68 protein-coding genes and 6 pseudogenes (2 of these 74 running past the window's edge) are annotated in these 57,671 nt (G+C 26.4%); 40 read left to right on the top strand and 34 right to left on the bottom strand.

Annotated features, from left to right (window positions below):
* The 3 genes from thrS to pfkA all read right to left on the bottom strand — a co-directional run.
* A protein-coding gene (thrS, locus tag ACQH23_RS11700) for a threonine--tRNA ligase (protein ID WP_425378453.1) crosses the window boundary here: on the bottom strand, nucleotides 1-1,904 show its 5' portion. 16 nt of this gene lie to the left of the window's left edge; the window shows 1,904 of its 1,920 coding nt (coding positions 1-1,904); the start codon lies at nucleotides 1,902-1,904; the stop codon falls past the left edge of the window.
* 252 nt (nucleotides 1,905-2,156) lie between these two features.
* Entirely contained in the window at nucleotides 2,157-3,593 is a 1,437-nt protein-coding gene (gene pyk, locus ACQH23_RS11695; protein ID WP_425378452.1) for a pyruvate kinase, read from the bottom strand.
* A gap of 53 nt (nucleotides 3,594-3,646) precedes the next feature.
* Entirely contained in the window at nucleotides 3,647-4,630 is a 984-nt protein-coding gene (gene pfkA, locus ACQH23_RS11690; RefSeq protein WP_425378451.1) for a 6-phosphofructokinase, read from the bottom strand.
* Between the two features lie 185 nt (nucleotides 4,631-4,815).
* On the opposite strand from pfkA, the gene ACQH23_RS11685 reads away from it, so the two are divergent.
* The 4 genes from ACQH23_RS11685 (at nucleotide 4,816) to trmB (ending at nucleotide 6,945) form a co-directional block, all read left to right on the top strand.
* Nucleotides 4,816-5,013 carry a hypothetical protein gene (locus tag ACQH23_RS11685; RefSeq protein ID WP_425378450.1) on the top strand — a complete coding sequence of 66 codons (198 nt, stop codon included), beginning with the start codon at nucleotides 4,816-4,818 and terminating at the stop codon, nucleotides 5,011-5,013.
* Nucleotides 5,014-5,088: 75 nt separating this feature from the next.
* On the top strand, nucleotides 5,089-6,039 hold the full coding sequence (locus tag ACQH23_RS11680) for an IS30 family transposase (RefSeq protein WP_425378449.1): 951 nt from the start codon (nucleotides 5,089-5,091) through the stop codon (nucleotides 6,037-6,039).
* 29 nt (nucleotides 6,040-6,068) lie between these two features.
* A complete protein-coding gene (locus tag ACQH23_RS11675) occupies nucleotides 6,069-6,320 on the top strand; it encodes a hypothetical protein (protein ID WP_425379353.1) in 252 nt (83 codons plus the stop codon).
* Nucleotides 6,304-6,945, top strand: coding sequence for a tRNA (guanosine(46)-N7)-methyltransferase TrmB (gene trmB, locus ACQH23_RS11670; RefSeq protein ID WP_425378448.1), 642 nt, complete (start codon nucleotides 6,304-6,306; stop codon nucleotides 6,943-6,945). Before ACQH23_RS11675 ends, trmB begins: the two co-directional genes overlap by 17 nt.
* Here trmB and ACQH23_RS11665 read toward each other — a convergent pair.
* Nucleotides 6,920-7,522 (bottom strand): IMPACT family protein, encoded by a 603-nt coding sequence (locus tag ACQH23_RS11665; RefSeq protein WP_425378447.1) that lies wholly within the window; start codon nucleotides 7,520-7,522, stop codon nucleotides 6,920-6,922. The two genes, trmB and ACQH23_RS11665, sit on opposite strands and share 26 nt — an antisense overlap.
* Before the next feature lie 244 nt (nucleotides 7,523-7,766).
* Between ACQH23_RS11665 and ACQH23_RS11660 the strand changes: the two are divergent.
* From ACQH23_RS11660 to ACQH23_RS11620, 9 genes and pseudogenes are all read left to right on the top strand, one after another.
* Nucleotides 7,767-7,880 (top strand): annotated as a pseudogene (locus ACQH23_RS11660) (hypothetical protein); the annotation flags it as partial.
* 117 nt (nucleotides 7,881-7,997) lie between these two features.
* Nucleotides 7,998-8,639 carry a transposase gene (locus ACQH23_RS11655; protein WP_425378446.1) on the top strand — a complete coding sequence of 214 codons (642 nt, stop codon included), beginning with the start codon at nucleotides 7,998-8,000 and terminating at the stop codon, nucleotides 8,637-8,639.
* Between the two features lie 471 nt (nucleotides 8,640-9,110).
* Entirely contained in the window at nucleotides 9,111-9,773 is a 663-nt protein-coding gene (locus ACQH23_RS11650; RefSeq protein ID WP_425378445.1) for a uracil-DNA glycosylase, read from the top strand.
* A 127-nt stretch (nucleotides 9,774-9,900) separates the two neighbouring features.
* A complete protein-coding gene (locus ACQH23_RS11645) occupies nucleotides 9,901-10,803 on the top strand; it encodes a hypothetical protein (RefSeq protein ID WP_425378444.1) in 903 nt (300 codons plus the stop codon).
* Nucleotides 10,804-10,892: 89 nt separating this feature from the next.
* Complete coding sequence (glyA, locus tag ACQH23_RS11640; protein WP_425378443.1) at nucleotides 10,893-12,134, top strand: serine hydroxymethyltransferase; 1,242 nt, start codon at nucleotides 10,893-10,895, stop codon at nucleotides 12,132-12,134.
* Between the two features lie 111 nt (nucleotides 12,135-12,245).
* Complete coding sequence (gene rplM / locus ACQH23_RS11635; protein WP_425378442.1) at nucleotides 12,246-12,686, top strand: 50S ribosomal protein L13; 441 nt, start codon at nucleotides 12,246-12,248, stop codon at nucleotides 12,684-12,686.
* 11 nt (nucleotides 12,687-12,697) lie between these two features.
* Nucleotides 12,698-13,099, top strand: coding sequence for a 30S ribosomal protein S9 (rpsI, locus tag ACQH23_RS11630; protein ID WP_425378441.1), 402 nt, complete (start codon nucleotides 12,698-12,700; stop codon nucleotides 13,097-13,099).
* A gap of 115 nt (nucleotides 13,100-13,214) precedes the next feature.
* Nucleotides 13,215-13,976, top strand: a complete 762-nt coding sequence (locus ACQH23_RS11625; RefSeq protein WP_425378440.1) for a hypothetical protein — start codon at nucleotides 13,215-13,217, stop codon at nucleotides 13,974-13,976.
* Nucleotides 13,977-14,028: 52 nt separating this feature from the next.
* A complete protein-coding gene (locus ACQH23_RS11620; protein WP_425378439.1) occupies nucleotides 14,029-14,160 on the top strand; it encodes a hypothetical protein in 132 nt (43 codons plus the stop codon).
* Between the two features lie 506 nt (nucleotides 14,161-14,666).
* Here the strand turns inward: ACQH23_RS11620 and ACQH23_RS11615 are convergent.
* Both ACQH23_RS11615 and ACQH23_RS11610 read right to left on the bottom strand, forming a co-directional pair.
* A complete protein-coding gene (locus ACQH23_RS11615) occupies nucleotides 14,667-18,155 on the bottom strand; it encodes an FtsX-like permease family protein (RefSeq protein WP_425379351.1) in 3,489 nt (1,162 codons plus the stop codon).
* Nucleotides 18,156-18,322: 167 nt separating this feature from the next.
* Nucleotides 18,323-18,964, bottom strand: coding sequence for a transposase (locus ACQH23_RS11610; protein ID WP_425378438.1), 642 nt, complete (start codon nucleotides 18,962-18,964; stop codon nucleotides 18,323-18,325).
* Nucleotides 18,965-19,083: 119 nt separating this feature from the next.
* Between ACQH23_RS11610 and ACQH23_RS11605 the strand changes: the two genes are divergently transcribed.
* Both ACQH23_RS11605 and ACQH23_RS11600 read left to right on the top strand, forming a co-directional pair.
* On the top strand, nucleotides 19,084-19,314 hold the full coding sequence (locus tag ACQH23_RS11605; RefSeq protein WP_425378437.1) for a helix-turn-helix domain-containing protein: 231 nt from the start codon (nucleotides 19,084-19,086) through the stop codon (nucleotides 19,312-19,314).
* Nucleotides 19,315-20,034: an IS30 family transposase gene (locus tag ACQH23_RS11600; RefSeq protein ID WP_425379350.1), complete on the top strand. Its 720-nt coding sequence runs from the start codon at nucleotides 19,315-19,317 to the stop codon at nucleotides 20,032-20,034.
* On the opposite strand, the gene ACQH23_RS11595 is transcribed toward ACQH23_RS11600, so the two are convergent.
* Complete coding sequence (locus ACQH23_RS11595) at nucleotides 20,018-20,368, bottom strand: IS1/IS1595 family N-terminal zinc-binding domain-containing protein (RefSeq protein ID WP_425378436.1); 351 nt, start codon at nucleotides 20,366-20,368, stop codon at nucleotides 20,018-20,020. The genes ACQH23_RS11600 and ACQH23_RS11595 overlap by 17 nt on opposite strands.
* A 291-nt stretch (nucleotides 20,369-20,659) precedes the next feature.
* Between ACQH23_RS11595 and ACQH23_RS11590 the strand changes: the two genes are divergently transcribed.
* On the top strand, nucleotides 20,660-21,583 hold the full coding sequence (locus ACQH23_RS11590; protein ID WP_425378435.1) for a pseudouridine synthase: 924 nt from the start codon (nucleotides 20,660-20,662) through the stop codon (nucleotides 21,581-21,583).
* A gap of 250 nt (nucleotides 21,584-21,833) precedes the next feature.
* Here ACQH23_RS11590 and ACQH23_RS11585 read toward each other — a convergent pair whose 3' ends face one another.
* From ACQH23_RS11585 to ACQH23_RS11575, 3 genes are all read right to left on the bottom strand, one after another.
* Complete coding sequence (locus ACQH23_RS11585) at nucleotides 21,834-22,139, bottom strand: hypothetical protein (RefSeq protein WP_425378434.1); 306 nt, start codon at nucleotides 22,137-22,139, stop codon at nucleotides 21,834-21,836.
* 197 nt (nucleotides 22,140-22,336) lie between these two features.
* A complete protein-coding gene (locus tag ACQH23_RS11580) occupies nucleotides 22,337-22,729 on the bottom strand; it encodes a transposase family protein (protein ID WP_425379349.1) in 393 nt (130 codons plus the stop codon).
* Nucleotides 22,714-22,998: a helix-turn-helix domain-containing protein gene (locus ACQH23_RS11575; RefSeq protein ID WP_425378433.1), complete on the bottom strand. Its 285-nt coding sequence runs from the start codon at nucleotides 22,996-22,998 to the stop codon at nucleotides 22,714-22,716. Before ACQH23_RS11575 ends, ACQH23_RS11580 begins: the two co-directional genes overlap by 16 nt.
* Before the next feature lie 418 nt (nucleotides 22,999-23,416).
* Here ACQH23_RS11575 and ACQH23_RS11570 point away from each other — a divergent pair, with 418 nt between their 5' ends.
* The 5 genes from ACQH23_RS11570 to ACQH23_RS11550 all read left to right on the top strand — a co-directional run bounded on the left by ACQH23_RS11570 (nucleotide 23,417) and on the right by ACQH23_RS11550 (nucleotide 26,975).
* Nucleotides 23,417-23,695 carry a hypothetical protein gene (locus tag ACQH23_RS11570; protein WP_425378432.1) on the top strand — a complete coding sequence of 93 codons (279 nt, stop codon included), beginning with the start codon at nucleotides 23,417-23,419 and terminating at the stop codon, nucleotides 23,693-23,695.
* Nucleotides 23,696-23,700: 5 nt separating this feature from the next.
* Nucleotides 23,701-24,237 carry a UPF0236 family transposase-like protein gene (locus ACQH23_RS11565; RefSeq protein ID WP_425378431.1) on the top strand — a complete coding sequence of 179 codons (537 nt, stop codon included), beginning with the start codon at nucleotides 23,701-23,703 and terminating at the stop codon, nucleotides 24,235-24,237.
* An 86-nt stretch (nucleotides 24,238-24,323) separates the two neighbouring features.
* Nucleotides 24,324-25,580 carry an ISNCY family transposase gene (locus ACQH23_RS11560; protein WP_425378430.1) on the top strand — a complete coding sequence of 419 codons (1,257 nt, stop codon included), beginning with the start codon at nucleotides 24,324-24,326 and terminating at the stop codon, nucleotides 25,578-25,580.
* A 480-nt stretch (nucleotides 25,581-26,060) separates the two neighbouring features.
* A complete protein-coding gene (locus ACQH23_RS11555; RefSeq protein ID WP_425378429.1) occupies nucleotides 26,061-26,414 on the top strand; it encodes a hypothetical protein in 354 nt (117 codons plus the stop codon).
* 81 nt (nucleotides 26,415-26,495) lie between these two features.
* Nucleotides 26,496-26,975, top strand: coding sequence for a hypothetical protein (locus tag ACQH23_RS11550; protein ID WP_425378428.1), 480 nt, complete (start codon nucleotides 26,496-26,498; stop codon nucleotides 26,973-26,975).
* 31 nt (nucleotides 26,976-27,006) lie between these two features.
* Here ACQH23_RS11550 and ACQH23_RS11545 read toward each other — a convergent pair whose 3' ends face one another.
* Nucleotides 27,007-27,519 carry a lipoprotein gene (locus ACQH23_RS11545; RefSeq protein WP_425378427.1) on the bottom strand — a complete coding sequence of 171 codons (513 nt, stop codon included), beginning with the start codon at nucleotides 27,517-27,519 and terminating at the stop codon, nucleotides 27,007-27,009.
* A gap of 143 nt (nucleotides 27,520-27,662) precedes the next feature.
* Between ACQH23_RS11545 and ACQH23_RS11540 the strand changes: the two genes are divergently transcribed.
* Nucleotides 27,663-28,613: an IS30 family transposase gene (locus ACQH23_RS11540; protein WP_425377887.1), complete on the top strand. Its 951-nt coding sequence runs from the start codon at nucleotides 27,663-27,665 to the stop codon at nucleotides 28,611-28,613.
* Between the two features lie 330 nt (nucleotides 28,614-28,943).
* Here ACQH23_RS11540 and ACQH23_RS11535 read toward each other — a convergent pair whose 3' ends face one another.
* From ACQH23_RS11535 to ACQH23_RS11520, 4 genes are read right to left on the bottom strand one after another with little or no spacing between them, the layout of a single operon-like run.
* The gene (locus tag ACQH23_RS11535) at nucleotides 28,944-29,090 is read right to left on the bottom strand and encodes a hypothetical protein (protein ID WP_425377993.1); all 147 of its coding nucleotides are present in this window, start codon (nucleotides 29,088-29,090) and stop codon (nucleotides 28,944-28,946) included.
* Nucleotides 29,083-29,373, bottom strand: coding sequence for a hypothetical protein (locus ACQH23_RS11530; protein ID WP_425377994.1), 291 nt, complete (start codon nucleotides 29,371-29,373; stop codon nucleotides 29,083-29,085). The genes ACQH23_RS11535 and ACQH23_RS11530 overlap by 8 nt, the downstream gene beginning before the upstream one ends.
* Before the next feature lie 43 nt (nucleotides 29,374-29,416).
* On the bottom strand, nucleotides 29,417-29,554 hold the full coding sequence (locus tag ACQH23_RS11525; RefSeq protein ID WP_425378426.1) for a hypothetical protein: 138 nt from the start codon (nucleotides 29,552-29,554) through the stop codon (nucleotides 29,417-29,419).
* A 9-nt stretch (nucleotides 29,555-29,563) separates the two neighbouring features.
* A complete protein-coding gene (locus ACQH23_RS11520; RefSeq protein WP_425378425.1) occupies nucleotides 29,564-29,881 on the bottom strand; it encodes a hypothetical protein in 318 nt (105 codons plus the stop codon).
* Nucleotides 29,882-30,865: 984 nt separating this feature from the next.
* Between ACQH23_RS11520 and ACQH23_RS11515 the strand changes: the two genes are divergently transcribed.
* The 3 genes from ACQH23_RS11515 to ACQH23_RS11505 all read left to right on the top strand — a co-directional run bounded on the left by ACQH23_RS11515 (nucleotide 30,866) and on the right by ACQH23_RS11505 (nucleotide 32,004).
* Nucleotides 30,866-31,105 (top strand): hypothetical protein, encoded by a 240-nt coding sequence (locus ACQH23_RS11515; RefSeq protein ID WP_425378424.1) that lies wholly within the window; start codon nucleotides 30,866-30,868, stop codon nucleotides 31,103-31,105.
* Between the two features lie 48 nt (nucleotides 31,106-31,153).
* Nucleotides 31,154-31,423, top strand: a complete 270-nt coding sequence (locus tag ACQH23_RS11510) for a hypothetical protein (protein ID WP_425378338.1) — start codon at nucleotides 31,154-31,156, stop codon at nucleotides 31,421-31,423.
* Nucleotides 31,424-31,590: 167 nt separating this feature from the next.
* The gene (locus tag ACQH23_RS11505; protein WP_425378423.1) at nucleotides 31,591-32,004 is read left to right on the top strand and encodes an HIT family protein; all 414 of its coding nucleotides are present in this window, start codon (nucleotides 31,591-31,593) and stop codon (nucleotides 32,002-32,004) included.
* Nucleotides 32,005-32,034: 30 nt separating this feature from the next.
* Here ACQH23_RS11505 and ACQH23_RS11500 read toward each other — a convergent pair.
* A pseudogene (locus ACQH23_RS11500) lies at nucleotides 32,035-32,294 on the bottom strand (transposase); the annotation flags it as partial.
* A gap of 80 nt (nucleotides 32,295-32,374) precedes the next feature.
* Between ACQH23_RS11500 and ACQH23_RS11495 the strand changes: the two are divergent.
* Both ACQH23_RS11495 and ACQH23_RS11490 read left to right on the top strand, forming a co-directional pair.
* Entirely contained in the window at nucleotides 32,375-33,160 is a 786-nt protein-coding gene (locus ACQH23_RS11495) for a UPF0236 family transposase-like protein (RefSeq protein ID WP_425378422.1), read from the top strand.
* A 45-nt stretch (nucleotides 33,161-33,205) separates the two neighbouring features.
* Nucleotides 33,206-33,502 carry a UPF0236 family transposase-like protein gene (locus ACQH23_RS11490; RefSeq protein WP_425378421.1) on the top strand — a complete coding sequence of 99 codons (297 nt, stop codon included), beginning with the start codon at nucleotides 33,206-33,208 and terminating at the stop codon, nucleotides 33,500-33,502.
* Between the two features lie 9 nt (nucleotides 33,503-33,511).
* On the opposite strand, the gene ACQH23_RS11485 is transcribed toward ACQH23_RS11490, so the two are convergent.
* Nucleotides 33,512-34,108, bottom strand: coding sequence for a DDE-type integrase/transposase/recombinase (locus tag ACQH23_RS11485; protein ID WP_425378420.1), 597 nt, complete (start codon nucleotides 34,106-34,108; stop codon nucleotides 33,512-33,514).
* A 260-nt stretch (nucleotides 34,109-34,368) separates the two neighbouring features.
* Nucleotides 34,369-34,632, bottom strand: a complete 264-nt coding sequence (locus ACQH23_RS11480; RefSeq protein ID WP_425377654.1) for a hypothetical protein — start codon at nucleotides 34,630-34,632, stop codon at nucleotides 34,369-34,371.
* Between the two features lie 1,070 nt (nucleotides 34,633-35,702).
* Here ACQH23_RS11480 and ACQH23_RS11475 point away from each other — a divergent pair.
* The 7 genes and pseudogenes from ACQH23_RS11475 (at nucleotide 35,703) to ACQH23_RS11445 (ending at nucleotide 40,952) form a co-directional block, all read left to right on the top strand.
* A complete protein-coding gene (locus ACQH23_RS11475; protein WP_425378419.1) occupies nucleotides 35,703-35,852 on the top strand; it encodes a hypothetical protein in 150 nt (49 codons plus the stop codon).
* Between the two features lie 461 nt (nucleotides 35,853-36,313).
* On the top strand, nucleotides 36,314-36,517 hold the full coding sequence (locus tag ACQH23_RS11470; RefSeq protein ID WP_425378418.1) for a DUF2649 family protein: 204 nt from the start codon (nucleotides 36,314-36,316) through the stop codon (nucleotides 36,515-36,517).
* Between the two features lie 186 nt (nucleotides 36,518-36,703).
* Complete coding sequence (locus tag ACQH23_RS11465; protein ID WP_425378417.1) at nucleotides 36,704-36,952, top strand: hypothetical protein; 249 nt, start codon at nucleotides 36,704-36,706, stop codon at nucleotides 36,950-36,952.
* A gap of 328 nt (nucleotides 36,953-37,280) precedes the next feature.
* Nucleotides 37,281-38,102: a hypothetical protein gene (locus ACQH23_RS11460; RefSeq protein WP_425378416.1), complete on the top strand. Its 822-nt coding sequence runs from the start codon at nucleotides 37,281-37,283 to the stop codon at nucleotides 38,100-38,102.
* Nucleotide 38,103: 1 nt separating this feature from the next.
* Nucleotides 38,104-38,484 carry a hypothetical protein gene (locus ACQH23_RS11455; protein ID WP_425378415.1) on the top strand — a complete coding sequence of 127 codons (381 nt, stop codon included), beginning with the start codon at nucleotides 38,104-38,106 and terminating at the stop codon, nucleotides 38,482-38,484.
* Nucleotides 38,484-38,720, top strand: a complete 237-nt coding sequence (locus tag ACQH23_RS11450; RefSeq protein ID WP_425378414.1) for a hypothetical protein — start codon at nucleotides 38,484-38,486, stop codon at nucleotides 38,718-38,720. The genes ACQH23_RS11455 and ACQH23_RS11450 overlap by 1 nt, the downstream gene beginning before the upstream one ends.
* A 35-nt stretch (nucleotides 38,721-38,755) precedes the next feature.
* Nucleotides 38,756-40,952 (top strand): annotated as a pseudogene (locus ACQH23_RS11445) (spiroplasma phage ORF1-like family protein).
* A 54-nt stretch (nucleotides 40,953-41,006) separates the two neighbouring features.
* Here the strand turns inward: ACQH23_RS11445 and ACQH23_RS11440 are convergent.
* The 6 genes and pseudogenes from ACQH23_RS11440 to ACQH23_RS11415 form a co-directional block, all read right to left on the bottom strand.
* Nucleotides 41,007-41,474: a hypothetical protein gene (locus ACQH23_RS11440; RefSeq protein WP_425378413.1), complete on the bottom strand. Its 468-nt coding sequence runs from the start codon at nucleotides 41,472-41,474 to the stop codon at nucleotides 41,007-41,009.
* Nucleotides 41,475-41,505: 31 nt separating this feature from the next.
* Nucleotides 41,506-43,680, bottom strand: coding sequence for an ETX/MTX2 family pore-forming toxin (locus ACQH23_RS11435; protein ID WP_425378412.1), 2,175 nt, complete (start codon nucleotides 43,678-43,680; stop codon nucleotides 41,506-41,508).
* Nucleotides 43,681-44,353: 673 nt separating this feature from the next.
* Complete coding sequence (locus ACQH23_RS11430) at nucleotides 44,354-44,950, bottom strand: DDE-type integrase/transposase/recombinase (RefSeq protein ID WP_425378411.1); 597 nt, start codon at nucleotides 44,948-44,950, stop codon at nucleotides 44,354-44,356.
* Between the two features lie 21 nt (nucleotides 44,951-44,971).
* Nucleotides 44,972-45,037, bottom strand: a pseudogene (locus tag ACQH23_RS11425) (hypothetical protein); the annotation flags it as partial.
* Nucleotides 45,038-45,210: 173 nt separating this feature from the next.
* Nucleotides 45,211-45,474, bottom strand: a complete 264-nt coding sequence (locus ACQH23_RS11420) for a hypothetical protein (protein WP_425377850.1) — start codon at nucleotides 45,472-45,474, stop codon at nucleotides 45,211-45,213.
* A gap of 79 nt (nucleotides 45,475-45,553) precedes the next feature.
* Nucleotides 45,554-46,624, bottom strand: coding sequence for a hypothetical protein (locus ACQH23_RS11415; RefSeq protein ID WP_425378410.1), 1,071 nt, complete (start codon nucleotides 46,622-46,624; stop codon nucleotides 45,554-45,556).
* 302 nt (nucleotides 46,625-46,926) lie between these two features.
* On the opposite strand from ACQH23_RS11415, the gene ACQH23_RS11410 reads away from it, so the two are divergent.
* Both ACQH23_RS11410 and ACQH23_RS11405 read left to right on the top strand, forming a co-directional pair.
* Entirely contained in the window at nucleotides 46,927-47,061 is a 135-nt protein-coding gene (locus ACQH23_RS11410) for a hypothetical protein (RefSeq protein ID WP_425378409.1), read from the top strand.
* Between the two features lie 324 nt (nucleotides 47,062-47,385).
* Nucleotides 47,386-48,048, top strand: coding sequence for an IS3 family transposase (locus ACQH23_RS11405; RefSeq protein WP_425378408.1), 663 nt, complete (start codon nucleotides 47,386-47,388; stop codon nucleotides 48,046-48,048).
* Nucleotides 48,049-48,709: 661 nt separating this feature from the next.
* Here ACQH23_RS11405 and ACQH23_RS11400 read toward each other — a convergent pair.
* The 6 genes from ACQH23_RS11400 to ACQH23_RS11375 all read right to left on the bottom strand — a co-directional run bounded on the left by ACQH23_RS11400 (nucleotide 48,710) and on the right by ACQH23_RS11375 (nucleotide 52,131).
* Complete coding sequence (locus ACQH23_RS11400) at nucleotides 48,710-49,345, bottom strand: nitroreductase family protein (protein ID WP_425378407.1); 636 nt, start codon at nucleotides 49,343-49,345, stop codon at nucleotides 48,710-48,712.
* A 373-nt stretch (nucleotides 49,346-49,718) separates the two neighbouring features.
* The gene (locus tag ACQH23_RS11395; RefSeq protein WP_425378406.1) at nucleotides 49,719-50,126 is read right to left on the bottom strand and encodes a transposase family protein; all 408 of its coding nucleotides are present in this window, start codon (nucleotides 50,124-50,126) and stop codon (nucleotides 49,719-49,721) included.
* 157 nt (nucleotides 50,127-50,283) lie between these two features.
* A complete protein-coding gene (locus ACQH23_RS11390; RefSeq protein WP_425378405.1) occupies nucleotides 50,284-50,493 on the bottom strand; it encodes a transposase family protein in 210 nt (69 codons plus the stop codon).
* 183 nt (nucleotides 50,494-50,676) lie between these two features.
* Complete coding sequence (locus ACQH23_RS11385; RefSeq protein WP_425378404.1) at nucleotides 50,677-51,300, bottom strand: UPF0236 family transposase-like protein; 624 nt, start codon at nucleotides 51,298-51,300, stop codon at nucleotides 50,677-50,679.
* A gap of 45 nt (nucleotides 51,301-51,345) precedes the next feature.
* Nucleotides 51,346-51,825, bottom strand: coding sequence for a hypothetical protein (locus tag ACQH23_RS11380; protein WP_425378403.1), 480 nt, complete (start codon nucleotides 51,823-51,825; stop codon nucleotides 51,346-51,348).
* 6 nt (nucleotides 51,826-51,831) lie between these two features.
* Nucleotides 51,832-52,131 carry a hypothetical protein gene (locus ACQH23_RS11375; protein ID WP_425378402.1) on the bottom strand — a complete coding sequence of 100 codons (300 nt, stop codon included), beginning with the start codon at nucleotides 52,129-52,131 and terminating at the stop codon, nucleotides 51,832-51,834.
* A gap of 178 nt (nucleotides 52,132-52,309) precedes the next feature.
* Between ACQH23_RS11375 and ACQH23_RS11370 the strand changes: the two genes are divergently transcribed.
* Both ACQH23_RS11370 and ACQH23_RS11365 read left to right on the top strand, forming a co-directional pair.
* The gene (locus tag ACQH23_RS11370; protein WP_425378401.1) at nucleotides 52,310-53,275 is read left to right on the top strand and encodes a hypothetical protein; all 966 of its coding nucleotides are present in this window, start codon (nucleotides 52,310-52,312) and stop codon (nucleotides 53,273-53,275) included.
* A 450-nt stretch (nucleotides 53,276-53,725) separates the two neighbouring features.
* Nucleotides 53,726-53,965, top strand: a complete 240-nt coding sequence (locus tag ACQH23_RS11365; protein WP_338955090.1) for a hypothetical protein — start codon at nucleotides 53,726-53,728, stop codon at nucleotides 53,963-53,965.
* Nucleotides 53,966-54,090: 125 nt separating this feature from the next.
* On the opposite strand, the gene ACQH23_RS11360 is transcribed toward ACQH23_RS11365, so the two are convergent.
* The 3 genes and pseudogenes from ACQH23_RS11360 to ACQH23_RS11350 all read right to left on the bottom strand — a co-directional run bounded on the left by ACQH23_RS11360 (nucleotide 54,091) and on the right by ACQH23_RS11350 (nucleotide 55,211).
* A complete protein-coding gene (locus ACQH23_RS11360; RefSeq protein ID WP_425378399.1) occupies nucleotides 54,091-54,687 on the bottom strand; it encodes a DDE-type integrase/transposase/recombinase in 597 nt (198 codons plus the stop codon).
* Between the two features lie 21 nt (nucleotides 54,688-54,708).
* Nucleotides 54,709-54,774, bottom strand: a pseudogene (locus ACQH23_RS11355) (hypothetical protein); the annotation flags it as partial.
* A gap of 173 nt (nucleotides 54,775-54,947) precedes the next feature.
* The gene (locus ACQH23_RS11350; protein ID WP_425378400.1) at nucleotides 54,948-55,211 is read right to left on the bottom strand and encodes a transposase family protein; all 264 of its coding nucleotides are present in this window, start codon (nucleotides 55,209-55,211) and stop codon (nucleotides 54,948-54,950) included.
* A gap of 77 nt (nucleotides 55,212-55,288) precedes the next feature.
* On the opposite strand from ACQH23_RS11350, the pseudogene ACQH23_RS11345 reads away from it, so the two are divergent.
* Both ACQH23_RS11345 and ACQH23_RS11340 read left to right on the top strand, forming a co-directional pair.
* A pseudogene (locus tag ACQH23_RS11345) lies at nucleotides 55,289-55,504 on the top strand (hypothetical protein); the annotation flags it as partial.
* 21 nt (nucleotides 55,505-55,525) lie between these two features.
* Complete coding sequence (locus ACQH23_RS11340; protein ID WP_425378399.1) at nucleotides 55,526-56,122, top strand: DDE-type integrase/transposase/recombinase; 597 nt, start codon at nucleotides 55,526-55,528, stop codon at nucleotides 56,120-56,122.
* A gap of 256 nt (nucleotides 56,123-56,378) precedes the next feature.
* Here ACQH23_RS11340 and gpmI read toward each other — a convergent pair whose 3' ends face one another.
* Nucleotides 56,379-57,671, bottom strand: the 3' portion of a protein-coding gene (gene gpmI, locus ACQH23_RS11335) for a 2,3-bisphosphoglycerate-independent phosphoglycerate mutase (protein ID WP_425378398.1). 285 nt of this gene lie beyond the right edge of the window; the window shows 1,293 of its 1,578 coding nt (coding positions 286-1,578); the start codon falls outside the window, past its right edge; it ends in the stop codon at nucleotides 56,379-56,381.

The raw sequence follows: 57,671 nt of genomic DNA, 5'->3' as shown, positions 1-57,671 counted from the left end.
ATTTGGTCATTAATTAAAATAATAAATTGATCAAAACTAGTTGTAATTTGTTCTTCTTGACCATAAACTCGGTAAGTAATCATTTTTTTATCATTTTCTTGATCACCAATGACAATTTGATATGGGATTTTGGCAACTTGTGCTTCGCGAATTTTATAACTTAAACGCTCATCACGGTCATCAATCATTGTTCGTAGTTTTAACTTTTTAAATTGTTGCTGCAATTCATTAACATAAGCTAAATGACGATCATTATTAACTGGCATTAAGACAATTTGTTTTGGGGCTAATCAAAATGGTAAAACACCTTTTGTTTGCTCTAATAAAATGGCAATAAACCGTTCATAAGTTCCAATCAAGCCACGGTGAAGCATCACTGGTCTTGCTCTGATCCCTTTTGCATCAATATAACTTAAATTAAATTTTTTTGGTAAGAGAAAATCAAATTGTAATGTTGACACCGTAATTTCATGGTTTAATACTGTTTTAATTTGAATATCTAACTTTGGACCATAGAAAGCAGCTTCCCCAATCATTGGCACATATTTAATTTTTAAATCATCTAACGCTTCTTGTAACATTTGTTCAGCATGATTTCACATTTCATCATCATCATCATAATATTTTTTCTTATTTGCCGGATCACGAAGTGATAATGAATAGTAATCTACCGTAATTTTTAAATCAGTTAAAACTTCATTAATTAACTTAAAACAACGTTTAAATTCTTCTTTTAACTGATCATGGCGTAAAAAGATATGCGAATCAGTTAATTGCATCATTCGTACTCGTTCTAAACCAGTTAAACTACCTGATGTTTCATAACGATGTAAAATTGCATGCTCAGCAATCCGCAAGGGTAGCTCACGATAACTTCGTTGTTTATAATTGTAAACAGCAATATGATGCGGACAAGCCATTGGGCGTAAAACACTAATTTCATTATCTTGGGTCATTGGAGCAAACATATTTTCTTGATAATGATCTCAATGCCCTGAAATTTTATACATTTCACTAGTTCCAATTACGGGCGTATCAACTTCAATAAAATCATATTCTCATTCTTTATCGCGAATATATTCTTGCAAGACTTTTTTTAAGGCCATTCCATTTGGTAATCAAATTGGTAACCCTGGCCCAACAAGTTTATCAAAAGTAAATATTTCTAAATCTTTCCCAATTTTACGATGATCACAGTCTTTGCGTTCTTCATAAGCTAATAATACTTGTTCAAATAATTCTCGTGAAAAATGAGAACTACCAGTTAACCGTTGCAACATTTTATTTTTCGCATCGTTTTGTCAGTATGCACCAGCTAAACTTCACAGTTTTAAGACTTTAATTTGTTTTAAAGGGGCAACTGGATAAGTATTTGGTAAATATAAGGTATTGTCAAGGCAATATCCCGCTTGTTCGGGGCCTTGTTCCGCACTAATGGATAATAAATATGGATTATCCTTATATCATTTTTTTACTATCGCTAGGGGCCCTAAAACAGGCTTAATAGAAAGATTACTATTAATTAATTTTATAATTTCTTGTTCGACAATGGCAAGGTCGGTTTCTTTCAAATGTGGCTCAACATCAAAATCCACAAAAAAGGTATCATCTTGCACCGCAATTTTAGCAATTTTGGTGGATGGATATAAATTAGTATTTGCTTTCGCCGTGACTAAAGCTGTTGTATAATGAATGATTGATAAGGCTAATGGTGATTTGTTAGTAATAATTTCTAATGTCCCGTCTGTTGTGACTAAATAATCTAACCCTTGCACTTGCCCGGCAAAAACACCACCAAGGGCAGCCTTCCCTAAGCTTGGGGCAATGTTAGTTGCAATCGTCTGAATTGTTTGGGCAGTTTTAAATTCACGAACTTGACCATCAGATAATGTAATTTTAATCATTTGCGATCTTCCTTTCTTAAAAGTAAAAACTCGTTCCCAATATTATCAAAATAATAATAGGAGCGAGTTCTACGCGGTACCATCCTAATTAAATTAGGTTAAAACCTAATTTATCTTTCACACTTAATAACGAAAAATGCTTAAACGTAAACTTAGTTGTTACTAGTAATCTAATCGCTCTTTTATTAAGCTTCCATCATTCTTAATTTGCTGCGAAAAGAGAAGAGATTAAACCTTGGGTAACTAGTTTAATTATTTAATTGTAATTTCTTTAATTTCTTCGTTGCGAGCAAATAAGATTGTTGAACCAATTTTTGCTTCTCATTTTTTAGCAATTTCACAAATTGCTTTTTCGTCAGTTTTAAATTCCTCATAATTTTCAACTTTATTCATAAAAATTGAATGTCATGATCCAAAGGCCGTATATAATTCTGGCAACGGACTAACTCCTAAAATAATTACATTTGGTCGGAATTTTGATATTGTTTTTAATAATTCCCCGGTGTTTGAAACAACCACGGCATATTCATATTTCCCATCTTTACATTTATTTGCTAATTTTTTGGCAATATCAGCACGAGGTCCTGTTGTTGAATTCATAGCATCTTCTAATTGTTTTTCGTAGTATAATTTTGAATAAAATTCATGTTCAGCTCGTTTATTAATCATTGCCATCGTTTGCACCGTAATAAACGGATAGTCTCCATTCGCTGATTCTCCCGATAACATTGTTGCATCAGAACCTAATTCTGTTGCAAAGTAAACATCAGTTACTTCTGCTCTTGTTGGTGATGGATTTTCAGTCATTGTTTCTAACATTTGCGTTGCGACAATAACAATTTTCCCTGCTTCACGACATTTACGAATAATAATTTTTTCTCAATATGGGACATCATAATATGGGATTTCTAATCCTAAATCACCACGCGCAACCATAATTCCATCTGCTGTGGCAATAATTTCATCAATATTATTAATTCCAATTCGTGATTCAATTTTAGCAATAATTTGAACATGTTCCGCTTTACATTCTTTTAATAATTTGCGAATTTGTTTAATATTATCAGCAGTGTTAACAAATGATACAGCAATATAATCGATCCCTTGTTCAACCCCAAATTTAATATCCTCAACATCTTTTTCCGCTAAAAATGGTAATGTAAAATCAACTCCTGGTAAATTAATCCGTTTATTTGTTTTAACAATGTAATGGTTAAAAGCTTTTGTTTCAATAATGCCAGGTTTAATTGCCGTAACATTTAATTGTAACTTCCCATCATCAACTAACACAACATCACCCGCTTTTAAATCTTGTGACATATCATATGAAACAGTCATTTCTGTTCCTGTTCCTTCACAGTTTTGATATTCTGCTGGTAATGAATAAATTGTAACTGTTACCCCGGCGACAATTTCTTGCTTCCCATCTTTCATTTTCCCAACACGAATTTCTGGTCCCTTCGTATCTAATAAAACTGAAATTGGTTTTCCAATTTTAGCACTAACTTCGCGGGCTCACACAATTCGTGCTTCTTGCTCAGCGTGATCTCCATGCGAAAAATTTAATCGAATTGTTGTCATTCCCGCTTTAAACAATTCTTCAATGGCCCCCGCTGAATGCGTACTTGGCCCAATCGTTGTAATAATTTTCGTTCTCTTCATTTTCTCATTAATATTAAAGTTATCCATTCTTTTGACAATCTCCTTCTAAAAATATCTTACCACCTTATTTTATCGCAAAATTATGATTTTTGATAAATATTCTGATTTAATTCATCAAATTTAGCTCAAATTTCTTTCCGTGATGTACGTGGAATACTTAACGCTTCCATAATTGGTCGCGCTACAATTTGATCACCTTGGTTACCAATTGCTAAACCACCATTCCCAGCAATAATTTGTTCAACAGCAAATTGGGCCATTTGAAAAGCACGATAACGTTCCATTGCCGTTGGGTTGCCACCTCGTTGGGTGTGTCCTAAGACTGTCGCGCGCGTCACATAGCCACTTTTACTTTCGACTAATTTTGCTAATTTGTCGACATCAGGATAAATCATTTCGCTAACAACAACAATGACACTTCTTTTTTGGGCTTGATGTAAAGCTGCCACGCGCTCCGCAATTTCTGCTTCCGATAAAGCAGCTTCATTAATTGAAATAATATCTGCTCCCCCAGCAATCCCCGCATATAAAGCAATATCACCACAAGCATGACCCATAACTTCGACAATTGCACAACGGTTATGTGACTGCATTGTATCACGTAAACGATCAATAGCTTCCAAAACAATATTAATGGCTGTATCAAAACCAATTGTATAATCCGATGAAGTAATATCATTATCAATTGTTCCTGGTAAAGCAACACAATTAATTCCCATTTCAGTTAACCGTTGAGCTCCTTGATAACTACCATCCCCACCAATAATAACTAATACTTCAATTCCTTGCTTTTTCAAATTAGCAACTGCTTTTTCACGAACCTTTGGTTCTTTAAATTCAGGTAAACGTGCACTCCCAATTACTGTCCCGCCTAAGCGCATAATACTATCCACAAAGTTATTATCAACAACTTCCATTCAATTATTAATCAAACCTAAATAACCATCACGAATAATATATGTCTCTAATCCTTTGGCATAAGCTGTTTTAATAACGCCAGCAATCGCTGCATTCATTCCTTGTGAATCACCGCCAGATGTTAAAATTCCAATTTTTTTAAGCATGCTTTTTCTCCTTCTCTTTTGCTTTGTTTCATCTTGTTTATATTAATTTTAGTTGATATTCTAAGGTTGTAAAGATTTTTTTGCCCGAAATGTCCTTATCGATTGCGTTGCTAAAGTTGGGGAAAATAAATAAGAAAGTTTTCAGTATAATTAAGTTTGAAAAAAATTAGAAAGAAAACTATCCTATGAATATTATAACTAGAATCCAAGAGTTTTTAAACGAAAATAATAACTCTTTTATTGATTTAATTAATGAAATTAGCCCCAATATCCCTATTACAGCACTATTATCCTATTTAAACAATGAAATTAGTTCTGAAGCTTGAATACTATTTAAAAATATTTTTGAATGCTGAATTATACTTGTAAGTGCAAGTAAATAAAATTGCAAAAAATCTCATATAAAAATTTTATGATGCTAAGTTTATTTTAGAAAAAATAAAGCAAGGAGTTTTTATATGGGATATAAACATCTTGGCATAGATGAAAGAATTTATATTGAGAATCAATTGAAGTTTAAAATAAAAATTAGTGAAATAGCTAAAAATCTTAATCGAAGTATTAGTACTATTATTCGAGAAGTTAATATAAATAAAGATAATAATCATTATTTTTCATTAATTGCACAAAATAAAGCAGAAAATAGAAAACAATCACATATTTATTTTCATAAGTTTAAAAATAGAGAATTAGTAAAATATGTACAACAAAAATTATTATTAGGTTGATCACCCGAACAAATTTATGGCAGAATTAAAAATTTTCATAAAGAATGAATTATTAGTTTTAAAACAATTTACAATTGAATTTATTCTGGATTACTTGAAAAAGTTACTAATAAAAATTTAAGAAGAAAAGGTAAGAAACGAAAATATCAAGAAAATCGGGGTAAATTTAATGGTAAATCAATTAACGAACGAAATGCTAATGTTAATAATCGCGTAACTCTTGGTCATTGAGAAGGTGATACCGTAGTATCATCACGAGGTAAAAGTAAATCATGTTTAATAACTTTAGTTGAAAGAACATCAAGATTTACTTTAGCAATATTAGTTGAAAATAGAACTACTAAAGTTATTAACGAAAATATTAGCCATTATTTATCAATTCTTCCAAATAATCTTGTTAAGACTATAACATTTGATCGTGGTAAAGAATTTGCTAATTGACAACAACTTGAAAAAAATTTAAATGTGAAAATTTATTTTGCTAATGCATATTCACCCTGACAAAGAGGTACTAATGAAAATACTAATGGTTTAATTAGAGAAAAATTTCCTAAAAAATTTAATTTTTCAAATACTACTAAAAATGCAGTTCATAAATTTATATTGTCTTTAAACCAAAGACCAAGAAAAATACTAAATTATCTTTCGCCAATCGAATATTTGGTTAGAAAAATAATTTAGTTGCACTTAACTTTACAATTTGGCATTAAATGCTTTCATTTCATATTGAAGTGGTGGCGTTTTTTAATTTAAAATTCTCAGTTATCTGAAACTGTGCATGAATTGCTCCACAAGTTAATAGTTATTTAGGATATAGTAAATTAAAAGAATTAAAAATTGATTATATGTTTGGTTCATTATTTGGAATTTATGATGAACCCCAACCTGAAGTTAGCAGTGAGATAAAATTAGCATTATTAAAAAACAGTAGGAAAGGACTAAACAATGAGATTAAGAAATAAACCTTGAGCAACAGACTATATTATGGAAAACCCGACATTTGCCATTCCAAACCCTGATCATTATAAGGAGCAATGAAAGAAGAACGTGTTCAAGAACAATAATACCTTAAATATTGAAATTGGAACGGGGAAAGGGGACTTTATTATCGCGTTAGCAAAGAAATATCCAGATCAAAATTTTTTAGCAATTGAACGTTATCCGTCGGTGTTATTTTTAGCTTTAAAAAAAATCATTGCTGAAAATTTACCTAATTTAAAAATAATTGTTTTTGATGCGACACTTTTAACCAATGTTTTTGCGCCAAAAGAAATTAATAAAATATATTTAAATTTTTCTGATCCATGGCCAAAAGCACGACATGAAAAACGCCGATTAACAAATAAAATATTCTTAGATTTTTATCAAATTATTTTACAAGATAAGGGTGAAATTCATTTTAAAACAGATAATGATCAGTTATTTCAATATTCATTAACATCTTTCCAAGATAATAATTGAAAAATTGTTGATTATACAACAGATTTATATCATAGTTCATATCTTGCTAATAATATTCCAACTGAATATGAACAACGCTTTGTTAAACTTGGTAAAAATATTAATTATTTATATGTTCAGAAATAGTTAGGTTAATTTTATTATAATTGGTTCATAAAGTGAAGGTATTAATTTGCTCACTAGGAAATTTAAACTGGTAACTAATGGTTTCGGTAAAATTTTTATTAATTTTTAAATTTTGATAATGATATGTTAAATATTCATCAACAAGTTTAATTTTCGTAATTGGGAATTTAATAATAATATTTTTTGTTTCTAAAAAAGGAATTAATTCCGTTTTTTGTAAAGTTGTTTTAACACTATTCGCATAAGTACGAATTAAACCTCCAGCGCCTAATTTAATGCCACCAAAATAACGAATAACTAAACAAACAACATTAGTTAAATTATGATGAAGTAAAATATCTAAAATTGGTTTTCCAGCAGCATTAGTTGGTTCACCATCATCACTTTTTCGAATAATATCTTGGTGTTTTCCAATAATATAGGCATAACAATTGTGGGTTGCATTAGTTTGTTGATTTGCTTTAATAAATTTAAGAGCTTCATTTTCGGAAGTTACTTTTTGAAGGAGACAAAAAAAGCGTGATTTTTTAATGATAATTTCATTAACAATCGGCATTTTTTCCTTTAGTTCTTGCATTTTTCACCTTCCTATTTTTATGATAATTATTTTATCTTGACGTTAATTTTGTCCTTTAATTTTGTCGAAAACTCTTGATATTTTAATAAAACCTTTATTTTATTAAAATATATCTAAAATTAGGTATATTTTTAATATAAAGAAAGGTAAATAATTGATGGAAAAAACACTTGCAGAATTAATAAATAGTTTAACAAATGATCAATTTTTATAATTTTATGAAAAAGTTAAAAAAGAAGCAGAATTAATCAAAAAACAAAAACGCTTAAATGAAATTGATCAAAAATTTAGAGATAAAGGTATTAAATGTCCTAATTGCAAATCTTATCATTGTGTTAAAAATGGCCATAATCCCGAAGGAAAACAAAAATATTTATGCAAAAAATGTCGGGCTAGTTTTGATGCTTTTCGTCATCATTTTACTTATTGAAGTCATTTAAATTATGAACAATGAAATTTATTAATTCAAATTTCATTGCTAGGACAATCTAGTAAAGTAATTTCCCGTTTTATTAAAACAACACCCAAAACAGCTTGATATAATCGTCAAAAATTAATGCCATCAAAACAATTAGAAAATATTCAATTAAAATTTAAAAAATTAAATGGCCAAATACAAATCGATGAAACATTTATTAAAGAAATCCATAAAGGTAATTTTAAAAATAAATTTGATAAACAAAAAACTCATCTTGATCCATTTTCCACTAACAGTAAATGTTGTATTCAAATGGCGGTTGATACTAATAATAATATTTTTGTTCAATCCACTAATACCAAACGATTACAAAAACAGTGAATTATTGAAAATATGAATAAACAATTAATTAACAAAAATTCCATTATTATTTCTGATATGCAACCATTATATTTATTAGTAGCAAAACAAACAAGTTCGACTTTATATGCCACTAAAACTAGGACAAATCCTGATGCCAGTTATCGAAAATTAAATAAAATTAGTAAATTACAAGCAAGTCTTAAAGAAGCCTTAATTCATTATCATGGTTTAGGTTTTACTAACATTCAAAATTATTTAAATCTCTGAAAATGAAAATACCAACACAAAGATTTAACACCAAACCAACAAGCAACGGTATTATATTTTAACATCTAAAAAAGTTAAAGAACAATAGACTTCTTGCGATACTAACAAAAATAAAAAAAATTACAAATTAAAAAAATTAAATTAAACTTTAAAATAATTATTTTTAAAAATTTTAATTGCTTTTTAAGCATAAATAACAAGGTATCGCAAGAAGTCTAATCTTCCATCAAATTCGTTTTAAAATTGTCATATTGATGATTTTTCTATTTTATCAAGATTTTTCGACAAAATTAAAGTATCTTGATTATATTATTTTATCTTTTTTTGATATAATTACTCTATAAAAAACTTTTAATTTTGTCGAAAAATCTTGATATTTTAATAAAACCCTTATTTTATTTGGTTTTTGATAAAATGTATTTTTTGCAAATCTCTATATTTTATGAGGTTTTTTGACTTTATCAAGATTTTTCGACAAAATTAAAGCAAAAAACTAAAATTAATAGATTACTATAATAAAGGTAATAGGAGAAAATGACAATGTGAATAAAGTATGCAGTTGGTTGAGAAGAGTTTTTTGATAATGAAATTAAAAAACCGTATTTTAAACAATTGCTAAAAAATATTGATCGAGAGTACGAAAGTAAAATTTGTTATCCAACAAAAACAGATATTTTTCGTTTATTTATCTTAATTGAACCAAAAAATATTAAGGTTGTCATTATTGGTCAAGATCCTTATCATGGCCCGGGTCAAGCAAATGGATTGGCATTCAGTGTTAATGATGGAATAAAAAACCCACCAAGTTTAATTAATATTTTTCATGAATTAAAAAAAGACTTGGAGATTGACCACTATGCTAGTGGCAATTTAGATCATTGAGCTAAAAAAGGTGTTTTTTTATACAATACAATTGGGAGTGTTGTTGCCAAAACACCATTAAGTCATAAAGATGTTGGTTGAACTACTTTTAGCCAAAATTTAATTATTTATTTAAATGAGATTCGCGATGATATTATTTATGTTTTATGAGGGAATTATGCTAAACAATATAGTAAATATATTTTGAATAAGGATAATATTATTAAGGGAGCGCATCCGTCGCCGTTTAGTTATAACTTATTTAAAGATCAGCAATTTTTTTTAAAAATTAATGATTTACTTTTAAAAAACAAAAAAAACATAATTGATTGGAAAATGTAATGTATAATTGTTATATGTAAAATACTGACTATATAAAAGGAATTATTTTATCAAAATAGATTGTGGGGATATTGTGGGTCTACTAACAACATTTAGTGATATATCGAAAATCTTATATAGTAATAAAATGGCATATATTGCTAGTGGTGTTATCGGTGCATTTTTTATTATTTATTGTGTTTATAATGGCTTATATTATTTAATTAATCCTAACCGCTACCATGGGATTCGTTTTACAACTAAAAACATTGCTTATATTACAATGCTATCAGCAGTTTCAACAACAGTTACAATTATTATTTCAATAACAGTTCCATTTACTGTTTTTCCACCCGTTCGGATTGCTTTTGAAGGTTTAATGGTTAAAATTAGTGGTTTTATCTTTGGACCAATTGTTGGCCTCTTATCGGGGGTTGTTACTGACTTAATTGTAATGTTGTTTGTTCCGTCTTATGTTCATATTGCATATATTATTGTAATTGCTTCATATGGTTTTTTATCGGGTTGTGCTTCTTCAATTAATCGTGCCGTTGGTAAGCATAAATGAATTTTATTTATGTTAACAAATGTTTTTATTTTAATTTTTGGAACTTTTGCGGGGATAATGACTTGATATTCACCATTAGAAATAATTACTTTGTTCGCGGGTTTAGAAGTTAGCAAAATTGTATTACTTTATATTATTGGTTTTGGAACAGGGGGAACAATTGTTATTATTTGAATTATAATGTTTGTTTATCGTCATTTTGACAAAACAAAAAAACGTTATTGAGATTTAGTGGCAATTATTATGCTTGCTGTTGTTAATGAGTATTGAGTAACTACGCTGATATCCGCTTGGGGGGATATTGCTTTCCTAACCGTTTCGCATAATAAGAATGTTGGAACTGATGGTTATGGAGTAACGATGATTACAAGGTTAGCAATGGCCCCAATAAAAGTATTATTTAATTCAGCGATTATTTACATTACATATCGAGCTGTTTCACCATTAATTCATAAAGATACCAATGCCAATTTACAATATTAAAAATAATAAAAAATAATTTTCAATTAAGTTATTTTTTTGTTTTATCTCTATATAATGATATTAGAAATTATAGAATAGGGATGAAAATAATGAAAGTGAGTTCACAAATTAAAGAATTAATTAATTTGGAATTAAAACGTCAGCAAGATCATGTTGAGTTAATCGCTTCAGAAAATTATGTTAGTGAAGCAATCTTAGATATTACCGGATCAATTTTGACAAATAAATATGCTGAAGGGTATCCGTTTCACCGTTATTATGGGGGGTGTGAATATATTGACAAACTTGAACAATTAGCAATTGATAAGGTAAAAGAATTATTTCAAGCAGAGCATGCTAATGTTCAGCCTCATTCAGGTAGTCAAGCTAATGCAGCGGCTTATTATGCTTTATTACAACCACGTGATACGATTTTAGCGATGGATTTAGCAGCTGGTGGGCACTTAACCCATGGACATAATGTTAATTTTTCTGGGCGATTATATGATTTTCATAGTTATCAAGTTGATCCAAAAACCGAAATGTTAAATTATGACGCAATTGAAAAAATTGCAATGGAAGTGAAACCAAAATTAATAGTGGCGGGGGCCAGTGCTTATTCACGTGAGATTGATTTTAAAAAGTTCCGAGAAATTGCTGATAAAGTTGGTGCCTTATTAATGGTTGATATGGCACATATTGCTGGACTAGTTGCTGCTGGACTACATCAGTCACCAATTCCATATGCTGATGTGGTTACTTCAACAACACATAAAACACTACGGGGACCTCGTGGGGGATTAATTTTATCAAAACAAAAATGGGCTAAAAAAATTAATAGTGCTATTTTTCCGGGCAATCAAGGAGGACCATTAGAACATGTTATTGCTGCTAAAGCTCAATGTTTCTTAGAAGCACTCCAACCGGAATTTAATAAATATCAAGCAGAAATTATTAGTAATGCCAAAGTATTAGCAGCAACATTAAAGAACAAAAATATACGCTTAGTAGCTAATGGAACCGATAATCATTTATTAATGGTTGATGTTAAAAATAGTTTAGGAATTTCAGGACAAATGGCGGAAGAAATTTTACAAAAAATTGGTATTATTTGTAATAAAAATATGATTCCGTTTGATAAAGAATCATCGGTCGTTACTAGTGGAATCCGTCTAGGAACAGCAGCAATGACAACCCGTGGTTTTAGTAATAAACAATTCCAACAAATTGGGGGAATAATTTATCATGTTTTAAAAAAACCAACTGATGATAATATTATAAAATATCAAAAAGAAGTCCAAAAATTACTAAAAGATTTTCCAATTTATACAAATTGAACATTACAAGAATAATTAAATTTCGAAATATCAGATTAACAAATTGATTATCCTGTTATTTTTAGTTATAATATTACTGCTTTATACATTAGACCCTGGTACGGAATGATGTGAGGAGGCAGTGACATGAGACAAACTACTATCTTAAATTCAGCTAAAGTTGATAAAAAATGATATGTTATTGATGCTCAAGGTCTAGTTTTAGGACGTTTAGCAAGTAAAGTTGCAATGATCTTAAGAGGAAAAAATAAACCAGCGTATACTCCGCATGTTGATTGTGGCGATAATGTTATTATTCTAAATGCTGATAAAGTTATCTTATCAGGGAACAAATTAAAAATTAAAATATATTATCATCATTCACAACATCCAGGGGGATTAAAACGAACAACAGCAAAGGATATGTTAGTTAAAAAACCAATTTATCCAGTTGAACACGCAATTAAGGGAATGTTACCAAAAAATATCTTAGGAAATAAATTATTCCGTAATTTATTTGTTTATGCAGGTAATGAACATTCACATGAAGCACAACAACCCATTAAATTAGAATTAATTAATAAATAAAAGGAGAAAATATGGCAAAAAAACAAGAAGTTATATATCGTGGTACCGGAAGAAGAAAATCTTCTATTGCCCAAGTTGTATTGACTCCTGGTAAAGGGAATGTGGTTGTTAATGGGAAACCAGCGTTAGAGTTTTTCCCATATGCAACATTAGTGCAAGATTTGGAACAGCCTTTAGATATTACTGGTTCAAAATCAGAATTTGATATCCGTGTTAAAGTGTTTGGTGGTGGTTTTACCGGACAAGCTGGTGCAACAAGACTAGGAATTGCTAGAGCCCTAGTTGAAGCATCACAAGATTATAAAACTTTATTGAGACATGCTGGCATGCTAACTCGTGATGCTCGTATTAAAGAACGTAAAAAATATGGACTACACGGAGCTAGAAGAGCACCGCAATATTCAAAAAGATAGATTTCGAAAAAAGAGCACTTTGCTTTGCAAAGTGCTCTTTTTTTAATTTATTGGGTTTAATTTGTCATCTACCATAAGATTAATATAATTATTATGTAGATAAGAGGGTGAACTAATGACACTGACGGAATTTACAATTCAGGGAGACAAATATCGGATTAATAATTTATTATTAAATTTTTATTTTTTAACAAATGCAAAAAATAAATTTACTGATGAAAATGTTAAGAACCTTCACATAAAGAACATTACAACAGTGCAAGCCTTAGATACTTTTTCCAAAACTAATATATGTATTGCTGATTTTTTTGTTGCTTTAATTAATGATCAAGCAAAAATCAAAAAAGGACAAAAGGGCGAAGAAAAGAAATTTTATGATATTTTGATTCGCTTCAAATCGATTACTTTATTAGATGAAATGTTAGATTCAAATTTATCATTAACAACCCTCGGAGATATTGATCCTAAAATTGGGATTGTAAATGTTAAAAATATTTTTTTAACAGCGATGGAAAAAGAAAAACAAGAATTTGAAACATTGGCAACCGGAGTTGTTCTTGAGATTTCGGATAATTTTCGCATTGAAGAGGCAAAAGTGCGAACTATTTTTGACTCAAATGCAATAGCGAATATGAAATTTTTAACTTCATTTTTTGTGGATGAAAAAGAACAATGATTACAATATTTACAATTTCAAGCGCAAAATTTAGAATATAAACGGAATAATTCTTGTTTGTATTTAAAACGAAAATTAACAGAGTATATTAAAATTACGAAAACCGTTGCGATGGAAAAAAAGTTTAATGATGCTCGATTTTTAGCGCATAATTTTTGATATGTTTATAAAAAGCATTTTATTAAAAAAATTAATAACTAGTCATTTATTTGAAGAAATAATTATCGTTGAGTTAGAACTATTATTAGACAATTTGAATAAATATTTAGTTTTAAAACAATTAACTAATCTAAGTATTACTAGTTTCGATATTAATCGAACATATCAAAAAGAAACACCATTATCATTGTTTACTTTTAATTTTAGTGATAGTTATGCCCAATAGGGAACAAATATTTATGATTTAGGGGTTAATATTGCAGAAACAAAAGAGCAACAAGCAAAAGGGAACTATGATTTTAAAAAAGAACTAATTAAAATTTATTATGTAGACTGCACCCAAAAAAGTAAGTAAAGAAAAAAAGTTTAGCAAAGACTTTTTTTCTTTACTTACTTTTTTGGGTGCAGTCTAGTGCAGTCTAGTGCAGTCTAATTTATCAAGATGACTTAAATAAAATAGCATTGAAAATAAATTCAATGCCAAGAAAATCATTAAATTATAAAAATTCATTGGATTTAATACAAAATATTCAATAGACTTCTTGCGATACCTTATTATTTATGCTTAAAAAGCAATTAAAATTTTTAAAAATGCTTATTTTAAAGTTTAATTTAATTTTTTTAATTTGTAATTTTTTTATTTTTGTTAGTATCGCAAGAAGTCTAATATTCCACAATTTCTAAGGTATTAATTTAAGACCTCAAAATAATTTATACGACCAATAACATTTCTTATTCCACTGTAATATTTGTTAATTTATTTTTCTTAATTTTTCAAATTCCAACACCAATTACTAAAATTAAAATAAAGCCAATTGCTAATGTTGCAATGGAAACAACAAAAAACGAGAAGGAAGGAATTAATAACATTCCGGTGTTTTTAAAGACAAAATTAGCAATAACATTCCATAACAATTGCGCAATGACATAACTTAAAACATAACCAATGATAATTGCTAATAAATAGAAGTCTAAGACAATTCAAATAATTTTCCATGTCGGGTACCCCAACACTTTTAAAGTCAAAATCGTTCGCCGATTCTCATCCAGAACCATTGAAATTAACACGGCTAAAATTAAAGCAACAATAATAATTGTTAGACCCTCTAAAACAATAAGAACATCCTTAACAACCAGCATTCCTTGCGAATAGTTTTCACGTAAAGTATCGAATGGTCAAATCTTATTAAGCCCATTTAATAATTTTAGATTTGTTCTTAAATCAAGAATATTTTTATAATCCGATTTTTTGTTTTCATCAAACATCGTGAAATTATAATTATTGGTTAATGAAAATAAAGAAAGAAGGCGATACGGCTGTAGGGTTACTCCTAATGGACTAGCCCGTGATGCAACAGCATTATAATAAGAATCTGGTAAAAATTTCTGCCCTTTTTTTGTTAAATTAACTCATTGATTCATAATTGTAATTAATGAATCTTGATTCATATAAATGTTACTTGAACTAATATCAGCATCATTTGAGCCAACAACTTTAAAAATAACAGGAACATAACCAATAGCATTTGTAATGCGAACATTTAATTTAAAAAGTTCGCCCGGCAATAAATTCATTGATTGATACACTCGTTTGGCCATGACAACCAGAATTGGTTCATTAATTGGCCCACTTGGATCACCCCCCGTTGGTTCTTCACTAATTTGATAATCAAAGACTTCTGTTTGAACAACATCACTTGATACTGTTTTGGAACGATAGTTTAACAACTGATTACGCTCTGTTTCATCACTTGTTAACCCAACAACATTTAATTGCAAAACAGGATTTTTTGAATTTTTGTGATCATCAGGGCTTCAACCTGCTGGTAAGAAGACATACGGAAAATCATAATTTTTATCATAAACCATATATGGTCCTAAATAAACATCCGGATATTGGCCATGCACCATTGAATTTAAACCATTAATTAAATTAATCCCACTAATAATTGCTTGAATATCGGCTTCGTTTACCCCGTTTTTAATTAAAATTGGTTTAATTATATTAATAATTTTTATTAAATTATCTCAGCCATTAATTCATTCTCCAGAATCAGAACTCTTAACTTTATAATTAGCAATTGCTTTAACTGTCTTGACATTTAAATATGGATATGTTTTTGTGTTAGGATCATAATTAATCTTACTTTCAATAATACTTGAACCACTTGGATCACCAATAATATTTAATAAATCACCACAATCTTGCTTTGCATTATTCGCGTTTGAAATAAATAAATCTGTAAAACACATTAAGGGATTTGGAAAATTAAATGTTTTATTATCATCAAAAATATTTGCCTCATGGTAATATTCAGTCCGTTTATCAGCAGAAATTCAATGATAAGGTTTTTTATTAAGTGCTTCTTGCGCAATATCTTGTTGATCATAACTAGCAATTAAATATGACTTAATATCATTTTTAAAATAACGGAAAGAATCTTCCACAATCCCTTGGGCCATAATCCCCGCATCTAATTGAAAAATTAATAAAAATGATGAAAAAGCTAAAACAACTAAGACCATCACCCATTTCCCTAATGATTTTAAGGCAAAAGTAAGTGATAAATGAACATTAAATGTTAATCCAAAATGGGAATATTTACGACCTTTTTTGACCTTTTTTGCTCGGAAATTTAAATTAGAACCTTTTAAATCATAAATTAAATCCAGGACGGCTCGACTTAACAAAATAAATGAAATTAAGAACGCCATGCTAATAAAAATAAACGGAATAATAATTGTTGCTGAAACAAAAATTAACGAATTAAAGCAAAAGGACGATAATGGTAAACCAACGGAATATAAATTAGAACCGGTAAAATAAATTTGCAGTGGAATACTTAGAGCTCACCCTAATAAACACCCAATTAAAGTTGTAAAAATAATATTAAAAGTAAAAATAAGCGATAATTCAAAACGATGATATCCCAATGATTTTAAAACCCCAATTTGTCTTTTTTGATAGGTAATATCTTTCTTAATGAAAAAGCCAATAATAAATAAAATAATAATTGAACAGGCAACCGCAATTGAAGTATTAATAATAAAACCAGTATTTGTTAACATTACGACTTGAGCTGGCAATGAAGCTTCAAAAGCAACAACTGCATTATCCGGAGCAACAAAATAATTACTTAAAACTTTTCGTAATAATGTTATTTTTTTGGGGTCTGTTAAATCACCATTAATATTAATAAAACTAGTAACTTTTTCCGTTCTGCTTGAAAAATTTTGTTTAATAACATTAAAATTAAGATCGTTCATAAATAACATTGACCCATTTTTTAAATCAATAATTTTATGCCCTGTCGCAAGGGTTGACAAACTCACTAAATCGGGGTAAATGTTACTATACTTTGCCCCATAGCCAATAATATTAAACTGTAAATTTTGACTATCCCCTAAATTAAAATGTCCCCCAAGTTTTAAATGGTTATAATCAGCATATTGTTTGCTTAAAATAATATCATTCTCTGCTAATTCAACAATTTGTTCTCACTTTGTAACTTCAAAAAGACGATTAAACGGCGTATGAAAAATATCATCGCCACGTCAACTATCACCATTAAATAATAATTTTTTATTTTTGCTAACAGCAGTGGCATTAAAATATTGGGTATCTTTTGCTAAATTATTCACCGTAAACTGATAACTCACATTAAAACTAAGACCTAAACTAGCATTATTTTCCATAATCAAATCATTTAACTGACTTTTATTAGGGTTCCTAATAATATAACTTAAAAAAGTTGCAGCAAGATTATTATTAAAATTTTTAACTAATGCCGTAAAAGAAGCTGTTCCAGTTAGTTTGTTTAAATATGTTGGTTCTTTTGATCAAGTACAAATTTCATTATTCGTTAAATCACAATTTAACCCCATTACATCAGCAAGAACATTATTAAATGTTAAATGCTCATCATCAATTTTCGCTTCATCATAAAAATGCACTAAAAAAGCACGATTATTTTCGTTTATTTTCCAATCATCACTTCTTTTTCACACAGTATTATCAATATTTAAACTATCTAGATGAATTTCATATTGGTAAGGTAAACTATTTTTCTTAATATCATGTAAACCGTTTTTAACTTGAAATACCGTCGAAAAAAGTGCCGTAAATGTTAAAACAGCACCAATAATAAACAAAATTAGTCCAATAAATTGAGTTATTTTTTTTGTAAACCCTCGCGTCGCTTCTTTTGCAAGATTTCACATATTAGTCACCCATCCCAAAATCTACTAATTTAATTATACCTGAATTGTAAATATATTTGGAACACTTCTTTAATTTTGTCGAAAACTCTTGATAAAGGCAAAAAAATCATCAATATGACAATTTGAAAACGAATTTGATGGAAGATTATTGTTGTTCTTTAACTTTTTTAGATGTTAAAATATAATACCGTTGCTTGTTGGTTTGGTGTTAAATCTTTGTGTTGGTATTTTCATTTTCAGAGATTTAAATAATTTTGAATGTTAGTAAAACCTAAACCATGATAATGAATTAAGGCTTCTTTAAGACTTGCTTGTAATTTACTAATTTTATTTAATTTTCGATAACTGGCATCAGGATTTGTCCTAGTTTTAGTGGCATATAAAGTAGAACTTGTTTGTTTTGCTACTAATAAATATAATGGTTGCATATCAGAAATAATAATGGAATTTTTGTTAATTAATTGTTTATTCATATTTTCAATAATTCACTGTTTTTGTAATCTTTTGGTATTAGTGGATTGAACAAAAATATTATTATTAGTATCAACCGCCATTTGAATACAACATTTACTGTTAGTGGAAAATGGATCAAGATGAGTTTTTCGTTTATCAAATTTATCTTTAAAATTACCTTTATGGATTTCTTTAATAAATGTTTTATCGATTTGTATTTGGCCATTTAATTTTTTAAATTTTAATTGAGTATTTTCTAATTGTTTTGATTGCATTAATTTTTGACGATTATATCAAGCTGTTTTTGGTGTTGTTTTAATAAAACGGGAAATTACTTTACTAGATTGTCCTAGCAATGAAATTTGAATGCTGAATTATACTTGTAAGTGCAAGTAAATAAAATTGCAAAAAATCTCATATAAAAATTTTATGATGCTAAGTTTATTTTAGAAAAAATAAAGCAAGGAGTTTTTATATGGGATATAAACATCTTGGCATAGATGAAAGAATTTATATTGAGAATCAATTGAAGTTTAAAATAAAAATTAGTGAAATAGCTAAAAATCTTAATCGAAGTATTAGTACTATTATTCGAGAAGTTAATAGAAATAAAGATAATAATCATTATTTTTCATTAATTGCACAAAATAAAGGAGAAAATATAAAACAATCACATATTTATTTTCATAAGTTTAAAAATAGATAATTAGTAAAATATGTACAACAAAAATTATTATTAGGTTGATCACCCGAACAAATTTATGGCAGAATTAAAAATTTTCATAAAGAATGAATTATTAGTTTTAAAACAATTTACAATTGAATTTATTATGGATTACTTGAAAAAGTTACTAATAAAAATTTAAGAAGAAAAGGTAAGAAACGAAAATATCAAGAAAATCGGGGTAAATTTAATGGTAAATCAATTAAAGAACGAAATGCTAATGTTAATAATCGCGTAACTCTTGGTCATTGAGAAGGTGATACCGTAGTATCATCACGAGGTAAAAGTAAATCATGTTTAATAACTTTAGTTGAAAGAACATCAAGATTTACTTTAGCAATATTAGTTGAAAATAGAACTACTAAAGTTATTAACGAAAATATTAGCCATTATTTATCAATTCTTCCAAATAATCTTGTTAAGACTATAACATTTGATCGTGGTAAAGAATTTGCTAATTGACAACAACTTGAAAAAAATTTAAATGTGAAAATTTATTTTGCTAATGCATATTCACCCTGACAAAGAGGTACTAATGAAAATACTAATGGTTTAATTAGAGAAAAATTTCCTAAAAAATTTAATTTTTCAAATACTACTAAAAATGCAGTTCATAAATTTATATTGTCTTTAAACCAAAGACCAAGAAAAATACTAAATTATCTTTCGCCAATCGAATATTTGGTTAGAAAAATAATTTAGTTGCACTTAACTTTACAATTTGGCGAATTAATAAATTTCATTGTTCATAATTTAAATGACTTCAATAAGTAAAATGATGACGAAAATCACCAAAACTAGCCCGACATTTTTTGCATAAATATTTTTGTTTTCCTTCGGGATTATGGCCATTTTTAACACAATGATAAGATTTGCAATTAGGACATTTAATACCTTTATCTCTAAATTTTTGATCAATTTCATTTAAGCGTTTTTGTTTTTTGATTAATTCTGCTTCTTTTTTAACTTTTTCATAAAATTCTAAAAATTGATCATTTGTTAAACTATTTATTAATTCTGCAAGTATTTTTTCCATCAATTATTTACCTTTCTTTATATTAAAAATATACCTAATTTTAGATATATTTTATAAATTTCAAGAGTTTTCGACAAAATTAAAGAAAACCCTTATAAAATATAGAAATTTGTAAAAAGTCCATTTTATTAAAAACCCAATAAAATCAAGGTTTTGTTAAAATATCAAGAGTTTTCGACAAAATTAAAGACAAAAGGTGATAAACATTCTAAAATGATAGTTTAGAATGTTTTTTCTTCGTATAAATGATAACTTTCATTATATAATTTAACTATTAAAAATGGGAGAAGTATGGAACAAAAAACAGTTATTACGTTAACAGTGAAAGCAAATGATGTTAATCAAACGATTTTTAATTTCATTAAAAAAATGTTTCAAATAACTCCCTTATCAGTTATTTACAAGTTATTCCGCAATAAAAAAATTAAGGTAAATAACAAAGTAGTAAAAGAGCGAAACTATAAACTGCAGTTAGGGGATCAAATTCTTATTTTTGATAAAAATTTAGTTATCACAGAACGCCAGCAACAAACAACTATTCTTGATGCAAAATTATTACCATTACAAGTTGTTTATGAAGATGAAAACATTTTAGTGGTTGATAAACCCCATGGTATTGAAATGCATTCTAATTTTCATGTTTCGTTAGATTCAATGGTTCGTAATTATTTAATTCAAAAACAAGAATATCATCCTCAGGATGAACAATCTTTTGTTATTTCACATGTCCATCGCTTAGATAAATTAACGCGTGGCTTAGTTCTATATGCTAAAAATAAAATTACTTTAGATTTATTATTAACAAAAATTAATCAAAAAGAATACATTGAGAAAAAGTATTTAGCGAAATGTGAAGGGATTATTTCCGAAGATAACTTTATTTTAATGGGTTATTTGTATAAAGATGAGCCTAATCAAAAAATGGTTTTTACTAAAACTGCCCAACCAATAGCAAAGGCAGTTAGCACACATTTTATCGTTCAAGAACGATTGGCAAATGCGACTTGATTAGAAGTAACATTAATAACTGGTCGAAAACATCAGATTCGAGCATCGTTAAGTTATTTCCATCATCCGGTTGTCAATGATGTTAAATATTGAGCGAAACAAATAACAAAAGTTTATATGATTGCCTTATATGCAACAACATTAAGTTTCCATAAATTACCAGATCATTTAGCGTATTTAAATGAAAAGATTATTAAAATCTCATAAAATATCTTTAATTTTGCTTTAATTTTGTCGAAAACTCTTGATAAAGTCAAAAAAATCATCAATATGACAATTTGAAAACGAATTTGGTGGAAGATTATTATTAGACTTCTTGCGATACCTTATTATTTATGCTTAAAAAGCAATTAAAATTTTTAAAAATGCTTATTTTAAAGTTTAATTTAATTTTTTTTATTTGTAATTTTTTTTATTTTTGTTAGTATCGCAAGAAGTCTATTGTTCTTTAACTTTTTTAGATGTTAAAATATAATACCGTTGCTTGTTGGTTTGGTGTTAAACCTTTGTGTTGGTATTTTCATTTTCAGAGATTTAAATAATTTTGAATGTTAGTAAAACCTAAACCATGATAATGAATTAAGGCTTCTTTAAGACTTGCTTGTAATTTACTAATTTTATTTAATTTTCGATAACTGGCATCAGGATTTGTCCTAGTTTTAGTGGCATATAAAGTAGAACTTGTTTGTTTTGCTACTAATAAATATAATGGTTGCATATCAGAAATAATAATGGAATTTTTGTTAATTAATTTTGTATTCATATTTTCAATAATTCACTAGACTTCTTGCGATACTATGATAATCATTGCAAATTAATTCATAAAGAAAAAATACAAATAGGAATTTATACTTCTTATTAATTTAATTCTTATAGTCTTTATAAGCGATGCGTTATTTTGGCACAACAAAAAATGATTTTATTATTTAAAGTTAATTTTCATTCAACTTCTTGTCTTATTTATAATAACAATTGAAAATTATATATTGAAGCAATTAAATTAAATCTTAAAGCAAAGCTTTTTCTACGATTGCGATATTTTTCAGTAATAATTTTAAATTTTTTAAGGATAGCAAAAACATTTTCAATAACGATTCTCATTTGTGAAATTAATTTATTATGCTGTTTTTGTTCGTTATTTAAAGGTTTTTGCTTTGTTTTTTTATGCGGAATCAAAACATTCCGATTCATTTTTTGCAAGCCTTGATAACCTGTATCAACTATTACTTTGCTAGCTTTTAAAAGCGGTATTTTTGATTCTTTAAATAAACTAAAATCATCGGTTTTACCACAAGCAAAATTTGTTGCAATAATAGTTTTGCTTTCTTTTTCGATGATTATTTGTGTTTTGATAGTATGCTTTTTCTTTTTTTCGGAATAGTATTGTTTTTGTCTTTTTTTGGGCGTTGGATGGCTGTTTCGGTTGCATCAATAATAATTGTTTTATCATTAAAATATTTATTTATTAATGTTTTTTGCCCATCAAGTTGTTGAAAGTCAGGATGTTTAATTAAAGTGTTTTCAATTCATTTGATATTACGATAACAATTACTCTCACTAATGCCAAAACTTTTGCCAAGATGAAAATAAGTGCGGTATTCTCTTCAATATGATAAAGTCATTAATAAACGATTTTCTAATGATAATTTATTAGCTTTTCCGCCTTTTTTAAATTTTTTTAACTCGGCTTATTTTAAAATATCTAACATTTTATTGATTGCGTTGCCAAAGTTGGGGAAAATAAAAAAGAAAGTTTTCAGTATAATTAAGTTTGAAAAAAATTAGAAAGAAAACTATCCTATGAATATTATAACTAGAATCCAAGAGTTTTTAAACGAAAATAATAACTCTTTTATTGATTTAATTAATTAAATTAGCCCCAATACCCCTATTACAGCACTATTATCCTATTTAAACAATGAAATTAGTTCTGAAGCTTGAATACTATTTAAAAATATTTTTGAATATATTGATAACTATATTTTTAATAAGGACTGACGCAAAGCACGTTATATTCCAAAAGGATTTTATCAACGAACTTTGGTTTTTCGTAATGGTGAAGTTACTTTTAAACGACGAAAATATATCTTAAAACCAGAATTTCAAGTGGCAAAAAAACCAAAAACGGTCTTTTTACTTGATATTCAATTAGGGATTGAAAGTTATCAGCGACTTGATTATGATTTTTCGTTAGAAATAATCAGCAAATTAGGCATAAATTTTAGTTATCAAGATATTTGTAATATGTATCGGAATGCTAACATAACAAAAAAACAATTTTTAACCTTATTAAACGGTTTGATATTAAACATTTGTTAGAACTAATGCTAGATGAACCAGATACAAAACTAAAACATGATGGGGTTATTTATATTGAAACCGATGAAGCATATCGCAATGCTATTAGTTATCAAATCAAAAAACGATTAAAAATTAAGAAAAGAATCCGTTTAACCGTCTTTCATACTGGTTATAAAGATCCTAAAACAATACGAAAAACAATGCATAATGTCAAATTTCTAGTAACAATGACTAATGAAGTTAAAAAAATTAACTCTAAAAAATACTGACAATGAATTAAAGAATTTATTAACTTAAATTATGAATCACCCGAGACAGCTAAAATTATTGTGCTTGGTGATGGTGCACAATATATTTCAACGGTTGAAAAACACATCAATGTTGAATTTATCATTGATCGTTTCCATGTTATTAAAAAAATTAAAGATTGTCTCCGTGGTCCACGATATTATAAACGTTATTTATTTAATAAAAGGCATTGTGTAGATACAAGCTCCAAATTTGTATCTCTTGTTAAATTGATAATAACATTATTTAAAATAAATGCAACTATTTTTTAAAAAAAATGTCCTTATCTTGTGATAATTTCGTAATAGTTATCTAGCAAAAATTTCGCAACCATTTAAAATTAAAAATGGTGATAACAATGGAAAGAAAACTAACAATGAAAGAACAACATAAATACAAAACAATTGAAAAAATTATTAACAATAAAATATCAAAGCAAAGAGCTGCAAATATTTTACACTTATCAATTCGTCGCATTGAACAACTTATAAAACTTTATGATCCACAAAATAGTCAATCATTTGCTCACCATTCTCGCGGAAGGATAGCTCACAATAAAACAAATCTACAAATTTGTGAAAAGATTATAAATTTATATAAAACTAAATATATTGGCTTTAATTTTACTCATTTCAAAGAAAAATTAATCGAAAATGAAGGAATAAACATTTCATATTCAGTTTTATACAAATTAATGTCCTTAAATCAAATTAAAACACCTCGAAAGCAAAAAATAAAGAAAAAAGATAAAACCCACCCTTTAAGAGAACGTCGAAAATGTTTCGGCGAACTATTACAAGCTGATGCCAGTGAACATCATTGATTAGGACCAAATGGTCCAAAATGATTTTTACATGGCGCAATTGATGATACAACAAATACGGTTGTTGGATTATATTTTGCTTGTCAAGAAACATTACAAGGTTATTATAATGTTTTACATCAAATTTTACGAAATTATGGAATTCCCATGACATTTTATACCGATAAACGAACAATCTTTACATACCAAAAAAGTAGTGATAAAACCGAAGAAAAAGACACCTTTACTCAATTCAGCCGATGCTGTGATGAATTAGGTATAACTACTTCAATTCCCCAAGCAAAGGGACGAATTGAACGTTTATGAGGCACTCTACAAGATCGCTTGAAAAATGAATTAATTCTCGCAGGAGTAACCACTATTGAAGAAGCAAATACATTCTTAAAAGAATTTATAACCAAATTCAATAAACAATTTGCCATTCCTATTGATTATAACAATTCTGTCTTTGTTGACGCTCCTAATAATGACAAAATTAATTTATTTTTATCAATCACTTCAACGCGACAAACAGACAATGGTTCATCAATTAGTTATAACAAGAAAAAATATATCGCTTATAATAATAAAAAGTTAAAAGTCTTTAATTCAAAAACAAAAATTACAGTAATTAAAGCATTTGATGAAACATTATATTTAAAATATAACAATCAAATATATAATTTATTAGAATACATTCCGGTTCCTATTAAAAATATTGAAAACAAAGTTCCCAAATCTAAAGCACATAAACCAAAACCAAATCATCCTTGAAATAATCAATATACATTACAAACATTATCAATTAAATAATTTTACGAAATTTTTGCTAGATATTGACACTATTTTTTAAAAAAAATAAATTATTTATAAGCTGAATTATACTTGTAAGTGCAAGTATAATTCAGCACTGATAAATTAGTAGGTACTGTTTTAACTAAGGATGGTAAACCAACAAATAATATAGTTTATTCAACATATAATCTAAAACAATTAAATCAAAAAACTAACCGAATTTATTTAATTAATGAACTTACAACAGCAGTAGATGCTCAAACACCAGTTAGTGACGGTGAAGAAGATAATGATTGTGAATTCTTACAAACACCAGATGGGACAAATTGTAGTTATATAATTGATATTTTTTCAATACAAGCTTTATATAAAGGTAATTTTGAAATTATCTTTTATGCTGATAACCCATATACTAATAATGAAGAAGATTATTTAAGATTATCAGTATGGAGTTTTCGTGGAAAAACAAAAAGTACATTAAATAATTATTTACGAGATATGACAACTAATTATAAAACTAGTTTCTTATTACCACACGACTATGAAATACCTACATTTAATTATCCACAATATGTATTACCACCAGTTCCATATAAATATCAACATTATACAAAAGATATCTGAGGTGCTAATACAGTACAACCATTAAAAACCAAAATTACAGCACCAATACAATGTAAAAAAAATACTGGTATTCCAATATTGAATTTATTTAATGATGATTATAATTCTGGTTATTATGAAATAGAAATTGATTTAAAACAAATTGACCCAACAATTCAAAGTATAGATAAATTTATTAGTTCTTATAAAACAATAGAAATAAGTAATCTTAATAATTTACAAGTTTAATGTGGAAAACCAGATATAAATAATTTTATTCCCAATAGAAATGTTATTTTATCGGGTGGTTATGATAATTGTAATATTGATTTGGGGCCATTAGCTGATATAACTTTAGTACAAAATGGTCATTCACAAGTTGATAAAGTTAGTTTCGGTAATATTTTTACAATAAATGATACAAAAGAAATACCAATAAATGATATTAAAACGTTTGATATTTGAAATACTTATGGATTATCAGACAGTTATTATGAACAAAGTTATAAAACTAAACAGAATAATGGTACTTTATTTTTTCTGCCTATGATTACTAAATTAAATTATGATGTTAATCGTAAAATTGAAGAAACATATTTACAAGCATATTATACTAATGATGTAAAATTAAAAATTAGATTTTCAAAAGTAATAATTATATATTTATGAGGAAGAATATTAGAAAGTTCCAAATATTATCATATTAGAGGTAATAATAAAAATATAACAATAGATATTAATAACAAAAATGTATTAGGTATTAGAAATAATAGTAATAACTCTATTAAAATTACATTTAAACCAAGATAAAAATAGGAAAAGAGATTTAATATCTCTTTTCCTATTCTCCATTAACTTTTACATTACCACTATCATCTAAAATTAAATCAGGTTCTTGTGTATCTAAATTTCAACGATAAACAGATTTAAAATAATTTTTATTATATTTTTGTCAAGGTTTTAATGTTTGTACACTAGATGGATATTGATTTATAGAAATATCAAAACCCCCATTATATTGTCCAATTTTAATATAATATTTATTTTGTTCATCAAATTTTATTAACCTTTGTTCTTTTTTGTTTTGAAACTTGGCAATTTTTAAATCTAATTTTTCATCACCACGTCATACTACATAATATCATTTATTATCAACTTCATTAAATGGTTTTTCTTGTGGCGCTATTCATTCTAAATTGTCTCTGATTTCTTGGTTAGCAGTATTTATTTTGTTTTTTTCTTTTTGTTCTTTTAATTTTTCTTCACTATATTGTGGTGTATTACAAGCAAATAAACTTGTTGTACTTGTTCCTATTAAAGTGATTGATCATAAAATATTTAGTATTTTTTTCATATTTATCCTTTCTTTTTTATATAATTTTATTTGTTAGCTGAATTATACTTGTAAGTGCAAGTAAATAAAATTGCAAAAAATATCATATAAAAATTTTATGATGCTAAGTTTATTTTAGAAAAAATAAAGCAAGGAGTTTTTATATGGGATATAAACATCTTGGCATAGATGAAAGAATTTATATTGAGAATCAATTGAAGTTTAAAATAAAAATTAGTGAAATAGCTAAAAATCTTAATCGAAGTATTAGTACTATTATTCGAGAAGTTAATAGAAATAAAGATAATAATCATTATTTTTCATTAATTGCACAAAATAAAGCAGAAAATAGAAAACAATCACATATTTATTTTCATAAGTTTAAAAATAGAGAATTAGTAAAATATGTACAACAAAAATTATTATTAGGTTGATCACCCGAACAAATTTATGGCAGAATTAAAAATTTTCATAAAGAATGAATTATTAGTTTTAAAACAATTTACAATTGAATTTATTCTGGATTACTTGAAAAAGTTACTAATAAAAATTTAAGAAGAAAAGGTAAGAAACGAAAATATCAAGAAAATCGGGGTAAATTTAATGGTAAATCAATTAAAGAACGAAATGCTAATGTTAATAATCGCGTAACTCTTGGTCATTGAGAAGGTGATACCGTAGTATCATCACGAGGTAAAAGTAAATCATGTTTAATAACTTTAGTTGAAAGAACATCAAGATTTACTTTAGCAATATTAGTTGAAAATAGAACTACTAAAGTTATTAACGAAAATATTAGCCATTATTTATCAATTCTTCCAAATAATCTTGTTAAGACTATAACATTTGATCGTGGTAAAGAATTTGCTAATTGACAACAACTTGAAAAAAATTTAAATGTGAAAATTTATTTTGCTAATGCATATTCACCCTGACAAAGAGGTACTAATGAAAATACTAATGGTTTAATTAGAGAAAAATTTCCTAAAAAATTTAATTTTTCAAATACTACTAAAAATGCAGTTCATAAATTTATATTGTCTTTAAACCAAAGACCAAGAAAAATACTAAATTATCTTTCGCCAATCGAATATTTGGTTAGAAAAATAATTTAGTTGCACTTAACTTTACAATTTGGCTAATATTAACTCTAATTCGATTTACTTCATCTTTAAAATCTTTTATTAATTCTAATGGTTCTCTAAAAACAAAATCAATTTTACTAATAGCACTGGGTATATCTTTTAAATGTATATCTTGATAACCATTTAATGCACAATGATTAAGATGACGATAGATAAACTCTGCTAATTCTTTACCGTGATTATCAATTCAATTTTTAATCTGTAATGCTTTTAAACTTAATTATTTAAAATCATTACCTTTTAAATAAAATGGATAGGTAATATTTTTAATTTGATTATTTAACTTTAAATCTGCCATAATTAAATTTCCTCCAAATCCATTTCACTTATTAAATTATCAATATATTCGTAAGCAGTCTCTTCTGAATAACATTCTTCTAATGCGATATTAAATAAATCTTCTTCGCTATAAACATAACCACTTTCATCTTTTCACATATTATTCATAATTTATCACTTCGTAGTCTGCTTCTTCATCTTCTAAATAATCATCTATTAAACTTTTAACCTCATCAATTTCATATCATTTTAAATTTAAATCAAAATCTTTTGGCAATGAAATATTACCTACATGTCGCTCTTCATTACCAAATTTAAGATATAAATTTAATTCTCAACTCATATCATAGTCACTATCAATTTGTGCATAAATAATATCTTTATTACTAATTTTTAATGCGTTATTATTAATTCATTTTTCATTTAAGTAATCACTAATACAATATGACATTTTCTTATTCCTCCTAATTATTTTTATTGTTTAATGCTCAATGTTAATCAGTAATATCTTCTTGTGATACTGAATAACTTTTAAGCATTAATTCATTCAATTTATTTTCTTTATTGCATTCTTTATGAAAACAATAACCTCAATATCTTTGTTTAAGACAAATTTTATTTAACTTTTTCATATAAACCTCCTAAATTATTTGATTGATTTTTTTCTCAATTTGTAATATTTTTCAACCATCTGATGCTAAATCTAAAATATCGTTAATTTTGTAATGTTGCATATAAGAAGCAATAACGTCTCATTTATCTTCAAATAAATTTAAATACATTTTTGCCCATTCTAAACATTGCAAATCATAATGATTTTTATGATGAGAAATACGACAATTAACAGGTTGACAATTCACTCAATCAAATAATGTTGTTATTTCATTTCAAGTTTTATTAATATACAAACTTTTATATTCCATTATATTTCCTCCTATTTTTAATTCGCTGGCACTCACTCCCAAGTGAAAGTGTCAAAGCGAGAATTAGTTATATAAGTATTTATCTATTTATTTACTACGCCATCCGCTTCACTGGGGGTGAGCGGTGGCGATAATATATTTAATATTTGTTTATTATTAGATAATAGACAGTTGTTTTTATGAGGTAAAGCCAGAGAATTCTCTCTCTTCATCCGCACCATTTCAGGTCAAAACGTTCAGTTTTTAAAATAAATTCACTTGCACCTTGAAGAGCCAAGTGCTGGCTTTGTGGTTTGTAGAACCGCTGCCATCCTCTATGGGACAATATATATCGCAAATTTATTTATAAAGTGGCCATCTCTATTTTTATTGTCGTTCGATGTTGACCTTGCACTTATCACGACTATCGCTTAGTTTAAATATAACCAGCGCCGATTTACATATTTCCTCATACACTATTTCAGTACTTGCCTCGGCTGGCTGTGGGAATGAGCTTAAACTCACGTTCTTATGGAAGCACTTAGTTATTTAAAATAACCGTCCCACACTGCATTAAGTTGTTTTATAAAATCAAAGTTTAAAAGAACCAGTTTCTCAATCAAAGATAATTTTTGAATTTTCTAATTTTTTATAAAACCGCGTTTTTTTATCTTTTGTACGATTTAATAAATCTTTATGTTTTTCACAAGTTCATAAAACTTTATTTGATAAAAATTATTCGGTAATGAATGATATTGATTTATAGCAATTATCAACATCACAGATTGTTTGTTGCGTATTAATTTCCATTACTTACTCCTTCCTTTAATATTAAGTTTTTTCATTTATTAGCCAAATTAATTAACTAAAACAGAGAAAGGACAACACCTTAAAATTGGAGAAAAAAAGGTACACTTTGTAAAGATTTATAAGATATTTAATAAATGTGTAAACAACTTTAAGTTAATGAAAAAGTTGCGATAAAAAGTTTCTATTTTAATAATTTAAGATGCTGCCCTTTCTCTGAATTAATTAATAATTATGGGTTTACAAATAAAAAAACAACCCTTTTTATTTAACAAGAGTTGTTTTTTGGAGGTTCATCGTACACGATGCCAAATTATAAAAGCAATTCTAAAATTAAACTGAAACAATGTTACAAAATACCTTGAATGAGCTTATCAGCTTGTTAAAACCGAAGAAGCGAAAGGAAAGTTACAAGAAATATCTAATTATTTAAGAACATACTATGGAGCAATTAAAAAATGAGAATATCAATAAAATATTGGTTGTCGCATTGAAAGTTATATTGCTCGAATTATTAAAGTAATGTTTCGTTCAAAACCAAAAATATTTAATGAAAAAACGATTTACAAAGTAATGTTATTAAAACAATTGACAGCTAATGGGATTAATCCCTTTCAAGAACTAACAGAAATTAAAAATCTTCAAGTAAAAAATGAACAAATTACTTGAAGATGAATATTTAAAAAGATGAATAATCCAGAAGTTAAACAATATAACTTACCAATATTCACCGCTTCTACATTATCAAATACTAAAACTCTTTTAAAGAAAATAGTTTATAATTATTATTAGAACTTAATGCTGAAAACTTTTCCCCAACATTTTACACGCTACCCCTAATAAATAAAAGTTTGTAAACCTTTTTATTAACACTTACTAAACAGGGTGCAGTCTACAATCCACTCTTCTTTTTCAACATAAGTTTGTTATAGTTAATTATATAAGGAGCTGAAATTAATATGAACGAAAGTAATTGTCTTTTTTGTGACATTATTGCCCAAAAAAAACCAAGTAAAAAAATTTATGAAAATGACCTTGTCTATGCTTTTTTAGATGCCTCCCCAAATAGTGATGGTCATACCTTAGTAATTCCGAAAAAACATTTTGAATATTATAGTGTCACTGATGACGAATATTTAGCAGAGGTTGCTAAAGTTGGCAAACTAATTGCTCAAAAAATGTATCAAGCCTTAAAACCAGCTGGTATCAATTATGTTAGTAATGAAAAAAATGAAGCTTTTCAAAAAGTTTTTCACTATCATCTACACATTATTCCAAAATATCAAAAGGATGAAGGATATAGTTTTAAACTTAATGTTGACCAAGGAAAATTAATTGATTTAGCAGCAATCCAAACAACATTAACTTTATAATACCTGAATTGTAAATATATTTGGGACATTTTATTGAATATTTTGTATTAAATTCAATGAATTTTTATAATTTAATGATTTTCTTGACATTGAATTTATTTTCAATGCTATTTTATTTAAGTCATCTTGAAAAAATATCGATAAATCTATTCCTTTTGGTAAACTTCGTCTCAAAATTCCATTATTATTTTCATTTAATCCTCTTTGGCCAGGACAACCAGAATCAGTAAAATAAACTTTTATTTTACAAATATTTTCAAGTTTTTTTACTTGCTAAATTCTTTAGATTGCGTTGCCAAAGTTGGGGAAAATAAAAAAGAAAGTTTTCAGTATAATTAAGTTTGAAAAAAATTAGAAAGAAAACTATCCTATGAATATTATAAATAGAATCCAAGAGTTTTTAAACGAAAATAATAACTCTTTTATTGATTTAATTAATGAAATTAGCCCCAATATCCCTATTACAGCACTATTATCCTATTTAAACAATGAAATTAGTTCTGAAGCTTGAATACTATTTAAAAATATTTTTGAATATATTGATAACTATATTTTTAATAAGGACTGACGGAAAGCACGTTATATTCCAAAAGGATTTTATCAACGAACTTTGGTTTTTCATAATGGTGAAGTTACTTTTAAACGACGAAAATATATCTTAAAACCAGAATTTCAAGTGGCAAAAAAACCAAAAACGGTCTTTTTACTTGATATTCAATTAGGGATTGAAAGTTATCAGCGACTTGATTATGATTTTTCGTTAGAAATAATCAGCAAATTAGGCATAAATTTTAGTTATCAAGATATTTGTAATATGTATCGGAATGCTAACATAACAAAAAAAACAATTTTTAACCTTATTAAACGGTTTGATATTAAACATTTGTTAGAACTAATGCTAGATGAACCAGATACAAAACTAAAACACGATGGGGTTATTTATATTGAAACCGATGAAGCATATCGCAATGCCATTAGTTATCAAATCAAAAAACGATTAAAAATTAAGAAAAGAATCCGTTTAACCGTCTTTCATACTGGTTATAAAGATCCTAAAACAATACGAAAAACAATGCATAATGTCAAATTTCTAGTAACAATGACTAATGAAGTTAAAAAAATTAACTCTAAAAAATACTGACAAGGAATTAAATAATTTATTAACTTAAATTATGAATCACCCGAGACAGCTAAAATTATTGTGCTTGGTGATGGTGCACAATATATTTCAACGGTTGAAAAACACATCAATGTTGAATTTATCATTGATCGTTTCCATGTTATTAAAAAAATTAAAGATTGTCTCCGTGGTCCACGATATTATAAACGTTATTTATTTAATAAAATTAGAAAAGCAATTCTAAAATTAAACTGAAACAAGGTTACAAAATACCTTGAATGAGCTTATCAGCTTGTTAAAACCGAAGAAGCGAAAGGAAAGTTACAAGAAATATCTAATTATTTAAGAATAGACTGCACCCTGTTTAGTAAGTATTAATAAAAAGGTTTACAAACTTTCATTTATTATATCTTTTTCTTTTTGGTTTGAATATCATTTATTTCATTTTTTAACATCATTAATATATTCATTATGAGATTTATAATTTTTATTATGGATTGTTCCTTTTTTAAGTAATGAATGAAAACTTTCAATAATAATGTTGTCTGCACAATGATAATTTTTACCCATTGAAATTATAATTTTGTTATCTAAACATTTACTATTATAATCTTTAGATGTATATTGATATCCGTGATCTGAATGAATTATTGTTTTATTTAGCTCTTTTTTTATTTTTTTAATTTTATTAATTGCAGCATTTAAATTATCAATTACAAGTTTGTTATTATTAAATTTTGATCATTTTACATCAATAATTTCTTTAGTATATCCATCAATTATTGTTGATTGATAATGTTTTTTACCATTTCAAATTAAATAAGTTACATCAGTAAATAAAATTGAAAATCTTTCTTTAATATCATTAAAATTACGATTTACTAAATCAGGATATTTAATTATATTTTTATTTCTATTTTGTTTTATTAATATTTTTCTACGCATACGCTTTACATATTCAGCTTGAATATTATTTTCTTTCATAATTCGTAATACTTTCTTAGCATTATAAACAATGCCATAATCTTCTTTTAAATATTTGGTAATTCGACGATAACCAAATTGTTTAAAATTTTCTTCATAGACTTTTACAATATTCTTTAATGGTTCACTATCCTTACCATTACTTGAATAATTTTTATATTTATCTCAATAACTACGCTTTAAATCTGTTATATCAAGTAATAAATTTAGTGGATATTTATTAAGGTTTTCTTTTATAAAAAATACAATTTTTCTTTTATTTAATTGTAAAAGTCATGAAGCTTTTTTAGTAATTCATACCTAACTTTGTAATAGTTTAAATCTCTTTTTTCAAATGATTCTTTTGGACCTTTATTGGTGTTTAAAATTCCTTTCTTAAAATTTTCATACCATGAAGCAACAGTTTTTTTATTAATTGCATATTTTTTTGCAATAAAACTTATACTATTATTTTTAACCTCTTGTCCTATCCTTTTTCGAAAATCTGCTGTATATTTATTAAATTTTTGTCCTTTTCTTGCCATATAAAAATGCACCTCCTTTAAAAGTTTAGCAAAGACTTTTTTTCTTTACTTACTTTTTTGGGTGCAGTCTACATTGCCTCGGCCGGCTTTTTTATAGTGTTTATTCACTTAGATATGAAGTTGTTTATGTTTTTTAATAAATAAAAAACGGATGATTGTTATTAGTACAGTTAATCCGCGTAAATATTATTTTTTAGTTTTTTTAATTTTTTTAAAAATTAAACTTATAACTAACATTAATATTTACTCGAACTTCAAATTGTATTTATAACAATTTAAATATTAAGAATTACTTATAAATTTAAGTTTTCTTAATTAAATATATTATAGTATAAAAAAATAAAATAGTAAATAGTTTTAAAAAAAATAAATATTTTTAAAAAAATAAAATAGAAAAAAATAGGGGAAATAAAAAATTGCACAGGGACATTTATGTCGTGCTTTTTTTATTTATCTGAATAAGGTAAAGTAAAATAATGTTGTTTTGCGAAGCAAAAACGAGCGAAGTGAGTTTTTTTGGTTTATATTTTATATGTTGTTTTTGGTGTTATAATTTAAATGCATAAGAAACTTTTTATGCAAATAATGACATAAAAATACTAATTTTACTCGAACTTCAATTAGTATTTTTTTATTTATGTTATAATTATATTGTTAAGTTTTATATATGTTTAATAAAAATTAAACTTATAAGTAATTCTTAATATTTAAATTGTTATAAATACAATTTGAAGTTCGAGTAAATATTAATATTAGTTATAAGTTTAATTTTTTATTATATTTTATTTTAGAGAAATAATATTGATTAAAAAATTATATTAACTGATTGATATGTTTAATTTGTATTTATGCAATTTATTTTATTATTTTTCATTATGGAGGTTTATTATGAATAGCAAAGATTTTTATATTTTGAAAACTTTATATCAGAAATATGGTTTTGAAAAAGTAAAAGTAATTTTAGAACATATTAATAATATTGCTGAAATTAAAAAGGAAAAATAATTAAGCATGATATTTTAGGTGTATAAAATTTATACCCTTAGAAAGAAGGAATATCAATGTCGTGAGTGGCATGAATATTTTTTGTGACTATTACAATTGCTAGTTTAGTTTCAATTGGTTTGTCGATATATCGGCGCGTAATTGAAATTAAAAAGATTAAGAAAGAAAAGTTGTGATTAGAACAACAAAATAACGTAAAGGAGGTTAACAAATAATGAACTTATTAACAGAGGTAGTTGCTACTAAAACAGTCGGTGATGGCGTTATGACGATGTTTAAAGGCATTGGTAAAGCGATGATCCAAATCAAAGATGGCTTTATATAATATAATGCCTGAAATGATGTCATTCATGGGCGAAGTTTGGGTTATTTTAATTCCAATTGGCTTCGCTATATTAACTTGAATTTTCAGCTTTATTATGCGAATTTTTAGATTTAATCGTTAATAACTTGCCAGGGGATTTTTTATATCCCTCTAGCGTTATATTAGGCATTAATAAGGAAGGTTAATTAATTAAATGAGTTTATATCAATATTGAGTTCAATTTGTTGCTTATATCGTCGGAAAAGACGCGCCGGAGTTTTTATATACAATCTCTTTTGTGTTGTTTATCATTTTATTCTTTGGTTTGTTTTTAAAAGTTATTTGTTTAATTTTTAAAATGGTTAGTAGTCGATGATAAATCAACATTGAGAACAATTACAGAAGTTATTTGTCAATATTTTCTTATTTATTAATCAAACCCAAATTGAAAAGTTTCTGGCAAGATCTTTAACGCAAACCAATTATTTTGTTTGCATGATTGGTGTTTGAATTGTAATTTTGTTTTTAACATGATTTGTCTTATGAATGACTTTTAAATTCTTACGAATGTTTTAAAGAACATAAAAAATGGAAGATAAAAAATTTTGATTTCTTATTTGCATTAATTTAATTGTTTTTATTTACTGGTTATGTTATTAACGTTATTTCAATGCGTTATAAACGATGATTTATTAGTTAAATTAAATCTTTTTATAGTTTTTTCTCTTCATAAATTTAAAAAAATATTTTTTTAAGAGTGGAATGATTAATAATTTAGTTATGAAACCAAGTATTATTATTGTTCATAGTATGTTTCCAATTATTATTGTAGGAATATTGTTACCTATTCATATTAAACAATCTAATACTAAAAATGCTTTTCTAAATGGATTTATTATAAAACCAATTAGTTCTATGATTGGTCATCCGTATTTTAAAAAAATTTTAAGAATTCTTTTATCATATTTTATGATTAATTCCTTTCTATTTTATATTTTTTATTCAAGTTAACTATAACATTTTTTAGGAATTAAATTTATGGGGAGACAAAACTATAAAAGGATAATTTAATAATTTAAAAAGGAGTTAATTAAAAATGAAAAATAAAAGGCAAATGAGAAGACAATTGAAAATATTAAAATTATTATTTATGATAAAAAATTTTTGTTATATAAATTTGTCTTTGCTGTTTTGAAACTTAATTTATAGTAGTGTTTTTCTATTATCATTAAAGTTTCAACAAGGATTTGTTTTTTATTGTTTATTTGCTTTACAAGGTGGTTATTTTATTTTTTGATTATACAAGCATATTGTTTATCAATGTAACACTTTTAAGTTAGTGCGGCTGGTGTGAGATTGTCCGTTATCAATTATTGTTGGTAAGTTAGGAACGGGAAAAACATTGTTGTTAACTTATTTATCACAAGTTATGAAATTGTTAGCGGAAAATATTTATAGTAATTATCCGATTGCCGATGAGACGGTTAAAGTTTTAACTTTTAATAATTTAGATTTTAAGGATCGCAAAAAATTAGTGCCACCGGACGATAGTTTAATTTTATTTGATGAAAGTTTTTTATATTTGGATGGGACAAGTCCCGATAAAGAAAAAGCAAAGCATGCTGGTAAAAATCCGTGAATTGTTTTAGCACGACAATTTAAAAATAGAGGAATATTTACCGCTCAACGCGAAGGAATGTTATGAAATAATATTCGTAATTTAGCCAATGGGATTTTTATTCCGTTAGCGTTAAAAAAACCGCTGCGAAATAATAAAAAGTTTTTGGCAATTTTTAATCAGTGTTTTATTTTAAAGTTGGCTTTTTTTCAAGATGTTGTTGATTATCAAGCGTGAAAAGAAAAATCAGTGGAACGCTTGGCGGATGGTAAACGAACACGTTATAAATCAAGCGATAGTTTAGGGGTGCGGTTTTTTAAAATTATTATTCCGTTAGAATATGCCAATAAGTATGATAGCTATTGATTAAGTTTTGTCCGTGATTTAAAAAATGATGAAGTTGTTAATAAAAAAGAGTATTTTTGAACGGACATTGTTAAATTAACTAATAAGCAACGGTTAGCTTTATTCGATATTGATATTTTAAAAGAAAATTTACAACCAAACAAAGAAAAAGCAAAATATCAGAAAGGAAAAAAATAAGATGATTAATTTTTTAGTCGAACAAGTTAGTGGTGATCCGTGAAGTAATGTTTTTTCATTTGTGATTGGTTGTTTTATGGATATTTTTGATTTGATTATGGCAATAAAATTACCTTTAACTAATGTTTCGCTTTTTTATATTTTGGTTTTTACGATGATTATTGAATTATCAATTTATGCTGTTAATGGCACAGCAACTAATTATAACGACTTAGGTTCAACTGTTAAAAGTGGTGTATCAAAAGTATATTCATCAACTGTTAGAAAAGGGATTAGTGTAGGTAAAAAGGCTTATCAAAATAGTAATAAACAACAGGCAAAAAAAGAAGTTAAAAGACAAAATATTAGAGCGCAAGTAAAGATTAAGAGAGGTATTAGATAATGATTAAATTGATTTTATTAGTTGTTGCTGTGGCGATATTTGGTACTGGATTTATTACGGTCCTTATTAATCAGTTATCTGGTGCCACAAATATTATTATGGATTTATATAGTTCGAATGATTGATTGTTAAAAGCAATTGGTAAGTTGGCCGTTTTGTTTTCGCATCAAGTTATGCAAACGGTTTCAGGAATTTATCTTGTTGGATTTATTATTTCAAAAACATTATATAGTTAGGAGGTTAATAAAATTAGAAAGTCATTAAGCGGCTTATGAGCGATTATAATAATTTTCATTACTATAATTTTATCCCTTTTTGTGGTTTAACGGCTTTAAAGCCGTTAAAAGCGAGTGAGACACATATTCAAAATGTTAATCGACAAAAGCGAAGTAGTAATTTTGAAATTAAGGAAGAAGATTTTATTAATACAATGTTTTTACGCAGCAGTTTTTTTGAAAATTGAAGTGATACCAATTATTTTGTTAATCCAACTTTAAAAACATCAAAATCATTAACTTATAATGAAAATTGATATCTAGATTTTTTAAAAGACAGTTATGCCTCTGGAATTGTGTTTGATAAACCAAGTGAGAAATTTTTAGAGGTATATCATAATTGAGATAATTATGTTAAACAATATAAGTTAGATCGATTTTATAATGTTGATAAAAAATTTTTCTTAAAAGATTTAACAAATTTTATGTATACATATTTTTTAAAATATGATGGTTCTGGTAATGCAAGAAAAATGCAACAAAGTATTAAAAATTTAGAACAAGTAAAATTTAATGAAGATAATTGAAAATTGGTTGACAACCTAAATTTTATTAATTATAAAGTTGATAATAAATGATATATTGCAATTTTTAAAAATTATACAAAAAATTGATATATTGTTAATTTTTTAAATGATAGTAAAAATGATAAAATTTTAGGTGAATTTTGTTTTGATGGTATTTGTCAAAATATTTATTTATCTAGTCTTAGAAATTTTTTTAAACGTGGTGATATAAAAACAATTTATCAATGAAATAATATTAATAATTCAAATACACCTCAAATAAACAACAACACTGGTGAAATTATAGATTGAGAATCTGGTGATGAACGAAGTTTTTTATTTAATATTTTTGATGAAGTAATAAAAGAAAATATTAGAGTAGAGCAAGGTGGTAGTGCTAATTATGAAAGGTTAGATGTTGACGGAACGCAACGAATAATTTTTGATTTTGAAATTATTGATGAAGTTGATGAAAAGAAAAAAGTGGTCTATCGAATGATTTTAACAATCAATAAGGAGCAAATTATCCGAGCAGGTAATTTAAACATTAATACATTATGTAAATGACCAATATGATAATGATAAATTAAATTTTAATTTTAGTTTTATGCAAAGTTATTTGCTTGACGAAAAACGAAATGCATTATGAGATTTTAAAATTGAAAATTATCTTTATCAAAAGCAAAATAAAATTATAATGGAAGAATTAAATGGGTTAATTGATATTAATGCTTTTTTAAAACAATTTTTTTCAAATGCATTAATGCCAATGTTTACAAATCGCGGAGCATTTATGGAAGCAAGTTATTTAGATTTTTTAACTTATGATACAGTGGTGGTAAATTTTTTAGGACTGAAAGTAGATAGTTTTTTATCAGTTGTTAGTTTAAAAAATTTAAATAGTGAACAAGAAAAAATAAATTTTAAATTAAAATGAAAAAATCTTTTGAATAGTAGTTTTAAAATTATGAATGACTTTTATAAAAATTATTTACGAGTACTGTTTGATTTAGAAGGTGAAACTTATATTCAAGGATATAATAAAAAATTTGGATTGTTAGTAAGTAATGGTTTTAAAATTTTTCCAAAGTATTTTTATTTTTCTGATAAATATAAAAATTTAGATGTCAAAATTTATTCATCACATGCTAATAAATTTTATCAAACAAAGTATGGGCGAGTTTTTAACTTTGATTATTCTGTTTTTAATAATTTTAAAGTTAATAGTACGTCTGATTATTTGTTTTATGATAGAACAGTTACTTATCCATTACGAGTTAAAAATTTATCAATTCAAAAAGTAGGGTATGGTGTTTTTGAATTACAAGCTCAAAAAGAAAATGAATTTTACCATTACTATGATTTTAATTTTGGGATTTATAACTGAAAAGATTTAACAAGTCTTGTTGATAAACCAACAGGACAATGATGAAATGAACAAATTGAAAATTGTAAGTGATACGATATGGTTTGTCATATCAAAAATGGGGCGATATGAATTGTCAATAATATACCAGGCGTTAAACAAGCCAACGAGTTAGCCAGTGGGGTAGGGAAATTATTTCAAACGACATATAATTTTTTTGCCCAAACATTTGAAATATGAAAATTTAATTTAGATTTTTATATTGTTATTACCAATACATTTTTATTAATTATCTTTATGAAATTTATAAGAATGTTTTAGAAAGAAAAATAGAATCTTAACATGAATATGTAAAATTTTCTTTACGTATTCATGTTAAGATTCTATTTTTTCATTTCAGTTTGTAATTTCACCAGTGTTGTTGTTTATTTGAGGTGTATTTGAATTATTAATATTATTTCATTGATAAATTGTTTTTATATCACCACGTTTAAAAAAATTTCTAAGACTAGATAAATAAATATTTTGACAAATACCATCAAAACAAAATTCACCTAAAATTTTATCATTTTTACTATCATTTAAAAAATTAACAATATATCAATTTTTTGTATAATTTTTAAAAATTGCAATATATCATTTATTATCAACTTTATAATTAATAAAATTTAGGTTGTCAACCAATTTTCAATTACTATTTTTTGGTGGTTGTTGTGGTATAAACTCAGGTTTTATTGGTTTGTTATTTTTATTGTTTATATTTGGTGGTTTACAAGCAATAATATTGGTTGATATTATAGTAGATAAAGATATCATAGATAAGATCGATAATATTTTTTTCATTTTGTATAGTTTTCTTTCTGATAAACTATTATTAATCTAATTTTTGTTCTTTACCCAATTTTATATCTTCTCGTTGATAATTTTCAATTAAAAATCTGATTTTTCCTTCAAAATAAATATCTTTTTCATCAAACTCACTAATACTAATTTGGGATGGTAAAAGTTTATATTTAATTAATTTTTGCATTAATTCTCCAATTGAAAAATCAATAGTTTGTTCTTCATTGTTGTTATTATTAATTTTAACGATTATGTCGCCACTGATATCTTGTTTTAAATCAAAAACAATTTCACCCGTAATTTTTTTAATAATAAAATTAACAATAACTTTTTTATTTGGATTAACTTTAATTTTTTGAGAAGGTCATGTAAATTTTAATGTTTGTGTTCCAGTGTTTGATTCAGTTTTTTCTAAACTAATATTTTTTGAAGCAGAATTAAAACTTGAACTACTATTATTATTTGTTATAATGTTGGTTTTGCTTTCTTCTCTTTGATTACTGTCAACATTCCCGATAGATTTAGAATTTGTATGCCCAGAAGAACTGCTTTGCGAAGTTTCAGAATTTTTGTTATACCCACCTGAATATGTTGTAGAAACACCGCCACTAGCAAAACCAACATTAAATGAAGCATCGGCATTAATGCTAAGTTCAGCATGTCATCCACTTGATTCTGATGATTGTTTAACATCAATGTTTTCAAAAGCATCAACAACTTCTAAAGACTTCGTATTGGTTTTCGAAACACTAGAACTAGAAGAAGCCATTTGTTCTCTTCCGGTTGTTTGTCCTTGTTCTAAACTTTTAGATTTTATTAAACCATTTGATAACTGAATTCTTTTTTCTATGTCATAAGATACAGTACATTCCCTTGTTTCTATTGTTTGAATTAACGAAGTATTATTGCTTAAAATTGAATCCCCACTACAATAATTAGATATAGGAGTAGAAACAATAATTTTTGGTTTAAGTGTTTCTTTTAATTCAATATTTGAATATTGTAAATAACTAAGATCAATATCTTTAATTTTTGAAAATTCTAAATTAGGGTTATCATCTCTAAATTTAAAAAAGATTGCTTTTTTAATTAAATCATATAAAATAATATTTTTACTATCTTCATTATCTACTTTAAAATAAATTTTCTTTTCACCAAAATATTTATCACTTGTATTTTTTGCTTTTATAGTAACAAATGTTCTTTTTTTATTAATTACTTCTAATTGTGAAATATCTAACTCGGGATATAAATAATTTAGTTCATTCAAAAACGATTTATCATTATTATTATTGATTTTATTTAATTGTCTTTTTTTAATAAAATTTTCTAAATTATATAAAACTGGATATTCATAGACATTATTATCTCGTGAACCAAAATATAATTTATTGTTAAAAACAACACCAGAAGAACGAACATCGCCATTTGTTCTAATGACAATTTTTTGTTGGTTTGTTATTGGATCATATTCATAGACATTATGATCTGTAGAACCAAAATATAGTTTATTGTTAAAAACAACACCAGAAGAAAAAACAGCGTTATTTGTTGTAATAACAATTTTTTGTTGTTTTGTTACTGGATCATATTCATAGACATTATAATCTCATGAACCAAAATATAATTTATTGTTAAAAACAACACCAGAAGAATAAACATAGCCATTTGTTGTAATAACAATTTTTTGTTGGTTTGTTATTGGATCATATTCATAAACTTTATAATCTCCTGAACCAAAATATAGTTTATCGTTAAAAACGACACCAGAAGAATAAACATCGCCATTTGTTGTAATAACAATTTTTTGTTGGTTTGTTATTGGATCATATTCATAAACATTATTATCTTTTGAACCAAAATATAGTTTATTGTTAAAAACGACACCAGAAGAATAAATTTTATCTTTTGTTGTTATAACAATTTTTTGTTGGTTTGTTACTGGGTCATATTCATAGACATTACGATCTTGTGAACCAAAATATAGTTTATTGTTAAAAACAACACCAGAAGAATAAACATCGCCATTTGTTGTGATAACAATTTTTTGTTGTTCTAATGTTTGAATGTTTTCTCTTTTATTTCGTTTTAAATTTTTGTGTTGATTATTTTTTTCTCTTTGATTATTTGGGGTTATTGCAACTACTGTCGGTAGTGCGCTTATACTAATTGTTAATACACTTAATAAGCTAAGTAATTTTTTCATTTTGTTATTTCCTTTTTTAGATATTTTTATTTTAATACAAATGAATTATATATCTTTTAATACCTTTTATCAATAGAGCTATTCCCTACATAATTAATTTATTATAAGTAATGTTTTGTTATTTAGGTTAATTAACTATGTTTTTTATCAGAAAAGAGAAAAGGGAAGGGGTGTGCGCTCTCAAATAATTTTAGCAAGGTAAAGTTGACATATAAAAACAAATAATATGACTTGATGGTGGTCCTTACTGGCCAAATAAAAGTGTTGACGCGAGAAATAAGTAATTCAATAAGGTAAAGTATTTGTTTTTGTTTGGTTGATATTAGGTTATTTACTTCGTATTTTGACAGAAAACGCCGTATAGCTATTCCTCTTCATCCGCACTATTTCAAGTCAAAACGTTCAGTTTTTAAAATAAATTCACTTGCACCTTGAAGAGCCTGGTGCTGGCGTTGTGGTTTGTAGAACCACTGCCATCCTCGATGGGACAATGTCTATCGCAAATTTATTTATAAAGTGGCCATCTCTATTTTTATTGTCGTTCGATGTTGACCTTGCACTTATCACGACTATCGCTTAGTTTAAATATAACCAGCGCCGATTTACATGTTTCCTCACGCCCTAATAATGCGCATTAGACTGCACCCCGTTTAGTAAGTATTAATAAAAAGGTTTACAAACTTTTATTTATTATATCTTTTTCTTTTTGGTTTGAATATCATTTATTTCATTTTTTAACATCATTAATATATTCATTATGAGATTTATAATTTTTATTATGGATTGTTCCTTTTTTAAGTAATGAATGAAAACTTTCAATAATAATGTTGTCTGCACAATGATAATTTTTACCCATTGAAATTATAATTTTGTTATCTAAACATTTACTATTATAATCTTTAGATGTATATTGATATCCGTGATCTGAATGAATTATTGTTTTATTTAGATCTTTTTTTATTTTTTTAATTTTATTAATTTCAGCATTTAAATTATCAATTACAAGTTTGTTATTATTAAATTTTGATCATTTTACATCAATAATTTCTTTAGTATATCCATCAATTATTGATGATTGATAATGTTTTTTACCATTTCAAATTAAATAAGTTACATCAGTAAATAAAATTGAAAATCTTTCTTTAATATCATTAAAATTACGATTTACTAAATCAGGATATTTAATTATATTTTTATTTCTATTTTGTTTTATTAATATTTTTCTACGCATACGCTTTACATATTCAGCTTTAATATTATTTTCTTTCATAATTCGTAATACTTTCTTAGCATTATAAACAATGCCATAATCTTCTTTTAAATATTTGGTAATTCGACGATAACCAAATTGTTTTAAATTTTCTTCATAGACTTTTACAATATTCTTTAATGATTCACTATCCTTACCATTACTTGAATAATTTTTATATTTATCTCAATAACTACGCTTTAAATCTGTTACATCAAGTAATAAATTTAGTGGATATTTATTAAGGTTTTCTTTTATAAAAAATACAATTTTTCTTTTATTTAATTGTAAAAGTCATGAAGCTTTTTTAGTAATTCATACCTAACTTTGTAATAGTTTAAATCTCTTTTTTTAAATGATTCTTTTGGACCTTTATTGGTGTTTAAAATCCCTTTCTTAAAATTTTCATACCATGAAGCAACAGTTTTTTTATTAATTGCATATTTTTTTGCAATAAAACTTATACTATTATTTTTAACCTCTTGTCCTATCCTTTTTCGAAAATCTGCTGTATATTTATTAAATTTTTGTCCTTTTCTTGCCATATAAAAATGCACCTCCTTTAAAAGTTTAGCAAAGACTTTTTTTCTTTACTTACTTTTTTGGGTGCAGTCTATTTGCTTTTTATTCCACAATTGGGTTTAAATCCTCAATATCAAGAGCTCCTCTGCGCTTTGCTTTTTTAAGATTTTGTTTCTCTAATTTTGCTTGCATTTTTGCTGCTTTTAATTCTTCTTTCATTAACCGCTTGGTTTCTTTTTTTGAATTTTTAACATTACGGTTAAAATCATTATCATTAACAAAGTTAAAGAATTCATCATCATCAGCTACATTAATTGAGTTTGCCGCTTGTTGTGGTTGCTCCGTTTGTTGTTTTTGCTGATTAATAAAAACGGGATCTGTAACAAAAACTTGTTCATAATATGATTGATTATTTGGTGGTTGTTCCTGATTTCCTTGTTCATAACTTGATCTTATCGGTTCCTCTGAGCTCACCACTGAATTATTATTATATTGTTGTTCAACCATTGATTCATCAAAAGATACATTCCCTTGATTTTGGTTCATACCTGACCCATAATTATATTCTTCCGTTGGGAACTGATTTATTTGTTCTTCACCCCTACGTTCTAAAGACCCATTATTTGCTTGTGGTGAAATGCTTGGTTCTGTTCTTAAGTCATTATTGTTTTTGGTATGCAAATCACTATTTGGTTGAAAATTGTTATTAAAATGATCATGATAATTTGAATTATTATGGCCACAAGGACAAGTGCCACCACAATTATTATTTTGTGGTCCGTAGTAGTTTGGATACATTCCTGGATACATCCCGCCTTGGCACATTCCATTTCCCATTGATGGATGTGGTGGCATCATTGGATAAAATGGACATGATTGTGGCGCTGCTTGCTGAGCTGAAGCTGGTTGTTGAATAAAAAAAACTTGTGGTGAAACACCATTAGTCGTTGGATACGGGGTAATAATCTGTTGCGGATTGGTTGCATATTGAGGTGCCGAAGCTCCTGTTGAATAACTATTTGGATAAGAAGGAACCGGCGATAATGTTAAAGTGCTGATGAATACTTCTGCATCACGACGACTTCTAAAAAGTGCAACTTCACTATTAGTATCATATGACTTTACTAAATATCCTTCTTCATTTGGTAAGATATAAAAGTCATTATTATTCATTTTTGCACCTCATTTGCCCGATTTTATATCCAATTCTACTTGATATTATACATTATATCATAAAAAACAAAGAATATGATTTTTTTTAATTTTGTAGAAAACTCTTGATATTTTAATAAAACCTTGATTTTATTGAGTTTTTAATAAAATGGACTTTTTAAAAATTTCTATATTTTATAAGGGTTTTTGACTTTATCAAGAGTTTTCTACAAAATTAAAGGAATGTTTTGATTCCGCATAAAAAAACAAAGTAAAAACCTTTAAATAACGAACAAAAACAGCATAATAAACTAATTTCACAAATGAGAATCGTTATTGAAAATGTTTTCGCTATCCTTAAAAAATTTAAAATTATTACTGAAAAATATCGCAATCGTAGAAAAAGCTTTGCTTTAAGATTTAATTTAATTGCTTCAATAGACTTCTTGCGATACTAACAAAAATAAAAAAATTACAAATAAAAAAATTAAATTAAACTTTAAAATAAGCATTTTTAAAAATTTTAATTGCTTTTTAAGCATAAATAATCAGGTATCGCAAGAAGTCTAATAAATGAAAGTTTGTAAACCTTTTTATTAATACTTACTAAACAGGGTGCAGTCTTATATTTAAAAGAATTAAGAATTTCATATGATACTTGAAATAAATATTCAAAAAATTGTGATGAATATCAACCAAATATTGATTATTCAATATATGAAATAATTAAAGCAATTCATAGAGAAAATAGTATTAAAGGACACAGACAAATTAAATTATCTTTGGAAGAGCAAAAAATTAATGTGTCGAATTCAACAGTTTATCGTTATATGAAATTAGCTAATAGAATTTCTAGTGTAAGAATTAAAACAAGAAAAAAAATTAATCATTTCTTAAAAATGACAAATGAACATATTCGACATAAATATCTATTAAAACGTAATTTTAAAGCTGAAAAAACTAATCAAAAGTGATCAATTGATATTACGTATGTTAAAACAATCACAAAATGAGTATATTTATTTGCAATCAAGGATTTATTTAGTAATTTAATAGTAAATTATTCTTTAACAACAACTCCAACAGTAAATTGAGTAAATAATTGTATCAAAGAAGCAATTATTAAAATAAAAATAATCAAAGGTGAATTAACTATTAATTCTGATCAAGGTATTCATTTCACTTCAAAAGCTTATGAAAAAATATTAAAAAAACACGGTATAAATATAAGTATGTCAAGAAGAGGCAATTGTTTAGATAATTCACCGATTGAAAATTGATTTTCAATTCTTAAAACCGAGAACTCAGAATTATCACACTGTAAAAATATTTTAGAAGTAAAAAATATTGTAGATAATTATATAATTCATTATAATGAAAAAAGAAAAATTTTAAATTTAAAAATGCCACCACTTCAATATGAAATGAAAGCATTTTTTAATTAAAATTCTCAGTTATCTGAAACTGTGCAAAGTGCAGTCTTATATCTTCTTTTTTTATTTACCCTAAAATTGAAAACACAACAGCGGCAATTAAGACATAACCAAAGTTAATGCCAAGCGTTGCAAGTAGAATAAAACCTTTTTTCTTTAAGTATCATATATAGCCATTATATTCTGTTTGTAAATGGATATATTTGGTAATAATTTGAAAACCAAGGTCAGCCTGCCAAGGGATTAATCCTTTGGTAATATTTAGTTTTTGTAAGGGGTTTTTAACAAGGATTCAATTTGTAATGAACATTGCTAAAATGATAACAATTAGAATCCCAAAGAATATTTGCGATAAATCACTATTATTTAACTGTCATTGTTTTTTATATCATATTAACGGAATGGTGATGCTAACTTGGATTAGTAGAAAAAGAATATTAGTAAGTAAACTAATAATTCAAAATTTTTTCAAAGATGTTTTCATTATGTTATTAAACTATTTTTCGTAAAATTTTTATTAATTAAATTTTTTAATTTTGTCGAAAAATCTTGATAAAGTCAAAAACCCTTATAAAATATAGATATTTGCAAGAAATACATTTTATCAAAAACTCAATAAAATCAAGGTTTTATTAAAGTATCAAGATTTTTCTACAAAATTAAAAATTAAATTTTAAAAAATAGTGACAAATTCAGCTTCCGCAATCCGTAAGCGGGGAAAACTAGTTCCTGTGACTTTATCATCATAATATCCAAATAACATCCCTAAAGCTAAATGTCATTTTGTTTGGTCAACAATTTGATGTTCACTAAAGAAATAATTAGTTTCAATTCGTGTAATCTCTCCCATAATACTTGATCCAATTTTTAAATCAGCAGCTTGTAAAGTCATAAAGCTGGCAACGATATGTGCTTGTTCATAAGCAAACATATCTGGACTCGGATAACTTTTTAAATAATTACTCATTCCATTTACATTTGTTTTTAATGTTTCCTCAGTAAAAATGCGACCTAATAGATTTGTCAAAAATTCGTCTGAAGTTAAATAATCTCCATTTGCTCCTAATAATAACGCTAAAACAGGGGCATCTTTTACTTTTTGTTGATTACCTGGCATAAAACATTTTAATGCTGCTTGTTCTTTCAACTTTTGATTTTTAATAATAACTTTGACTGGTTCTAATCCATTTGAACTAGGAGCTAAAGCTCCTGTTGTTAAAATTGTTTTTAAATCAGCTTCATTAACTGTTTTTGTTTTATCATAAATTTTAATTGCTTTTCGAAATTGCGCTACTCCTTGAACACTCACGTTTTTTCCTCCGTTCTGTCTTTTTTATTTATTAAATTTATTATACGCTAATAAAATATAGACTGCACCCAAAAAAGTAAGCTTTAATTTTGTCGAAAACTCTTTATATTAAAAATATACCTAAAATTAGGTATATTTTTAATATAAAGAGTTTTCGACAAAATTAAATCAAATTTGCGAACAATGTTATAATAGACTTCTTGCGATACTATGATAATCATTGCAAATTAATTCATAAAGAAAAAATACAAATCGAAATTTATACCTCTTATTAATTTAATTCTTATAGTCTTTATAAGCGATGCATTATTTTGGCACAACAAAAAATGATTTTATTATTTAAAGTTAATTTTCATTCAACTTCTTGTCTTATTTATAATAACAATTGAAAATTATAGATTGAAGCAATTAAATTAAATCTTAAAGCAAAGCTTTTTCTACGATTGCGATATTTTTCAGTAATAATTTTAAATTTTTTAAGGATAGCGAAAACATTTTCAATAACGATTCTCATTTGTGAAATTAGTTTATTATGCTGTTTTTGTTCGTTATTTAAAGGTTTTTGCTTTGTTTTTTTATGCGGAATCAAAACATTCCGATGCATTTTTTGCAAGCCTTGATAACCTGTATCAACTATTACTTTGCTAACTTTTAAAAGCGGTATTTTTGATTCTTTAAATAAACGAAAATCATCGGTTTTACCACAAGCAAAATTTGTTGCAATAATAGTTTTGCTTTCTTTTTCGAGGATTATTTGTGTTTTGATAGTATAAGACTGCACCCCGTTTAGTAAGTATTAATAAAAAGGTTTACAAACTTTCATTTATTAGACTTCTTACGATACCTGATTATTTATGCTTAAAAAGCAATTAAAATTTTTAAAAATGCTTATTTTAAAGTTTAATTTAATTTTTTTATTTGTAATTTTTTTATTTTTGTTAGTATCGCAAGAAGTCTATTGAAGCAATTAAATTAAATCTTAAAGCAAAGCTTTTTCTACGATTGCGATATTTTTCAGTAATAATTTTAAATTTTTTAAGGATAGCGAAAACATTTTCAATAACGATTCTCATTTGTGAAATTAGTTTATTATGCTGTTTTTGTTCGTTATTTAAAGGTTTTTGCTTTGTTTTTTTATGCGGAATCAAAACATTCCTTTAATTTTGTAGAAAACTCTTGATAAAGTCAAAAACCCTTATAAAATATAGAAATTTTTAAAAAGTCCATTTTATTAAAAACTCAACAAAATCAAGGTTTTATTAAAATATCAATAGTTTTCTACAAAATTGGTAGCGTGTAAAATGTTGGGGAAAAGTTTTCAGCATTAAGTTCTAATAATAATTATAAACTATTTTCTTTAAAAGAGTTTTAGTATTTGATAATGTAGAAGCGGTGAATATTGGTAAGTTATATTGTTTAACTTCTGGATTATTCATCTTTTTAAATATTCATCTTCAAGTAATTTGTTCATTTTTTACTTGAAGATTTTTAATTTCTGTTAGTTCTTGAAAGGGATTAATCCCATTAGCTGTCAATTGTTTTAATAACATTACTTTGTAAATCGTTTTTTCATTAAATATTTTTGGTTTTGAACGAAACATTACTTTAATAATTCGAGCAATATAACTTTCAATGCGACAACCAATATTTTCTTGATATTCTCATTTTTGAATTGCTCCATAGTATGTTCTTAAATAATTAGATATTTCTTGTAACTTTCCTTTCGCTTCTTCGGTTTTAACAAGCTGATAAGCTCATTCAAGGTATTTTGTAACCTTGTTTCAGTTTAATTTTAGAATTGCTTTTCTAATTTTATTAAATAAATAACGTTTATAATATCGTGGACCACGGAAACAATCTTTAATTTTTTTAATAACATGGAAACGATCAATGATAAATTCAACATTGATGTGTTTTTCAACCGTTGAAATATATTGTGCACCATCACCAAGCACAATAATTTTAGTTGTCTCGGGTGATTCATAATTTAAGTTAATAAATTATTTAATTCCTTGTCAGTATTTTTTAGAGTTAATTTTTTTAACTTCATTAGTCATTGTTACTAGAAATTTGACATTATGCATTGTTTTTCGTATTGTTTTAGGATCTTTATAACCAGTATGAAAGACGGTTAAACGGATTCTTTTCTTAATTTTTAATCGTTTTTTGATTTGATAACTAATGGCATTGCGATATGCTTCATCGGTTTCAATATAAATAACCCCATCATGTTTTAGTTTTGTATCTGGTTCATCTAGCATTAGTTCTAACAAATGTTTAATATCAAACCGTTTAATAAGGTTAAAAATTGTTTTTTTTGTTATGTTAGCATTCCGATACATATTACAAATATCTTGATAACTAAAATTTATGCCTAATTTGCTGATTATTTCTAACGAAAAATCATAATCAAGTCGCTGATAACTTTCAATCCCTAATTGAATATCAAGTAAAAAGACCGTTTTTGGTTTTTTTGCCACTTGAAATTATGGTTTTAAGATATATTTTCCTCGTTTAAAAGTAACTTCACCATTACGAAAAACCAAAGTTCGTTGATAAAATCCTTTTGGAATATAACGTGCTTTGCGTCAGTCCTTATTAAAAATATAGTTATCAATATATTCAAAAATATTTTTAAATAGTATTCAAGCTTCAGAACTAATTTCATTGTTTAAATAGGATAATAGTGCTGTAATAGGGATATTGGGGCTAATTTCATTAATTAAATCAATAAAAGAGTTATTATTTTCGTTTAAAAACTCTTGGATTCTAGTTATAATATTCATAGGATAGTTTTCTTTCTAATTTTTTTCAAACTTAATTATACTGAAAACTTTTTTTATTTTCCCCAACTTTGGCAACGCAATCTACAAAATTAAAAAAAATCATATTCTTTGTTTTTTATGATATAATGTATAATATCAAGTAGAATTGGATATAAAATCGGGCAAATGAGGTGCAAAAATGAATAATAATGACTTTTATATCTTACCAAATGAAGAAGGATATTTAGTAAAGTCATATGATACTAATAGTGAAGTTGCACTTTTTAGAAGTCGTCGTGATGCAGAAGTATTCATCAGCACTTTAACATTATCGCCGGTTCCTTCTTATCCAAATAGTTATTCAACAGGAGCTTCGGCACCTCAATATGCAACCAATCCGCAACAGATTATTACCCCGTATCCAACGACTAATGGTGTTTCACCACAAGTTTTTTTTATTCAACAACCAGCTTCAGCTCAGCAAGCAGCGCCACAATCATGTCCATTTTATCCAATGATGCCACCACATCCATCAATGGGAAATGGAATGTGCCAAGGCGGGATGTATCCAGGAATGTATCCAAACTACTACGGACCACAAAATAATAATTGTGGTGGCACTTGTCCTTGTGGCCATAATAATTCAAATTATCATGATCATTTTAATAACAATTTTCAACCAAATAGTGATTTGCATACCAAAAACAATAATGACTTAAGAACAGAACCAAGCATTTCACCACAAGCAAATAATGGGTCTTTAGAACGTAGGGGTGAAGAACAAATAAATCAGTTCCCAACGGAAGAATATAATTATGGGTCAGGTATGAACCAAAATCAAGGGAATGTATCTTTTGATGAACCAATGGTTGAACAACAATATAATAATAATTCAGTGGTGAGCTCAGAGGAACCGATAAGATCAAGTTATGAACAAGGAAATCAGGAACAACCACCAAATAATCAATCATATTATGAACAAGTTTTTGTTACAGATCCCGTTTTTATTAATCAGCAAAAACAACAAACGGAGCAACCACAACAAGCGGCAAACTCAATTAATGTAGCTGATGATGATGAATTCTTTAATTTTGTTAATGATAATGATTTTAACCGTAATGTTAAAAATTCAAAAAAAGAAACCAAGCGGTTAATGAAAGAATAATTAAAAGCAGCAAAAATGCAAGCAAAATTAGAGAAACAAAATCTTAAAAAAGCAAAGCGCAGAGGAGCTCTTGATATTGAGGATTTAAACCCAATTGTGGAATAAAAAGCAAATAGACTGCACCCCAAAAAGTAAGTAATGTATCATGTACGATGAAGCGGCAAAAAACAACTCTTGTTAAATAAAAAGGGTTGTTTTTTTATTTGTAAACCCATAATTATTAATTAATTCAGAGAAAGAACAGCATCTTAAATTCTTAAAATAGAAACTTTTTATCACAACTTTAAGTTAACGAAAAAAGTTGTATTACACATTTATTAAATATCTTAGAAATCTTTACAAAGTGTACCTGTTTTTTTCTCCTAATTTAAGGTGTTGTCCTTTCTCTGTTTTAGTTAATTAATTTGGCTAATAAATAAAAAAACTTAATATCAAAGAAAGGAGTAAGTAATGGAAATTAATACGCAACAAACAATCTGTGATGTTGATAATTGCTATAAATCAATATCATTCATTACCGAAGAATTTTTATCAAATAAAGTTTTATGAACTTGTGATAAACACAAAGATTTATTAAATCGTACAAAAGATAAGAAACAAAAGCGATTTTATCAAAAAATAGAAAATTCAAAAATTATCTTTGATTGAGAAACTGGTTATTTTAAACTTTGATTTTATAAAACAACTTAATGCAGTGTGGGACGGTTATTTTAAATAACTAAGTGCTTCCATAAGAACATGAGTTTAAGCTCATTCCCACAGCCAGCCGAGGCAAGTTAGACTGCACCCTGTTTAGTAAGTGTTAATAAAAAGGTTTACAAACTTTCATTTATTATATCTTTTTCTTTTTGGTTTGAATATCATTTATTTCATTTTTTAACATCATTAATATATTCATTATGAGATTTATAATTTTTATTATGGATTGTTCCTTTTTTAAGTAATGAATGAAAACTTTCAATAATAATGTTGTCTGCACAATGATAATTTTTACCCATTGAAATTATAATTTTGTTATCTAAACATTTACTATTATAATCTTTAGATGTATATTGATATCCGTGATCTGAATGAATTATTGTTTTATTTAGATCTTTTTTTATTTTTTTAATTTTATTAATTGCAGCATTTAAATTATCAATTACAAGTTTGTTATTATTAAATTTTGATCATTTTACATCAATAATTTCTTTAGTATATCCATCAATTATTGATGATTGATAATGTTTTTTACCATTTCAAATTAAATAAGTTACATCAGTAAATAAAATTGAAAATCTTTCTTTAATATCATTAAAATTACGATTTACTAAATCAGGATATTTAATTATATTTTTATTTCTATTTTGTTTTATTAATATTTTTCTACGCATACGCTTTACATATTCAGCTTGAATATTATTTTCTTTCATAATTCGTAATACTTTCTTAGCATTATAAACAATGCCATAATCTTCTTTTAAATATTTGGTAATTCGACGATAACCAAATTGTTTTAAATTTTCTTCATAGACTTTTACAATATTCTTTAATGATTCACTATCCTTACCATTACTTGAATAATTTTTATATTTATCTCAATAACTACGCTTTAAATCTGTTATATCAAGTAATAAATTTAGTGGATATTTATTAATGTTTTCTTTGATAAAAAATACAATTTTTCTTTTATTTAATTGTAAAAGTCATGAAGCTTTTTTAGTAATTCATACCTAACTTTGTAATAGTTTAAATCTCTTTTTTCAAATGATTCTTTTGGACCTTTATTGGTGTTTAAAATTCCTTTCTTAAAATTTTCATACCATGAAGAAACAGTTTTTTTATTAATTGCATATTTTTTTGCAATAAAACTTATACTATTATTTTTAACCTCTTGTCCTATCCTTTTTCGAAAATCTGCTGTATATTTATTAAATTTTTGTCCTTTTCTTGCCATATAAAAATGCACCTCCTTTAAAAGTTTAGCAAAGACTTTTTTTCTTTACTTACTTTTTTGGGTGCAGTCTATTTTTTATCAAAGAAAACATTAATAAATATCCACTAAATTTATTACTTGATATAACAGATTTAAAGCGTAGTTATTGAGATAAATATAAAAATTATTCAAGTAATGGTAAGGATAGCGAATCATTAAAAAATATTGTAAAAGTCTATGAAGAAAATTTAAAACAATTTGGTTATCGTCGAATTACCAAATATTTAAAAGAAGATTATGGCATTGTTTATAATGCTAAGAAAGTATTACGAATTATGAAAGAAAATAATATTCAAGCTGAATATGTAAAGCGTATGCGTAGAAAAATATTAATAAAACAAAATAGAAATAAAAATATAATTAAATATCCTGATTTAGTAAATCGTAATTTTAATGATATTAAAGAAAGATTTTCAATTTTATTTACTGATGTAACTTATTTAATTTGAAATGGTAAAAAACATTATCAATCATCAATAATTGATGGATATACTAAAGAAATTATTGATGTAAAATGATCAAAATTTAATAATAACAAACTTGTAATTGATAATTTAAATGCTGCAATTAATAAAATTAAAAAAATAAAAAAAGATCTAAATAAAACAATAATTCATTCAGATCACGGATATCAATATACATCTAAAGATTATAATAGTAAATGTTTAGATAACAAAATTATAATTTCAATGGGTAAAAATTATCATTGTGCAGACAACATTATTATTGAAAGTTTTCATTCATTACTTAAAAAAGGAACAATCCATAATAAAAATTATAAATCTCATAATGAATATATTAATGATGTTAAAAAATGAAATAAATGATATTCAAACCAAAAAGAAAAAGATATAATAAATGAAAGTTTGTAAACCTTTTTATTAATACTTACTAAACAGGGTGCAGTCTATTCTTTTGCTATTTCACTATAAGATTTATTGTTAATTGAATATTCAATTAACAATTTTTTCTTTAAATTCAAAAGAATGATCTTTAGACCCTTTTATTTTACCTTTAGCCATATAAAAATGTTTCTCCTAACTTTATATATTAATAATAATCTAGAAAAATTTTTATTTATATATCTCAGTTAAAAGAAACATTGCACAGTCTTTTTGCAATATCTTTTTATTTCACAATTAATGAAAGTTGTGTCATTTCTGCAGGAATTTCTTCCCCTAATAAATCTAAAATTGTTGGGGCAACATCAGCAATGGCTAGGTTATCTTCCCGTAATTTGATTCCTGCTTTTGTAATAATAATTGGCACTAACCGGGAAGTATGTTTCTTATTTGGACCACCAGTTTCGTCAATCATAACTTCAGCATTACCATGATCAGCGGTAATAATCATAATTCCATTAACTTTTTGGATTGCTTCATAAATTTTACCAAGACAATCATCAATTGCAGCAGCAGCATTAATTGCGGCGGGTAGCATCCCAGTATGCCCAACCATATCACAATTAGCAAAATTTAAAATAATAACATCAAATTCATTGCTTTGAAGTTCGGCAATTAATTTATCAGTAATTTCATATGATGACATTTCTGGTTTTAAATCATATGTGGCTACTTTTGGTGATGGGATTAAATCTGCTGAGGCCCCAGGTAAAGTAATTTCTGCTTGAGTCGCTAAACCATTTTTAAAATAATCTTTTCCCCCATCAAAGAAAAATGTAACATGCGCAATTTTTTCTGTTTCAGCAATTCGTAATTGACGATAACCTTTTTTGCTTAATCATTTGCCTAACCCATTAACAACTTCAATTGGTTTAAAAGCAACATGTTTTGAAGCAACTGTTTCGGCATATTCCATCATTGAAACAAAATAAATATCTTTTAATTTTGGCGTAAAATAAGTTTCTGCTTCATTGCCTGGAAAATCAGGATTTGTTAATGCCGAAGCAATGGCAGTTGCACGATCAGGGCGAAAATTAGCAAAAAAGACCCCATCACCCGCTTTAATATGTCCTTTTGGCGTATTAACATTATACGCTGGCATTAAAAATTCATCATTACGTCCAGCAGCATATTCGCGATCAATATATTCGATTGGATCACTAAATTTTGCCCCTTTTCTGGCAACTAAAACATCATAAGCCACTTGTACACGGTCATATTTTTTATCACGATCCATCGCATAATAACGTCCCGCAATTGTGGCAATAACCCCAACTTTTAATTGTGTCTGTAATTGTTGAAATTGTTCAAGATAAATTTTAATACATTCTGGTTTAGTATCACGACCATCACCAAAAACATGTAAATATATTTCTTTTAAGCCTTCTTGCACCGCTAATTGATACGCAGCAAAAATATGGTTAACGTGTGAATGAACACCACCATCCGAAAATAAGCCCATAATATGAAAGGCCCCATTATTTTTTTTCGCAAAATTAATTGCTGCTAAAATTTCTTG

This window comes from Spiroplasma endosymbiont of Polydrusus pterygomalis, from assembly GCF_964030635.1.
Lineage (GTDB): Bacteria > Bacillota_I > Bacilli_A > Mycoplasmatales > Mycoplasmataceae > Spiroplasma.
Note: the sequence above shows the minus strand (reverse complement) of the source record. Positions and strands in the feature narration are given on the sequence as shown.